Source organism: Rhizobacter koreensis (assembly GCF_013366375.1).
Classification (GTDB): Bacteria; Pseudomonadota; Gammaproteobacteria; order Burkholderiales; family Burkholderiaceae_C; genus Schlegelella_A; species Schlegelella_A koreensis.
The window spans coordinates 113977-170383 of record NZ_JABWMJ010000009.1 but is presented as its reverse complement, the minus strand read 5'-3'; the positions used below and the strand labels follow the sequence as shown (position 1 = coordinate 170383).

The 56407-nt window shown below is 71.8% G+C and carries 52 protein-coding genes (2 of these 52 running past the window's edge); 26 read left to right on the top strand and 26 right to left on the bottom strand.

Features of this window, described 5'->3' with window-relative positions:
* Positions 1 to 1394, bottom strand: partial view of a response regulator gene (locus HQN59_RS18775; protein WP_176070651.1) — the 5' portion only. Its footprint begins 766 nt before the window's first position; the window shows 1394 of its 2160 coding nt (coding positions 1-1394); the start codon lies at positions 1392 to 1394; the stop codon falls past the left edge of the window.
* Positions 1395 to 1516: 122 nt separating this feature from the next.
* Between HQN59_RS18775 and serA the strand changes: the two genes are divergently transcribed.
* From serA to HQN59_RS18760, 3 genes are all read left to right on the top strand, one after another.
* A complete protein-coding gene (gene serA / locus HQN59_RS18770; protein ID WP_176070650.1) occupies positions 1517 to 2752 on the top strand; it encodes a phosphoglycerate dehydrogenase in 1236 nt (411 codons plus the stop codon).
* 80 nt (positions 2753 to 2832) lie between these two features.
* A complete protein-coding gene (locus HQN59_RS18765) occupies positions 2833 to 4830 on the top strand; it encodes a S9 family peptidase (RefSeq protein ID WP_176070649.1) in 1998 nt (665 codons plus the stop codon).
* Positions 4831 to 4876: 46 nt separating this feature from the next.
* On the top strand, positions 4877 to 5974 hold the full coding sequence (locus HQN59_RS18760; protein ID WP_176070648.1) for a patatin-like phospholipase family protein: 1098 nt from the start codon (positions 4877 to 4879) through the stop codon (positions 5972 to 5974).
* 21 nt (positions 5975 to 5995) lie between these two features.
* On the opposite strand, the gene HQN59_RS18755 is transcribed toward HQN59_RS18760, so the two are convergent.
* Complete coding sequence (locus tag HQN59_RS18755; protein WP_176070647.1) at positions 5996 to 6559, bottom strand: hypothetical protein; 564 nt, start codon at positions 6557 to 6559, stop codon at positions 5996 to 5998.
* 133 nt (positions 6560 to 6692) lie between these two features.
* Between HQN59_RS18755 and HQN59_RS18750 the strand changes: the two genes are divergently transcribed.
* Positions 6693 to 7841, top strand: coding sequence for a zinc-binding metallopeptidase family protein (locus HQN59_RS18750; protein WP_176070646.1), 1149 nt, complete (start codon positions 6693 to 6695; stop codon positions 7839 to 7841).
* A 184-nt stretch (positions 7842 to 8025) separates the two neighbouring features.
* Here the strand turns inward: HQN59_RS18750 and HQN59_RS26570 are convergent, their stop codons facing one another.
* A complete protein-coding gene (locus HQN59_RS26570) occupies positions 8026 to 8508 on the bottom strand; it encodes a response regulator (protein ID WP_176070645.1) in 483 nt (160 codons plus the stop codon).
* A 209-nt stretch (positions 8509 to 8717) separates the two neighbouring features.
* On the opposite strand from HQN59_RS26570, the gene HQN59_RS18740 reads away from it, so the two are divergent.
* From HQN59_RS18740 to HQN59_RS18715, 7 genes are all read left to right on the top strand, one after another.
* On the top strand, positions 8718 to 9482 hold the full coding sequence (locus HQN59_RS18740) for an N-acetylmuramoyl-L-alanine amidase (RefSeq protein ID WP_176070644.1): 765 nt from the start codon (positions 8718 to 8720) through the stop codon (positions 9480 to 9482).
* A gap of 163 nt (positions 9483 to 9645) precedes the next feature.
* Positions 9646 to 9996 (top strand): hypothetical protein, encoded by a 351-nt coding sequence (locus tag HQN59_RS18735; protein ID WP_176070643.1) that lies wholly within the window; start codon positions 9646 to 9648, stop codon positions 9994 to 9996.
* A gap of 329 nt (positions 9997 to 10325) precedes the next feature.
* Positions 10326 to 10448 carry a hypothetical protein gene (locus HQN59_RS26565; RefSeq protein WP_259372746.1) on the top strand — a complete coding sequence of 41 codons (123 nt, stop codon included), beginning with the start codon at positions 10326 to 10328 and terminating at the stop codon, positions 10446 to 10448.
* A gap of 8 nt (positions 10449 to 10456) precedes the next feature.
* On the top strand, positions 10457 to 11320 hold the full coding sequence (locus HQN59_RS18730) for an alpha/beta fold hydrolase (protein ID WP_217704211.1): 864 nt from the start codon (positions 10457 to 10459) through the stop codon (positions 11318 to 11320).
* Between the two features lie 128 nt (positions 11321 to 11448).
* Positions 11449 to 12534: a type III polyketide synthase gene (locus HQN59_RS18725; RefSeq protein ID WP_176070642.1), complete on the top strand. Its 1086-nt coding sequence runs from the start codon at positions 11449 to 11451 to the stop codon at positions 12532 to 12534.
* A 174-nt stretch (positions 12535 to 12708) separates the two neighbouring features.
* Positions 12709 to 13449, top strand: coding sequence for a class I SAM-dependent methyltransferase (locus HQN59_RS18720; RefSeq protein ID WP_176070641.1), 741 nt, complete (start codon positions 12709 to 12711; stop codon positions 13447 to 13449).
* Positions 13449 to 14804, top strand: a complete 1356-nt coding sequence (locus HQN59_RS18715; protein WP_176070640.1) for an NAD(P)/FAD-dependent oxidoreductase — start codon at positions 13449 to 13451, stop codon at positions 14802 to 14804. Before HQN59_RS18720 ends, HQN59_RS18715 begins: the two co-directional genes overlap by 1 nt.
* A gap of 99 nt (positions 14805 to 14903) precedes the next feature.
* Here the strand turns inward: HQN59_RS18715 and HQN59_RS18710 are convergent, their stop codons facing one another.
* Positions 14904 to 16193 (bottom strand): PQQ-dependent sugar dehydrogenase, encoded by a 1290-nt coding sequence (locus HQN59_RS18710; RefSeq protein ID WP_176070639.1) that lies wholly within the window; start codon positions 16191 to 16193, stop codon positions 14904 to 14906.
* A gap of 140 nt (positions 16194 to 16333) precedes the next feature.
* Between HQN59_RS18710 and HQN59_RS18705 the strand changes: the two genes are divergently transcribed.
* The 4 genes from HQN59_RS18705 to HQN59_RS18690 all read left to right on the top strand — a co-directional run bounded on the left by HQN59_RS18705 (position 16334) and on the right by HQN59_RS18690 (position 19523).
* Entirely contained in the window at positions 16334 to 17119 is a 786-nt protein-coding gene (locus HQN59_RS18705) for an acetyltransferase domain-containing protein (protein ID WP_342451249.1), read from the top strand.
* An 18-nt stretch (positions 17120 to 17137) separates the two neighbouring features.
* Positions 17138 to 17917 (top strand): 23S rRNA (guanosine(2251)-2'-O)-methyltransferase RlmB, encoded by a 780-nt coding sequence (gene rlmB, locus HQN59_RS18700; protein WP_176070638.1) that lies wholly within the window; start codon positions 17138 to 17140, stop codon positions 17915 to 17917.
* A gap of 173 nt (positions 17918 to 18090) precedes the next feature.
* Positions 18091 to 18972, top strand: a complete 882-nt coding sequence (locus HQN59_RS18695; protein ID WP_176070637.1) for an RNA polymerase sigma-70 factor — start codon at positions 18091 to 18093, stop codon at positions 18970 to 18972.
* 71 nt (positions 18973 to 19043) lie between these two features.
* Positions 19044 to 19523 (top strand): carboxymuconolactone decarboxylase family protein, encoded by a 480-nt coding sequence (locus HQN59_RS18690; RefSeq protein ID WP_176070636.1) that lies wholly within the window; start codon positions 19044 to 19046, stop codon positions 19521 to 19523.
* Positions 19524 to 19599: 76 nt separating this feature from the next.
* On the opposite strand, the gene HQN59_RS18685 is transcribed toward HQN59_RS18690, so the two are convergent.
* The 4 genes from HQN59_RS18685 to HQN59_RS18670 all read right to left on the bottom strand — a co-directional run bounded on the left by HQN59_RS18685 (position 19600) and on the right by HQN59_RS18670 (position 23063).
* Positions 19600 to 20175 carry a chromate transporter gene (locus HQN59_RS18685; protein ID WP_176070635.1) on the bottom strand — a complete coding sequence of 192 codons (576 nt, stop codon included), beginning with the start codon at positions 20173 to 20175 and terminating at the stop codon, positions 19600 to 19602.
* Between the two features lie 67 nt (positions 20176 to 20242).
* Positions 20243 to 20884 carry a chromate transporter gene (locus HQN59_RS18680; RefSeq protein WP_176070634.1) on the bottom strand — a complete coding sequence of 214 codons (642 nt, stop codon included), beginning with the start codon at positions 20882 to 20884 and terminating at the stop codon, positions 20243 to 20245.
* Positions 20881 to 22059, bottom strand: coding sequence for an MFS transporter (locus HQN59_RS18675; protein WP_176070633.1), 1179 nt, complete (start codon positions 22057 to 22059; stop codon positions 20881 to 20883). The genes HQN59_RS18680 and HQN59_RS18675 overlap by 4 nt, the downstream gene beginning before the upstream one ends.
* A complete protein-coding gene (locus HQN59_RS18670) occupies positions 22056 to 23063 on the bottom strand; it encodes an NAD(P)-dependent oxidoreductase (protein ID WP_176070632.1) in 1008 nt (335 codons plus the stop codon). Before HQN59_RS18670 ends, HQN59_RS18675 begins: the two co-directional genes overlap by 4 nt.
* Positions 23064 to 23317: 254 nt before the next feature.
* Between HQN59_RS18670 and HQN59_RS18665 the strand changes: the two genes are divergently transcribed.
* On the top strand, positions 23318 to 23827 hold the full coding sequence (locus HQN59_RS18665) for a DUF1993 domain-containing protein (protein WP_176070631.1): 510 nt from the start codon (positions 23318 to 23320) through the stop codon (positions 23825 to 23827).
* A gap of 87 nt (positions 23828 to 23914) precedes the next feature.
* On the opposite strand, the gene HQN59_RS18660 is transcribed toward HQN59_RS18665, so the two are convergent.
* From HQN59_RS18660 to lexA, 3 genes are all read right to left on the bottom strand, one after another.
* A complete protein-coding gene (locus tag HQN59_RS18660) occupies positions 23915 to 24226 on the bottom strand; it encodes a hypothetical protein (protein ID WP_176070630.1) in 312 nt (103 codons plus the stop codon).
* A 197-nt stretch (positions 24227 to 24423) separates the two neighbouring features.
* Complete coding sequence (locus HQN59_RS26870; protein WP_342451248.1) at positions 24424 to 24816, bottom strand: helix-hairpin-helix domain-containing protein; 393 nt, start codon at positions 24814 to 24816, stop codon at positions 24424 to 24426.
* Between the two features lie 15 nt (positions 24817 to 24831).
* Complete coding sequence (lexA, locus tag HQN59_RS18650) at positions 24832 to 25509, bottom strand: transcriptional repressor LexA (RefSeq protein ID WP_176070629.1); 678 nt, start codon at positions 25507 to 25509, stop codon at positions 24832 to 24834.
* Positions 25510 to 25592: 83 nt separating this feature from the next.
* Here lexA and HQN59_RS18645 point away from each other — a divergent pair, with 83 nt between their 5' ends.
* A complete protein-coding gene (locus HQN59_RS18645; protein WP_176070628.1) occupies positions 25593 to 26534 on the top strand; it encodes an asparaginase in 942 nt (313 codons plus the stop codon).
* A 176-nt stretch (positions 26535 to 26710) separates the two neighbouring features.
* On the opposite strand, the gene HQN59_RS18640 is transcribed toward HQN59_RS18645, so the two are convergent.
* The 8 genes from HQN59_RS18640 to dapC form a co-directional block, all read right to left on the bottom strand.
* Complete coding sequence (locus HQN59_RS18640) at positions 26711 to 27028, bottom strand: hypothetical protein (RefSeq protein ID WP_176070627.1); 318 nt, start codon at positions 27026 to 27028, stop codon at positions 26711 to 26713.
* A gap of 41 nt (positions 27029 to 27069) precedes the next feature.
* Positions 27070 to 27498: an organic hydroperoxide resistance protein gene (locus HQN59_RS18635; protein ID WP_176070626.1), complete on the bottom strand. Its 429-nt coding sequence runs from the start codon at positions 27496 to 27498 to the stop codon at positions 27070 to 27072.
* A gap of 49 nt (positions 27499 to 27547) precedes the next feature.
* The gene (locus tag HQN59_RS18630; protein ID WP_176070625.1) at positions 27548 to 29626 is read right to left on the bottom strand and encodes an ABC-F family ATP-binding cassette domain-containing protein; all 2079 of its coding nucleotides are present in this window, start codon (positions 29624 to 29626) and stop codon (positions 27548 to 27550) included.
* Positions 29627 to 29856: 230 nt separating this feature from the next.
* On the bottom strand, positions 29857 to 30753 hold the full coding sequence (gene prmB / locus HQN59_RS18625; RefSeq protein ID WP_176070624.1) for a 50S ribosomal protein L3 N(5)-glutamine methyltransferase: 897 nt from the start codon (positions 30751 to 30753) through the stop codon (positions 29857 to 29859).
* A gap of 16 nt (positions 30754 to 30769) precedes the next feature.
* Entirely contained in the window at positions 30770 to 31921 is a 1152-nt protein-coding gene (gene dapE, locus HQN59_RS18620) for a succinyl-diaminopimelate desuccinylase (protein ID WP_425342745.1), read from the bottom strand.
* Positions 31922 to 31926: 5 nt separating this feature from the next.
* Positions 31927 to 33114: a PilT/PilU family type 4a pilus ATPase gene (locus HQN59_RS18615; protein WP_176070623.1), complete on the bottom strand. Its 1188-nt coding sequence runs from the start codon at positions 33112 to 33114 to the stop codon at positions 31927 to 31929.
* Positions 33115 to 33142: 28 nt separating this feature from the next.
* Positions 33143 to 33964: a 2,3,4,5-tetrahydropyridine-2,6-dicarboxylate N-succinyltransferase gene (gene dapD / locus HQN59_RS18610; protein WP_176070622.1), complete on the bottom strand. Its 822-nt coding sequence runs from the start codon at positions 33962 to 33964 to the stop codon at positions 33143 to 33145.
* Positions 33961 to 35190 (bottom strand): succinyldiaminopimelate transaminase, encoded by a 1230-nt coding sequence (gene dapC, locus HQN59_RS18605; protein WP_176070621.1) that lies wholly within the window; start codon positions 35188 to 35190, stop codon positions 33961 to 33963. Before dapC ends, dapD begins: the two co-directional genes overlap by 4 nt.
* 154 nt (positions 35191 to 35344) lie before the next feature.
* Between dapC and HQN59_RS18600 the strand changes: the two genes are divergently transcribed.
* Positions 35345 to 35575, top strand: coding sequence for a hypothetical protein (locus HQN59_RS18600; protein ID WP_176070524.1), 231 nt, complete (start codon positions 35345 to 35347; stop codon positions 35573 to 35575).
* Between the two features lie 111 nt (positions 35576 to 35686).
* Here HQN59_RS18600 and queF read toward each other — a convergent pair whose 3' ends face one another.
* Positions 35687 to 36181, bottom strand: coding sequence for a preQ(1) synthase (gene queF, locus HQN59_RS18595; RefSeq protein WP_176070620.1), 495 nt, complete (start codon positions 36179 to 36181; stop codon positions 35687 to 35689).
* Between the two features lie 135 nt (positions 36182 to 36316).
* Between queF and smc the strand changes: the two genes are divergently transcribed.
* From smc to ligA, 3 genes are all read left to right on the top strand, one after another.
* Positions 36317 to 39832, top strand: a complete 3516-nt coding sequence (gene smc, locus HQN59_RS18590) for a chromosome segregation protein SMC (protein WP_176070619.1) — start codon at positions 36317 to 36319, stop codon at positions 39830 to 39832.
* Positions 39833 to 39928: 96 nt separating this feature from the next.
* A complete protein-coding gene (locus HQN59_RS18585; protein WP_246295015.1) occupies positions 39929 to 41029 on the top strand; it encodes a cell division protein FtsZ in 1101 nt (366 codons plus the stop codon).
* Positions 41030 to 41225: 196 nt separating this feature from the next.
* Positions 41226 to 43304, top strand: a complete 2079-nt coding sequence (ligA, locus tag HQN59_RS18580) for an NAD-dependent DNA ligase LigA (RefSeq protein ID WP_176070729.1) — start codon at positions 41226 to 41228, stop codon at positions 43302 to 43304.
* Positions 43305 to 43334: 30 nt separating this feature from the next.
* On the opposite strand, the gene HQN59_RS18575 is transcribed toward ligA, so the two are convergent.
* From HQN59_RS18575 to HQN59_RS18565, 3 genes are read right to left on the bottom strand one after another with little or no spacing between them, the layout of a single operon-like run.
* The gene (locus HQN59_RS18575) at positions 43335 to 43841 is read right to left on the bottom strand and encodes a hypothetical protein (protein ID WP_217704209.1); all 507 of its coding nucleotides are present in this window, start codon (positions 43839 to 43841) and stop codon (positions 43335 to 43337) included.
* A complete protein-coding gene (locus HQN59_RS18570) occupies positions 43825 to 44631 on the bottom strand; it encodes an alpha/beta fold hydrolase (protein ID WP_176070618.1) in 807 nt (268 codons plus the stop codon). The genes HQN59_RS18575 and HQN59_RS18570 overlap by 17 nt, the downstream gene beginning before the upstream one ends.
* 13 nt (positions 44632 to 44644) lie before the next feature.
* Positions 44645 to 45958, bottom strand: a complete 1314-nt coding sequence (locus tag HQN59_RS18565; RefSeq protein ID WP_176070617.1) for an O-acetylhomoserine aminocarboxypropyltransferase — start codon at positions 45956 to 45958, stop codon at positions 44645 to 44647.
* A gap of 78 nt (positions 45959 to 46036) precedes the next feature.
* Here HQN59_RS18565 and HQN59_RS18560 point away from each other — a divergent pair, with 78 nt between their 5' ends.
* From HQN59_RS18560 to glk, 4 genes are all read left to right on the top strand, one after another.
* Positions 46037 to 46501 carry a CBS domain-containing protein gene (locus tag HQN59_RS18560; protein ID WP_176070616.1) on the top strand — a complete coding sequence of 155 codons (465 nt, stop codon included), beginning with the start codon at positions 46037 to 46039 and terminating at the stop codon, positions 46499 to 46501.
* 117 nt (positions 46502 to 46618) lie between these two features.
* A complete protein-coding gene (gene aroC, locus HQN59_RS18555; RefSeq protein ID WP_176070615.1) occupies positions 46619 to 47728 on the top strand; it encodes a chorismate synthase in 1110 nt (369 codons plus the stop codon).
* Positions 47729 to 47928: 200 nt separating this feature from the next.
* On the top strand, positions 47929 to 48456 hold the full coding sequence (locus HQN59_RS18550; RefSeq protein WP_342451247.1) for a MarR family winged helix-turn-helix transcriptional regulator: 528 nt from the start codon (positions 47929 to 47931) through the stop codon (positions 48454 to 48456).
* A 100-nt stretch (positions 48457 to 48556) separates the two neighbouring features.
* The gene (glk, locus tag HQN59_RS18545) at positions 48557 to 49561 is read left to right on the top strand and encodes a glucokinase (RefSeq protein WP_342451246.1); all 1005 of its coding nucleotides are present in this window, start codon (positions 48557 to 48559) and stop codon (positions 49559 to 49561) included.
* A 57-nt stretch (positions 49562 to 49618) separates the two neighbouring features.
* Here glk and otsB read toward each other — a convergent pair whose 3' ends face one another.
* A complete protein-coding gene (otsB, locus tag HQN59_RS18540; RefSeq protein WP_342451245.1) occupies positions 49619 to 50383 on the bottom strand; it encodes a trehalose-phosphatase in 765 nt (254 codons plus the stop codon).
* 1 nt (position 50384) lies between these two features.
* Positions 50385 to 52616: an alpha,alpha-trehalose-phosphate synthase (UDP-forming) gene (locus tag HQN59_RS18535; RefSeq protein ID WP_176070612.1), complete on the bottom strand. Its 2232-nt coding sequence runs from the start codon at positions 52614 to 52616 to the stop codon at positions 50385 to 50387.
* A 190-nt stretch (positions 52617 to 52806) separates the two neighbouring features.
* On the opposite strand from HQN59_RS18535, the gene HQN59_RS18530 reads away from it, so the two are divergent.
* Positions 52807 to 54636, top strand: a complete 1830-nt coding sequence (locus HQN59_RS18530) for a glycoside hydrolase family 15 protein (RefSeq protein WP_342451244.1) — start codon at positions 52807 to 52809, stop codon at positions 54634 to 54636.
* Positions 54637 to 54678: 42 nt separating this feature from the next.
* Here the strand turns inward: HQN59_RS18530 and gcvP are convergent, their stop codons facing one another.
* Positions 54679 to 56407: the 3' portion of an aminomethyl-transferring glycine dehydrogenase gene (gcvP, locus tag HQN59_RS18525; protein ID WP_176070611.1), read on the bottom strand. It continues 1208 nt past the right edge of the window; the window shows 1729 of its 2937 coding nt (coding positions 1209-2937); its start codon lies beyond the right edge, outside the window; it ends in the stop codon at positions 54679 to 54681.

Here is a 56407-nt window from a genome sequence, read left to right as displayed (position 1 = left end):
AGGTTGATGAGCCCCAGCTCGAGCTCGGCGGGGTCGACCCGAATCGGCCGGCAGTCGGCGTCGACGCTGACGGCGAGCTCGATCGGCGCGCCGAGCACCGGCGCCAGAAGGGACGCCAGCGCGGGGAGCCGGTCCTGCAGCCGCACGTGCTCGGGCACCAGCGCCTGGCGACGCGAGAACGCGAGCAGCTGGCGCGTCAGCTGCGTCGCCGACGCGACGGCGCGATCCATCGACTCGACCTGCTGGGTGCCGGCGTCGGGGTGGCGGTGCCTGAGCACGAACAGGTTGCTGCTGATCACCATCAGCGTGTTGTTGAAGTCGTGCGCGACCCCGCCGGTCAGGCGGCCGAGCGCCTCGAGCTTCTGCGCCTGCAGCAGCGCCTCCTCGACCTGGCGGCGCGCCACCATCTCGTCCTGCAGGCGGCGCGCCGAGCCGAGCGCCTCGCGCGTGCGGCGCAGCGCGACCCGAGCGGCGAGGAAGAGACCGATCAGCGGCGGCACGCCGAAGGCGGCGAGCCAGGCCATTTCCTGCAGCCAGCGCCGGGTGATCTCGCGCACTTCCATGCCGCTACCGAGGTAGACCGGGTAGTCGCCGACCCGGCTGAAGCGCAGCAGGCGCTCGCGGCCGTCGACCGACGACACGCCGTGCGCGTCGCCGCGTGTCTGGCCGGCGCGGATGCGCGCCATCACCGGGCTGCTCGCCGCCAGCGCCGACGGCGCGCCGGGCAGCAGCGGCCAGCGCGTGAGGATGAGGCCGTCGTCGCGAAGCATCGTGATCGCCAGGCCCGGTTCGTCGGCGACGAGGTCGCGGTGGAACTGCTCGAAGGTCGCCGGCCGCACCGTCACCGACACCGTTCCGGCGAAGCGCCCATCGGCGTGAACGCGCGCGCGGCTCATGTCGATCGGCCTGGCGGCGCCCGGCGCGGCAGCCCGCACCGAGAAGTGCATGCCGGTCGGGGCGAGGCGCGTCCGGTCGAATGCCGCCGGGGCGGGGTCGGCGGCGCTGCCGACCGCGGCCAGCAGCCGACCGCCGTCGGCGCTGCGGACCTCGATCGCCTGCACCTGCGGCCTGTTGCGCGTGACGCGGCGGAACTCTTCCTCGAGCACCGGCGCGCGCTGCGCGAGGCGCGCCGGCGCGTCGTCGCCCAGGGTGTCGAGCGCCTGCTCGAGCAGTGCGTCGTTGGTGTCGAACACCTTGAGCGCGTGCTCCACGGCGATGCGCAGGGCACGGTCGAGCCGCACCTCGGTTTCGGCACGCAGCTGGCGGTACCGCATCGCGCCGACGGTCGCGTAGACGGCGATCAGAACCACCACGCAGGCGGTGGCCAGCATTCGCAACGACAGCAGCGGCTTGGGGTCGGTGCTGGCGGACGGCGTGGCCGGCGCGGTCAACATGCGGGGTTCAAGCGGAGGTTCAGTGACGAGGCGCGAGCGACGCCGCCGCAGGGCGGGCGCGGCGAGCATAACCAAGGTGCTCCGCGCGCGGTCGCAGGCGCGCTGCTTGCTCGGCGCCTGCGATGAATCCTTCCCGCCTTTCCCGTCCGCGCAGCCAGCTCAAGGCGGTCCTCCTCGAAGGCATTCACCCTTCGGCGGTCGAGGCGCTGCAGCGCGAGGGTTACACCCACATCGTCACGCACCCGAAGGCGCTCGCTGGTGCCGACCTGCTCGACGCGGTCGCCGACGCGCACTTCCTCGGCATCCGCTCGCGCACGCAGGTCACCGGCGACGTGCTGCGCCACGCGCCCAGGCTCACGGCGCTCGGCTGTTTCTGCATCGGCACCAACCAGGTCGACCTGAAGACGGCGATGCGGCTCGGCATCCCGGTGTTCAATGCGCCGTTCTCGAACACGCGCAGCGTCGCCGAGCTGGTGCTCGCCGAGATCATCATGCTGCTGCGCGGCATCCCCGAGAAGAACGCGATCCTGCATCGCGGCGGCTGGATGAAGAGTGCCGCCGACTCGTACGAGGCGCGCGGCAAGACGCTCGGCATCGTCGGCTACGGTCACATCGGCACGCAGATCGGCGTGCTCGCCGAGCAGCTCGGCATGAACGTGGTGTTCCGCGACGTCGAGGCGCGCCTGCCGCTCGGCAATGCACGCGAGGCAGCCAGCCTCGACGAGCTGCTCGAGGTCGCCGACGTGGTGACGCTGCACGTGCCCGAGACGCCCGAGACCATGAACATGATCGGCGCCGCCCAGCTCGCGCGCATGAAGCGCGGCAGCCACCTCGTCAATGCCTCGCGCGGCACCGTGGTCGACATCGACGCACTCGCCGCCGCGCTCGAAAGCCGGCACCTGCACGGCGCCGCGATCGACGTGTTCCCCGTCGAGCCGCAGGGCAACGACCCGGTCTTCACGTCGGCGCTCACGCGCTTCGACAACGTGCTGCTGACGCCGCACATCGGCGGCTCGACATCGGAGGCGCAGGTCAACATCGGCAAGGAAGTCGCCGCCAAGCTGATTCGCTACAGCAGCAACGGTTCGACCACCTCGGCGGTCAACTTCCCCGAGGTCGCGCTGCCGCAGCACACCGGGCGCAGCCGCCTGCTGCACATCCACCGCAACGTGCCGGGCGTTCTCGCGCACGTCAACGAGCGGCTCTCGGCCGCCGGCATCAACATCGCCGCGCAGTACCTCAGCACCAACGAGGAGGTCGGCTACGTCGTGATCGACGTCGACCAGGAGGGTTCCGACCCGGCCCTGGCCGAGATGTGCCAGGTGCCCGACACGATCCGCTGCCGCATCCTCTACTGAACGCCGGGGGCGCCGCGCCGCGTTTCGGCTGCGCGGCCGGCGCTCGACGATCCACCTCACCGCCACGCTCGAGCCGATTCATGACCCGCCCGTTCACTGTCGACGACCTCTACCTTCACCGCAAGGTCTCCAAGATCCACGCCGTCGCCGGCCTCGACCTCGCAGTCGCCGCCGTGCGTTCGATCGACCGGGAGGCCGACACCTATCGCACGCACCTCTGGCAGTTCGCCCTCGACACCAGCGCATCGCGCCAGCTCACCTTCGGCGCGGTGAGCGACGAGTCGCTGCGCCTCTCGCCCGACGGCTCGCAGATCGCGTTCCTGTCGAGCCGCGGTGGCGACGCGACGCAGGTCTTCGTGATGGCGCGGGACGGCGGCGAGCCGCGCCAGGTGGGCCACTTCGACAAGAGCGTCAGCGACCTGCGCTGGATGCCTGACGGCAAGCGCCTCGTCGTCACCGCTTCGGTCGCGGTCGATCCCGACCGCCGCGGCGAACGGTCCGACCAGGAGCCCCCGCAGCGCAAGCCGAGCTCGCCCGAGGTCGCGTGGCGCCTGCCGTACAAGGAGGACGGCGAGGGCTACGTGCTGGCGCGCGAGGTGCACCTCTTCATGCTCGACGTCGCGAGCGGCGAGCGGCGGCGCCTCAGCGACGGCCCCTTCGACGTGCAGGGATTCGACGTCTCGGCCGACGGCACCCGCATCGCGTATGCGCGGACCCGCGAGGGCCGCTACGCGCACGCCTACGACCTCTGGGTCCACGACATCGATGGCGGCTCGCACCGGCGGATCACGTTCGACCACGCGATGGTGATGCAGCCGGCGTGGTCGCCCGACGGCAGGCACGTCGCGTTCACCGGCGCGGTCGAGGAGGCTGACGCCGAGCCGCAGCTCTGGGTCGTCGATGTCGCATCCGGCAAGGTCGATGCGCTCGGCGGGGACGAGGTCGACGTCGGCCAGGAGGAGAGCCTCTACTGGAGCGCCGACGGCACCTCGATCGTGTTTGTGCGCGCCTGGCACGGTCGCCATCAGCTCGCGTCGATCACGGTCCCGGGCGGCGAGCTCAGCGTGCTGCTCGGCGGCGATCGCCAGATGGCGGCGTTCGGCTGCACCGACCGGCGCCTCGTCTTCAGCAGCGTCACGCCCGCCGACCCGAGCGAGGTCTGGACTTGCGCCCGCGACGGCTCCGACGAGCGCCGCATCAGCGCGCTGAACGCGTGGTGGGCCGCGCGCATGCCGATCGCGGTCGAGGCGCGCACGTTCGACGTCCCCGACGGCCAGGGCGGCAGCGAGCGCATCGAAGGCTGGCTGCTGCGCGCCGACACCGGCGCAGCAGGCCCCAAGCCGCTCTGGAACGACGCCCACGGCGGCCCCAACGCGTTCGCGCTGCTCGACTACGACACCAACGTGTTCTGGCAGGTGTTGTGCTGCGAAGGCTGGGTCGTCCTTGCGCTCAATGCGGTCGGTTCGGCAAGCTACGGCCGCGAGTTCTGCCAGCGCATCAACGGGCACTGGGGCGAGCTCGACCTGCCGCAGCACCTGGCCGCCATCGACGCGCTGCGCAACGAAGGCGTCTGCGACGAACGCGTCGCGATCGGCGGCAAGTCGTACGGCGGGTTCCTCAGCGCGTGGGCGATCGGCCATACCGATGCGTTTCGCGCCGCGGTGGTGATGGCACCGGTCGGCGACGTCGAGACGCACTACGGCACGTCCGACGGCGGCTACTACGCGCAGCCGTTCTACATCGACACCAAGCCGTACTTCGACCGCGACGTCGCGCGCCGCATGTCGCCGCTGCATCACATCGAACGCGCGAGCACGCCGACGCTGTTCATGCAGGGCAAGGACGACGAGCGCTGCCCCAAGGCGCAGTCGGAGGAGCTGTTCGTCAGCCTTTACCGCACCGGGAGGGCACCGACCGAGCTCGTGCTGTATCCGGGCGAGACGCACGGCTTTCTCGGCGAGGGCACCCCTTCCGTGCGCGAGGATGCGTCGCGACGCATCCTCGCGTGGGCCGGGCGCTACGCGCTCGCGCACGACGAGCCGCGCCGGCACGAGCCGACCGAGGCTGCCGCGATCTGAGGACCACGTTCACCGCCGCGAGGGCGGCGCACTGCGACTCAAGAAGATGAAGGACGACACCCGCCACATCGGCCTCGCGCTCTCCGGCGGCAATGCCCTGGGCGCCTACGCCGCCGGCGCCTACGAAGCGCTGCACGGGGCCGGCATCGAGCCCGACATCGTGTCGGGCGCGTCGATCGGCGCGGTGACCGCTGCCATCCTCGCCGGCAACCCGCCGGCCGAGCGAGTCGAGAAGCTGCAGGCGTTCTGGCAGCAGGCGGCGACGGGCAGCGCGTTCGGGCTCGCGCCCGTTTCGGGTCGGCCGCGCGACATCTACAACAAGATGCACGCGATGCAGACCGTCTTCGCCGGGCGCCCGGGGCTCTTCATGCCGCGCCCGACCGGGTTCCTCTCGATGCTGCCGGGTACGCCGCCCGACCTGGGTCTCTTCGACGGGCGGCCGCTCGTGCCGACGCTCGAGCGGCTCGTCGACTTCGATCGCCTCAATCGCGCCGGGCTGCCGCTCGTCATCGCGTGTGTCGATCTCGAGACCGGCGAGCCGGTCTACTTCGACAGCCGCAAGCAGGCGATCACGCCGCAGCACCTGCTCGCGACCACGGCGTTCATCCCCGGCTTTCCGCCCGTGGAGGTCGACGGTCGCCTGCTCGGCGATCCCGGCATGTTCTGCAACCTGCCGCTCGACCCGCTGCTCGACGCGCCGCCGGCCGGCGATCAGCTCTGCTTCTGCGTCGACCTGTTCGACTCGCGTGGCGAGCGGCCGGCTTCGCTCGACTCGGCGCTCGAGCGCGCCCAGGACATCGCCTTCAGCTCGCAGTCGCTGCGCTCGATCGAGGCGTACCGCAAGGAGCAGCGGCTGCGCGCGCTGCTGGCCGAGATCGCGCCGCGCATCGACGCCGCGGATCCGACGCGCGCCGCGATCGAGCGCGAGGCGCGCACCGGCGCAGTCGAGGTGGTGCTGGTCGCATATCGCCCGCCGGCACATGAGACCGGCGCCAAGGCGATCGAGTTCTCCCGCGCATCGATCGGCGAGCGCTGGGAGGCCGGTCGTGCCGACATGAGCGCCGCGGTCGAGGCGTGGCGCGAGGGCCGCGCCAGCCGGCGCGACCCGGGGTTCACCTTCTACGACGGCCGCCGGCACGCATGACGCGCCGCCGGCTGCGCGGCGTCAGCCGAGCTTGCGGCGCTTGCCGACGGTCGCGAACTCGGCCTGATAGGCCGTCGCCAGCATGCGATTGGTCGCGGCGTCGAGCTTGCCCTGCAGCTCGGGGTACAGCCGCCCTTCCTCGTCACCCGTCGCGTGCTGCTGCAGCGCCGCCTTGAGGGCGCGCAACTTGTCGAACCACTCGGTTTCCTGCTGCGCCGAGAGCATCGCGAGCTCGGCGTCCATCACCTTCGCGTGCGCCTGGTCGAGGTAGAGCTTGTCGGCGTCGCTCATCTGCAGCGTGCGCGCGATCGCCGGATAGAGCACGTTTTCCTCGGCGACCGAGTGCGCGGTGAGCTGGTAGTGCAGCGCGAGGTGCATGCGCTCGCGGCGCAGGAAGGTGCGGTTGTTCGCGTCGAGCATTTCGTCGAGCGTCTTCATCACCATCGCGTGGTGCACCTTCACCATCGCGAGCCAGTTGCCGGCGCTGCTGCTCTGCGCGATCGCGTCGTGCATCGACAGCAGGGCGGCGCTGGCTGCCGCGCCGGCAAGCAGGCTGCGGCGCGAGAGAAAGGATTCGTGGGTCATGGAGCGGATTGCAGGTTTGCGGTCGGCGCCAACGGCAAGCTGCATTCCCATCGCAGGCATGTGTGCCGCGCGCGCGATGCGCCGGACGGGAATGGCAGTTGCTTCAACCGGGCACCACCAACGCAAGGTCCCCATGTCGAACCACTTCAGAACGCTCTCCGAACGCCTGCGCGCCGAGGAGCCGGCGGCGCCGCGCGCGTTCCGCTGCCAGTGCGGTCGCCCCATCTTCTTCCGCAACAGCCTGTGCCTGAACTGCAAGACGCCGCTCGGCTACGAGACCGAGCGGCTCGAGCTGTTTCCGCTCAAGCCCGGCGCGACCGACGGCACCTGGAATCTCTGGTACGACGACAGCCGCGTCGAGTACCGCCGCTGTGCCAACTTCGACACCGCCGCCGGTTGCAACTGGCTGCTGCGCGCCGACGAGCCGCTGGCCCAGGCGGGCGCGTCAGGCCTGTGCATCGCGTGCCGGCTCAACCACACCATTCCGGACCTGACCAGCGAGGTCAACCAGCGCCATTGGGGCCTGATGGAACTCGCCAAGCGGCGCCTCGTCTCGCAACTGCTCGGGCTCGGTCTGCCGGTCCGCTCCAAGCTCGGCGAAGACCCGGAGCACGGGCTGATGTTCGACATGCTCGAGCAGCAGCCCGGCGGGCCGCCGGTGATGACCGGACACGACGAGGGCCTCATCACGCTCAACCTGGCCGAGGCCGACGACTCCGAGCGCGAGCGCATCCGCTCGCAGATGAAGGAGCCGTACCGCACGCTGCTCGGCCACTTCCGCCACGAGGTGGGGCACTACTACTGGGATCTGCTGGTGCGCGACAGCGCGTGGCTGCCGCACGTGCGCGAGCTGTTCGGCGACGACTGCATGGACTACGCCGAGGCGCTCAAGCGCAACTACGAGCAAGGTCCGCCGGCCGACTGGCGGACCCGGTTCATCAGCACGTACGCGAGCTGCCACCCTTGGGAGGACTGGGCGGAGACCTGGGCCCACTACCTGCACATGGTCGACACGGTCGACACCGCGCTCAGCTTCGGCATCCACGCCGCCGACGTCGAGCTCGAGGTCGAGCCGTGGACGCGCGAGGCGCTCTGGCGTCCGGACGACCCCGACGCCGACGCCTTCCTGCACTTCGTCAACGCCTGGGTCGAGCTCACCGCGGTGCTGAACGAGATGTCGCGCAGCATGGGTCAGCCCGACTTCTATCCGTTCGTGCTGCCCAAGCCGACGGTCGCCAAGCTGCAGATGATCCATCTCATCGTGCAGGGTGCCGAGCCCTGAGCCGGCGCGTGCGGGCGAGGTCGCGCACGACCTGCGGCGTCGGGCCGCGGCAGGGTGCGACCGGTGCCCGGCGCGCCCGATGCGACGCGGGCGGCTTGCCGTGCCACGGAGGCAAAGAGACGAGCGCGGGTGCGGGCGCGGGGGGTCGGCGCGTGCCGGGGCGCGGACCTTGCTCTGTCGCGTGCTAGCGCAACGCGCCCGGTGCGCTGTCGCGGTGCCGACTCGCGGGCTCGCGCCGCGCCGGTGTCGCGCGGCGCCGCGGCTGGTGCGCCGTGCGCAGGTCGACGGTGAGGGCGCGAGCGCGCTCGAGAACGCCGGCGAGGGTGGCGTGATCGATCGGCTTGAGCACATAGGCGTCGAAGCCGGCGGCGAGCGACTGCTGACGGTCCTCGGCGCGGTTCGAGCCGGTCAGGCAGACCACCATCGCAAGCGCATGGCCGTCCTGCAGGCGCAGGTGACGCACCACGTCGCAGCCGCGCATGCGTGGCATGTCGAGGTCGATGATCGCGAGGTGCGGTTCGAAGCGGCTCGCGAGGCCGAGGCCGGCCGGGCCGTCGTGGCAGGCTGCCGCTTCGCAACCCATCGCCTCCAGCAGAAAGCACAACGATTGCGCGGCGTCGACGTTGTCGTCGACGACGAGGACGCGGAGCGGCGATGCGGGAGACACGATGTCGAATTCCTTCAGGCCGGCACACGCCGCATCGCGGCGGCACGTGCCGGGGTCTTCGACCGGAGAGAAACGCGGGTCCCGGCGAAGCTCGGCTCGCCTCCGGCACCATGCCGGGCTCGCGAGCCAAGCAACGGTCGGCAAGCTACGTACCCGTGAGTCCGACGCACGCCCTTCGGCACCGGCCCGGACGGACGGACGGCTGCCGCATGCGTGAGCTTCGCGCTGGCTCCACGCGCGTCGTCCCGGTGCTGCTGGCGCTCGCGGCTGCGCTCGCCGGCTGCGCGACGGCACCGGCACCGCGCGGACCGGCCCTCGCGCACACCTGGCAGCCATCGCCGAACTTCGACGAGCGGCGCGTCCAGCTCGTCGTCATCCACTACACCGCGGCCGACAACGCCGACCACGCGCTGCGCACGCTCACCCGTCCCGGCAGCGGCGTCAGCGCGCACTACCTGATCGAGCGCGACGGCCGGCTCGTGCAGCTGGTCGACGAACGCGCGCGGGCCTGGCACGCCGGCGCGTCCCAATGGGGGCCGGCGCGCGACGTCAACTCGGCCTCGATCGGCATCGAGCTCGACAACGACGGCAGCTCGCCGTACCCGGCCGCGCAGATCGCGAGCCTGCTGCGCCTGCTCGGCGACCTGCGCGAGCGGCACCGGCTCGGCGCGGCCGACTTCGTCGGCCACTCCGACGTCGCGCCCGGCCGCAAGGTCGACCCGGGCCCGCTGTTCCCGTGGCGCACGCTCGCCGCAGCGGGCTTCGGGCTCTGGTGCGAGCCGCCGCTCGCTCCGGCCCCGTCGGGCTTCGACGCGTGGCTCGGGCTGCGGGCGATCGGCTACGACGTGCGGCGACCGGACGCGGCCCTCGCCGCTTTCCGTCTGCACCATCGGCCCGAGGCGCCGCCCGACGAGCCGATCGAGCGTGATGGGGCGCTCATCCACTGCCTGGCGCAGGCGAGCGGCGGCTCCTAGCGCGCCTGCCTGCTCCATGCTGCGGCGTTCATCGCCGTCCGGCGGCTGCACAGCCGCTGCTGCGGAGGTGTACGGCAAGGTGGAGCCGACCTGCCATCGCAGGCCGGGCCTGCGGCCCACCGCGGCACAGCGCTTGCTCAACTCGCGTCAAGGGAGCACACGCATGAGCCATCGCGGGTCTGAATTGATGAACGAATACGAGCGCCTGCGCAGGCAGCTCGAAGCCGCCTACGCCGCGCCGGTGTGGGACAGCGGCCGGATCGACGGGATCATCGACGCCATCGCGCAGGTCGAGCGCACGCTCGGTGCGCGCGCCGGCCTGCGCCGACTCGCCAACTGGCGGGTGCGCGACGCCGCGCCGGCGGCCGCCGAGAGCGCCGCTCGACCTGCCGACACCGCCGGCACCGGCTGGACGCGCGGCGTCGCCGGCTCGGCGCGGCGCGGGCTCGCCGCGGCGGTCGAGGCGGTCGCGTCGGTTGCCGGCGGCCCCGCCGGCGCACGCGGCGCCGCCTGATCAGACCGCGTTCGACCGCGGAGACGCGGCGCTTCCGTTCTTTCCGGCGAGGGTGGCGCGGGTGCGCCGCAGCGACGAGTGGAACGGCTTGCGTCTCGAGGCGGGCCGACGCACCTTGCCCGACCTCGACCGCACCAATCGCGAGGCGCACCGCCGGCACGCGCCCGAGCGGTTCGAGCCGGAGCGCTCTCCCATGCACCGGCGGACGCCTTGCGAGCTGGTGTCGTAAGGCGGCAGCGACGCCGCGTACCCGCGTCGCGGTCCCGGGCGAGGGCACTGGGCAGGCCATGATGGGGCACGCGGTCGAGCTGCCGACAGGCGCCCTGGCGTTGATCATCGCCGCCAGGCAGAACCCGCACATCGACGTCCGGCCCTTCGCGTCCCTGCCGCGCGACGCCTTCGTGCTCGAGCGCGTGCGCCGGGCCGGCAACGCCAAGTTCACGCGCGCGTGATCTCGGCCGTGCCTCGGCAGACCCGCGCCGCCGCTTCGCTGGACGTCGTCGCCAACGGCGTGCGCTTCCACGCACTGGCTGCCGGGCCGGACGACGGCCCGCTCGTGTTGCTGCTGCACGGCTTTCCGGAATCGGCGTACGGCTGGCGCCACCAAATCGGGCCGCTCGCCGCAGCCGGCCTGCGCGTCGTCGCGCCCGACCAGCGCGGCTATGCAGGTTCGAGCAAGCCGCGCGGGCGCCGCGCCTATCGGCTCGATACGCTCGCCGCCGACGTGGTGGCGATCGCGCGTGCGGTCGGCCGCGAGCGCTTCGCGGTGGTCGGCCACGACTGGGGCGGCATCGTCGCCTGGCACCTGGCGTCGCACGCGCCGCAGCACGTCGAGCGCGTCGCGGTCATTAACGCGCCGCACCTCGACACCAGCCGGCGCCATCTGCTGCGGCATCCCTCGCAGTGGCTGCGCAGCGCGTACGTGGCGGCGTTCCAGCTGCCCTGGCTGCCCGAGCGCGCGCTCACCGCCGACGCGGGGCGGCGGCTGGCGCAAGTGCTGAGGCGCACCAGCCGGCCCGGCACCTTCGACGACGCGGCGCTGGCGGTGCATCGCGGCGAATGGCTGGAGCCCGGTGCGATGACCGCGATGCTGAACTGGTACCGCGCGCTGCCGCGCCGCCGTGCCGTCCGGCCGATCGACGTGCCGGTGCGCGTGATCTGGGTCGACCGCGACCACGCGCTCGACGCCGCCTGGGCGCGCGCGAGCGCGGCGCTCTGCCGCGACGCCGAGCTCACCTACGTCGAGGGCGCGACGCATTGGGTGCACCACGAGGAAGCGGAGCGGGTGAACGCGATGCTGGTCGAGTTCCTGGCCGCGCGCTGACCCTGGGCCGCGAGCGACGCCGCGTCGACCCGTCGCCGCCACAGGCAGGGGCCGGGCCGCAACGCCTCGCGCCAACCCGTGAAAGCGTTCCTTGCCATACTGCGCCGGCCACCCCTTTCAGCACGCTCATGTACATCCGAGGCATCGGGACCGCCGCACCCTCCACGCGCTACACCAAGGCCGAGTGCCTCCGGGCGTTCGAGCGCTCGGCCTGGTTCGCGCGCCTTGACACACGCTCGCACCTGATCGCGCGCACCGTGCTGCAGCGCGACAACGGGATCGAGGCTCGGCGTCTCGCGCTCGACTCGCTGGACGAGGTGTTCACGATCGATCCCGACACCCTCGACCGGCGCTTCCTCGCCCACGCGCCGACGCTCGCCGCCGACGCCGGGGCGCGTGCGCTGGCGTCGAGCGGCGTCGACGTCTCGCAGATCGACGCGATTGTCGTCAGCACCTGCACCGGGTACCTCTGCCCCGGGCTCTCGGGCTATGTGATCGAGCGGCTGGGGCTCCGCCCCGACGTGCAGGCCTTCGACCTGGTCGGGCAGGGCTGCGCGGCGGCGCTGCCGAACCTGATGCTCGGCCGCTCGCTGCTCGGCGCCGGCTCCGCGAAGCACGTGCTCTCGGTTTGCGTCGAGGTCAGCAGCGCCGCGATGTACCTCGACAACGACCCCGGTGTGCTGATCAGCGCGTGCCTGTTCGGCGACGGCGCCGGCGCCGCGGTGCTCTCGTCGGCGCCGCCCGATGCGGAGGCCGGCCGCAGCGGGCGCCCGCCGCGCCGCATCGAATGGGTCGACAGCACCTCGCTGATCGAACCGGCCCAGCGCAAGGCGCTGATGTTCGAGCAGCGCGAGGGCATGCTGCGCAACATCCTGACGCGCGAGGTGCCCGCGCTCGCCGCCGAGTACGCGCAACGCGTGCTGCGCACGGTGCTCGGGCGGGCCCACGTCGACTCGTCCGAGATCGCCGCGTGGATCATGCATGCCGGCGGCCGCGACGTGCTGCTCGCGCTCGAGAAGCGGTTCGAGCTCGACCACGATGCGTTCCGCTACAGCGCTGCGATGCTGCGCGAATACGGCAACCTGTCGAGCGCCTTCGTCTACTTCGTGCTCGATGCGGCGCTCGCCGACCGCGCGCCCGGCGGCTGGTGGTGGCTGTCGTCGTTCGGTGCGGGGTTCAGCTGCCACGGGGCGCTGCTGCGCGTCGACGCGTGAGCGGTTCGCGTTGTCGACCGTGCCGGTGTTGCGGGCCTGCGTCGTGAGCGCGCGGCCGGCGCGTGCCACACCGCCGGTCGCAGCCGCGTGTGACAGGCCTCGGGGTGTGCAGCCGGCGTGGACCGCGGCCGCCGACGGTTCGCTCAACGGGGACCTGCGCATGGAGCCGGCGCGATGCTGACCCGCGTTCTCGAACCCGAGGAGCTCGACCACCTCGAACCGGACGATCCGCGAGCCCGGCGCGCCCGGCGCGACCTGCGGCGCATCAACCGGATCATGGGCGCGACCGGCATCCTGCGGCGCGCGCTCGAGCCGGCGCTGCCGGCACGCTCGGCCAGCGACCCGCCGCTGCGCCTGGTCGAGATCGGCTGCGGCGACGGCCGCCTGATGCTCGACGTGGCGCGGCGCACGCGCGAGCGCTGGCCGCGCGTCGAGATCACGCTGCTCGACCGCCAGGCGCTGGTCGATGCGGCCACGATCGCCGACTACGCGAGCGCCGGCTGGATCGCGCGGCCGCTCACCATCGACGTGCTCGCGTGGGCCGGCGCTGGCGACCCGGGTGCGACGCTGGTGCCCGCGGGCGAGTCGGCGCAGCGCTTCGACGCGGTCGTCGCCAACCTGTTCCTGCATCACTTCGACGAGCCGGCGCTTGCCCGTCTGCTCGCCGGCTGCGTCGGGCGGGCTGCCGCGGTGATCGCGTGCGAGCCACGGCGCAGCCGCTTCGCACTGGCGGCGAGTCACCTCGTCGGGGCCATCGGGTCGGGGCCGGTGACGCGGCTCGACGCGGTGCTCAGCGTGCGCGCGGGCTTCCGGGGTCGCGAACTCTCGAGCGCGTGGTCGGCCACGGCCGGCTGGCACGTCGACGAGTACGACGACGGCCTGTTCACCCACGTGTTCCGGGCCCGGCGCCGCTGATGCAGCGCTTCGATGCCGCGATCGTCGGCGCCGGCCCGGCAGGCGGTTCGCTCGCGACGCTGCTCGCGCGCGCCGGCTGGTCGGTCGCGCTGATCGAGCGCCAGGCGTTTCCGCGCCGCAAGGTGTGCGGCGAGTGCATCGCGGCCACCAACCTGCCGCTCCTCGACGCGCTCGGCGTCGGCCGCGTGCTGCGCGAGCGCGCCGGCGCCGAGCTGCGGCGGGTCGCGCTGTGGCGCGGCGACGCAGACCTGGTGGCGGCGCTGCCGCGCGCGGAAGGCGCGGCGCCGTACGGCCGCGCACTCGGCCGCGAGCACCTCGACACGCTGATCGCCGACGCCGCCGAAGCCGCCGGTGCGACGCGCCTGCAGCCGTGGGCGCTGCGCGACCTCGCCGGCACGCCGGGCGCGTATCGCTTGCGACTCGCGGCGACCGGGGCGCCGGGGGCGCAGCGAGCCGAGCCTGTCCCTCGCGGCGATGGCGCCGGGACGGCGCATGCCGCGGGCGAGCCGGTCGACCGTGCCGAGGCGCCCGCTGCGGGCGAGTCGCGCGACATCGAGATCGAAGCCGGCCTCGTCGTCGCGGCGCACGGCTCGTGGGAGCCGCTGCCGTCGGAGCGCGCCGCACGTCGGGCGACGCGGCGGCCGAGCGACCTGTTCGCGTTCAAGGCCAACTTCCGTGATGCGGCGCTCGCCCACGACCTGCTGCCGGTGCTGGCGTTCCCCGGCGGCTACGGCGGCATGGTGGTCGCCGACGACGGCATCGCGACGCTTGCCTGCTGCATCCGCGAGGACGCGCTGGAGCGCGCGCGCAGCGCGGCGGCCCGCGACGGCGGTGGTGCCGCGGCGCGCGCCGGTTCGGCGGTCGAGGCGCTGCTGCGCCGCGAATGCCGCGGCGTCGCCGCAGCGTTGGGACCGGCGCATCGCGCCGGCAGCTGGCTCGCCTCGGGGCCGATCCGCCCCGGCGTACGCCTCGGCCAGGGCGACGGCGTCTTCCGCATCGGCAACGCGGCCGGCGAGGCGCACCCGATCGTCGGCGAAGGCATCAGCATGGCGCTGCAGTCGGCGTTCCTGCTGGCCTCGCTGATCGGCAGCCGGCGCCGGGAACTCGTCGGTACCGATGCCGCGACGGTCCAGCGCCGCGCGCTCGCCGGCTACGAGGCGCGCTGGCGCGAGCGCTTCGCGCGCCGCCTGCAGGTCGCCGCCGCCTTCGCGCACGTGGCGATGCGGCCCTGGGCGGCGTCGCTCGCCTGGCCGGCCGTCGCGCGTTGGCCGGGCGTGCTCACCCACGGTGCGCGCTGGAGCGGCAAGACGCGCTGCGCACCGGAGGCGGCAGCGCTCGCGGCGACCCTGGGCTGACGCGCCCCGCCTTGGCAGCAGGCGCCGACCGCGATGCTCGCGCACGCCCACCCAGCGTCCGAGCGGGTGGTGCAGCCGCTGCGCTGGACGCGCGCAGGCTCAGCCCGGCGCGCGCTCCGGCCCCGACGCGGTCCGGCGCGCCGGCACCAGCTTCCAGATCTCGCCGTTGTCGACCGCGAGGTAGAGCGCGCCGTCGAAGCCCTGGCGGACGTCACGGATGCGTTGGCTGCGGTCGACCAGCAGGTGCTCCTCGCCGACCACGCGCCTGCCGTCGAGCACCAGGCGCACGAGGCGCTGCTGCTTGAGCGCGCCGACGAACAGGCTCCCGCGCCACTGCGGAAACAGGGCGCCGTCGTAGAACTGCGCGCCCGACGGTGCGATCACCGGATCCCAGTAGTAAACCGGCTGCTCCATGCCCGGCCGCTGCGGCGCCGCCTCCTGCATCGGCTCGCCCGAGTACTCGATGCCGTAGCTCTGCAGAGGCCATCCGTAGTTCTTGCCGGCTTCGGTGAGGTTGACCTCGTCGCCGCCGCGCGGGCCGTGCTCGACGGTCCAGAAGCGTCCTTCGCCGTCGAACGCCGACGCCTGCACGTTGCGGTGCCCGTACGACCAGATCTCGGGCAGCGCGCCGGCGCGGTTCGCGAACGGGTTGCCAGGCGCCGGACTGCCGTCGGGGCGGATTCGCAGCACCTTGCCGAGATGGCTGTCGAGCTGCTGCGCCTGCGGGCGCGTGGCGCGGTCCGAGCGTTCGCCCATCGTCACGTAGAGCATGCCGTCGGGCCCGAATGCCAGGCGCGAGCCGAAGTGCATGCCGTTGGCATACGTCGGCCGGGTGTGCAGGATCACCTGCACCTGCTCGAGACGCGTGCGGTCGGCCGACAGGACGCCGCGCGCCACGCTGGTGCCGTTGCCGCCGTCGCGCGGCTCGCTGAAGCTCCAGAACACGGTGCGGTCGCTCGCGAAGCGCGGGCTCAGCGCGACGTCGAGAAGGCCGCCCTGCCGCGCGGCGTCGACCTTCGGCACGCCGGCGAGCGGTGCGCCGACGACGCCGTTGACGCTGACGATGCGCATGCGGCCCGCCTTCTCGGTGACGAGCAGGGCACCGTCGGGCAGCGGCTCGACCGACCACGGCAGCTGCAGTCCGCGCGCCAGCACGACGACGTCGAACGCGACGTTCGAGTTCACGCCGCAGGCCCGCGTCTGCCCGGCGAACGCCGGCTCGGCCGAGCTCGCTTCGCGGTCGCGCGTTTCGAGCGGCTTGCAGTCGGCGCTGCGTGCGCTGCCGGCCGTGGGGGTGGCGCGACCGTCGTCGGCGGCGCACGCGATGCCGCCGGCGAGGGCGAGGGCGGCGAGCAGCGCGCGGGGCAGGGCGTTCGGGCGACGATTCATGCGGTGGTTCTCCGGCAGCAGCGACGCCGGACCATAGCGCGGCCGGCGCCGGCGCGCCGGCGCGCGGGCATGCGGCCGCTCCGGTAGGGCCATCGGGCGCGGCACCGAGCCGCAGCCGGGCCTCGGGTATCGTCCCGCGCGTGCCGCGTTCCGAGTCCCACGTCACCCGTTCCGATTCCAGAGGCGGCACCACCGCCGCCCGCCCTCCGGGCCACCGCTTCGACCGTCTCGACGCGTTGCGTGGTGCCGCGATCGTGTGGATGGCGCTGTTCCACCTGGTGTTCGACCTGAACCACTTCGGCTTCATCGAAGCCAACGTGCGCGGCGACCCGCTCTGGACGGTGCAGCGCACCTCGATCGTCACGCTGTTCCTGCTCTGCGCCGGCGCGGGCCAGGCGGTCGCCGGCGCCAACGCGCAGCCGCTGGCGCGATTCTGGCGGCGCTGGGCGCAGGTGGCGGGCTGCGCGCTGCTCGTCACGCTGGGCTCGTGGCTGATGTTCCCGGCGAGCTTCATCAGCTTCGGCGTGCTGCACGGCATCGCCGTCATGCTGCTGATCGTGCGCTTCAGCGCCGGCTGGGGCGGGTGGCGGCTGCCGCTCGCGATGCTCGCGCTGGTGCTGCCGCAGCTCGTGCAGCACCCGGTTTTCGACACGCGCTGGACCAACTGGGTCGGCCTCGTCACGCACCTGCCGATCACCGAGGACTACGTGCCGGTGCTGCCGTGGCTCGGCATGATGTGGCTCGGCGCGCTCGCCGCCGAAGGGTTGCTGCGCGCGCACCCGGCGCTGCTGAGCGGCGCGCTGCCGCGCGCGTTCGCGCCGCTCGCGGTGCTCGGCCGCTGGAGCCTCAGCTTCTACATGCTGCACCAGCCGGTGCTGATCGGCCTCGTGATGGCGCTGGCGTGGGCCCTCGGCCGGCCGGTGTGACGCGGCTACGATCGCCCGATGTCACGTCAGATCCTGTTCGGCTTCCACGCGGTCGGCATCCGCCTCAAGACGTCGCCGCGTTCGGTGCTCGAACTGCACCTCGACGCGACGCGGCGCGACCCCCGCATGCAGCAGTTCGCGGCGCGCGCCGCCGAGGCGGGCGTGCGCATCGTCGACAGCGACCCGGGTCGCCTCGACAAGCTCGCCGGCAATACGCGCCACCAGGGCGTCGTCGCGCGCGTCGACCCGCTGCAGCAGGCCAAGTCGATCGACGACACGCTCGACCTCGTGGAGGGCCCGCCGCTGCTGCTGGTGCTCGACGGCGTGACCGACCCGCACAACCTCGGCGCGTGCCTGCGCGCCGCCGACGGAGCCGGCGCGCACGCGGTCGTCGCGCCGACCGATCGCGCGGTCGGCCTCAACGCCACCGTCGCCAAGGTCGCGAGCGGTGCGGCCGAGACGGTGCCGTACTTCATGGTGACCAACCTCGCGCGCACCCTCAACGAGCTGAAGGAGCGCGACATCCGCGTCGTCGGCACCGCCGAGGACGCGCCGAAGACGATCTACGACGTCGACCTCACCGGCCCGGTCGCGCTGGTGTTCGGCGCCGAAGGCCCCGGCATGCGCCAGCTCACCGCCAGGACCTGCGACGAGCTCGTGCGCCTGCCGATGCTCGGTGTGGTCGAAAGCCTCAACGTGTCGGTGGCGAGCGCGGTGTGCCTGTACGAGGCGGTCCGGCAACGGCGTCGGCAGCAGACCGCCGAGTCGAGCGAAGACGGCACTCACGCGGGCCGCTGAGCGCGCGGACCGCGGCCCGGACTCGACGGGCGCGGAGCCGCTTCACCTGCAGGCTCGGGCTCAGCAGGAGCCGCGCAGGCGCCTCGCGGGCTCGATGCTCCGGGTGTGTCACAAGGAGGTCGTCTCGAACGTCTGAGCCGGTGTTGCACGAAAACCGTCCGGACCGAACACGCATGGATGACGCCACCCGTACCTTCACTCGCCTGCGCCCGCGCCTGCAGGGAATCGCCTACCGCATGCTCGGCACCGTCGCCGAAGCCGAAGAGGTGGTGCAGGACGCCTGGCTGCGCTGGCACGAAGCCCGGCGCGAGCGCATCGACAACGCCGAGGCGTGGCTCGTCACGGTCACGACGCGGATCGCCATCGACCGTCTGCGTGCGGCGAAGGCGCAGCGCGAGCGCTACGTCGGCTTCTGGTTGCCCGAGCCGCAGCTCGACGCCTCGCCGCCGTCGCCCGAACAGGTGCTCGAGCGGCCCGACGATCTTTCGGTCGCGTTCCTGACGCTGCTCGAGCGGCTGACGCCGGAAGCGCGCGCGGCCTTCCTGATGCGGCAGGTGTTCGACGCCGACTACGACGAACTCGCCCGCACCATCGGCAAGAGCGAGGCCGCGTGCCGGCAGATGGTGAGCCGCGCAAAGGCGCAGCTGCGCGAGGCGCGACCGCGCTTTGCGGTGGCGCCGGACGTCCATGAGCGCGTCATGCGCCAGTTCGCCGACGCGCTCGCCGCGGGCGACTTCGCGGGGTTGAAGGCGCTGCTCGCCGAGGACGCCGAGCTGATCGGCGACGGCGGCGGCAAGGTGCCGAGCTTCGGCAAGGTGCTGCTCGGGGGCCAGCGCATCGCCCAGCTGTTCCATGCCGGCAAGCTGCGCTACAAGGGCGCGCTGCGCGTCGAGCTCGCCGTGATCAACGGCCAGTGGGGCCTGCTGCGCTTCATCGAAGGCGTGCTCGAATCGGCTCAGTCGTACGAGACCGACGGTCACCGGATCGTGCGCATCCACGTGCAGCGCAATCCCGACAAGCTCGTGCGCATCGCCGAGGCGTTCAGGAAGGCATGAGCCGTTGTCACAAGTCGGGGCCCTGGCGCGTCTTGGCGGTGTGTCTCACTCATCGACCAAGGCCAGCCACCATGAGCCAACGCATCGACTACGCCGCACTCTCGTCCGAATACTTCAAGAAGTTCGTCGCCTTCAGCAACGCACTGCACGACAGTGCGATCGAAACGCGCATCCGCCACCTTGCCGAGATCCGTGCCTCGCAGATGAACGGCTGCGCGTTCTGCGTCGACATGCACGTCAAACAGGCCAGCATCGACGGCGAGCGCCCGTTGCGTCTGCATCACCTCGCGATCTGGCGCGAGTCGCCGCTGTTCGACGCGCGCGAGCGCGCCGCGCTGGCCTGGACCGAGGTGCTCACGCGGATTCCCGAACACGGCGTTTCGGACGAGCTCTACGACAGCGTGCGGGCGCAGTTCTCCGAGAAGGAGCTGTCGGACCTGACGTTCATCGTGATGGCGATCAACGCGTGGAACCGACCCAACGTCGCGTTCAGGACGGTGCCCGGCGCGTTCGATGCCGTGTTCGGGCTCGACAAGGCCGGCCTCGCCTGAGCGTGCCGCGGGGCTCGTGCAGCGCGCCTGCTCGCGCGGGCCGTTGCTGCCGTCCGGGCCCCGCCGCGAGCCGCGGCTAGACCCAGCCGAGCGCGCCGACGATGGCGCCGATCCCGACCAGCCAGATCGGGCTGAGCCGCGTCTTCAGCATCACGACGATGCTGAGCACGATGAGCCCGAGCGCGCCGAGCTGGCGCGTGCCGCCGCCCTTGAAGTACGGCTCGGCGAGAACCCAGCCGGTCGCGAGCAGCAGGCCGATCGTGAGCGGCGTCATCCCGCTCGTGAAGGCGCGCACGCCGCGCGTCTCGCGGCGGCGCGCGCCCCAGCGGCTCGCCCACAGCGACATCGCGGTCGACGGCGCGAGGATGCCGACCATCGTGACCAGCACGCCGACGAGGCCGGCGACGTTCCAGCCGATCACCGCGACGAACAGCACGTTGGGCCCCGGCGCCGCCTGCGCGATCGCGACCGACGACGTGAACTGCGCATCGGTGAGCCAGTGATGCTCGTCGACCACGTAGCGGTGCATGTCGGGCGCCGTCGCGATCGCGCCGCCGATCGCCAGGCAGCTCAGCATCAGGAAGTGACCGAAGAGGCCCAGCAGCTGCAGCGCGTCGAGGCGCGGCACGAGGGCGGCGAGCAGCGTGCTCATGGGCCGACCTTCGAGGTCGTCGTGGGTGCGCGGACGTGCCGTCGCGTGCATTCGCCCACCGGCGGACTCATCCGCGCCCCCCGAGCCGCAGCCAGGCCCAGCCGAACGCGATCGATCCGAACAGGCCGAGCACCCAGATCAGCGGCCAGCGCAGCACGACCACGACCGCGAACGTGACCGCGGTGAAGGCGAGGCCGAGGCCGACGCCGAGGCTGGTGCTGCGCAGCGTCGCCAGCAGCTTCACGGCGGTCGCGAGCACCAGCCCGGCGGCCACCGCGCCCATGCCGCGCAGCGCGCCCGAGACCATCGGCAGGCGCGCGAACTCGGCATAGAGGACGGTGATCGCGAGCACGATGACCAGCGGCACCGCGAGCATGCCGGCGAGCGCGGCGAACGCGCCGCGCAGGCCGAGGAAGCGGTCGCCGACCATCAGCGACAGGTTGACGACGTTGGGGCCGGGCAGCACCTGGCTCACCGCCAGCAGTTCGACGAACACCTCGCGGCTGAGCCAGCGCCGGCGCTCGACGAGCTCGCGCTGCGCGACCGCGAGCACGCCACCGAAGCCCTGCAGCGCGAGCTTGGTGAACGCGAAGAAGAGCTCGCTCGCCGACGTGGGCGGCGGCAGCAGGTCGGCGTCGCCCGCGGCGCGCGCGCCGGGGTCTGCCGGCGCAGTCGGCTGCTGCGGTGGCGAGGAGGGCGCGTCGCTCATGCGCGGGCGTGCACGATCACGCGCCGGCCGACCCAGAAGCTGAGCCCGATCGCCGCCACCAGCCAGACTGCGCCGAGGTTCGGCAGCGGCGCATAACCGCCGTGGGCGATCAACCAGCCGCCGCTCGCGGATCCGGCGGCCTGGCCGAGGTAGATCGCCGACGTGTTGAGCGCGAGCAGCGCCGGCGCGTACTCGGGGGCGGCGGCGCCCAGGCGCGCCTGCTGCGCCGAGTTCGACGCGAAGCAGCCGAGGCCCCACGGCACCAGCACGGCCGCGACCGCCGCAAAGCTGTGCGCGAGCGGCCAGAGCAGCATGCCGACGAGCATGGCGATCAGCGTGAGCGCGACGGTGCGCGCCGCGCCGAGGCGGTCGATGTAGCGCGAGACGAGCGCGTTGCCGATCACGCCGAAGAGGCCGAACCAGAAGAAGAGGGCGCTGGTCTGCTCGACGCTCGCGCCGAGGTGCTGCTTGTAGTAGGGCGCGACGTACGTGAGCACGGTGAACTGGCCGGCGCCCGAGAGTGCGGTGACCAGCACCATTGCCATCAGCACCGGGTGCGTCAGCACGCGGCTCCAGTCGGAGACGCTGAGCGCGGCGGGCCTGACGCCGTCGGGCATCGCGGCGTGGACCCAGAGCGCGCCGACCAGGCTTGCGCCGGCGATGGCGCCGAACGCAACCCGCCAGCCGAACGTGTCGCCCAAGTACGACGCGAGCGGCATGCCGAGCACCGACGCGATCGACCAGCCGAGGAAGATCAGCGTGATCGAGCGCCCGCGCTGCGCCGGCGGCGCCATCACGCCGATCGCCGCGGCCGCCTGCGGCGTGAACACCGCGGCGGCGAGCACCGTCAGGGCGCGCAGGATCCACAGTGCCGTCATCGAGTCGACCAGCGCGCACGCGGCGTGGCCGACCGCGTACCAGAGCAGCGAGAGCGCGAGCAGGCGGCGCCGGTCGAAGCCGCCAACCCAGCTCGCGAGCAGCGGCGCGCCGAAGCAGACCGCCGCCGCCGAAATGGTGATCAGCTGGCCGGCGACCGCGACCGAGACGCCCAGCGAGTGGCTGAGGTCGTTCAGCGTGCCGACGGCGCACATCACCCCGCAGCCGATCACGAAGTTGCCGAACAGCAGGGCCCAGCGGACCTGCGCCAGCCGCGCCGGCACCGCCGCATCGCTCATCGATGCACGCGCAGGGCGTCCGGGTTGACGATGTGGGTCGGCGTGCCGGCGATGAAGTTGACGACGTTCTCGAACGCGGCCTGGAAGTAGAGCTCGTAGCTGTCGAGCTCGACGTAGCCGATGTGCGGCGTGCAGATCGCGTTCTCGAGACGCAGCAGCGGGTGGCCCTGCAGGATCGGCTCGCTCTCGAACACGTCGACGGCGGCCATGCCGGGGCGTCCGCGGTTGAGCGCCGAGACCAGCGCGTTCTCCTGGATCAGCTCGGCGCGCGAGGTGTTCACCAGCAGCGCGGTCGGCTTCATGTGCGAGAGCGCGTCGAGCGTGACGATGCCGCGCGTCTCGTCCGTGAGGCGCAGGTGCAGCGAGACGACGTCGCAGTTCTCGAAGAACGCCTCGCAGCTGTCGGCGCTGCCGAAACCGTCGTCGCGCGCGCGCGCCCGCGCGGCCTCGCTGCCCCAGACCTGCACCTCCATGCCGAACGCACGGCCGTAGCCGGCGACGAGCCGGCCGATGCGACCGTAGCCCCAGATGCCGAGGGTGCGGCCCTTGAGCACGAGGCCGAGGCCGAAGTTCGGCGGCATCGACGCCGACTTGAGGCCCGACTGCTGCCAGGCGCCGTGCTTGAGGTTGCCGATGTACTGCGGCAGGCGCCGCATCGCGGCCATGATGAGCGCCCACGTCAATTCGGCCGGCGCGGTCGGCGAGCCGACGCCCTCGGCGACCGCGATGCCCAGGCGCGTGCACGTCTCGACGTCGACGTGCGGGCCGATGCGCCCGGTCTGCGCGATCAGGCGCAGCTTCGGGAGCTTCTCGAGCAGCTGGCGCGGAAAGTGGGTGCGCTCGCGGATCAGCACCAGCACCTCGGCGTCGCGCAGCCGTACCGAGAGCTGGCCGATGCCCTTGACCGTGTTGGTGAAGACCTTGGCGTTGAGACTGTCCAGCATCGACGCGCACTTGAGCTTGCGCACGGCGTCCTGGTAGTCGTCGAGGATGATGATGTTCACGCGCAACCTGATCGGCGGTGGCGCCGCGAGGCACCCGTCGTTGACGCACCCGCTGGGTGCCTGACCGCGGCGCCCCGGGTCACGGCGGCGCCGTCGGCGATTGTGCACGCCGGGCGCCGAACGCATCGGCGGTGCTCGCGGCGGCGGCGATCGCGCCACTGAGCCGCATCGGAATGCATGGTGCCGGGCGACAGCAGGCGTTCGGGTCGCCCTTAGCATGCGGGCATCGACCCACTTCTCGAGAGGACCTCCCGATGACCATCACCATGCATCGCGCCAGCGTGCCGATCTTCCAGCGCATGCTGGGCAACATGACCGCCTGGCTCGACAAGGCCGAGGCGCACGCGCAGGCCAAGCGCTTCGACGCGTCGGTGTACATGACCGCGCGGCTCGCGCCCGACATGCTGCCGCTGCCCAAGCAGGTGCAGATCGCGTGCGACGCCGCCAAGTTCTGCGTCGCACGCCTCGCCGGCAGCGAGGCACCGGGCTTCGCCGACGACGAGAAGACGCTCGCCGAGCTGCGCGAGCGCATCCGCCGCACGTCCGACTACCTGAGCTCGGTTCCCGCCGACCGCATCGACGGCACCGAGGACCGCGACGTGGTGGTGCCGCGCCGCGACACGTCGATCACGATGAAAGGCGAGGACTACCTGCGCCACTTCGCGCTGCCGAACTTCTTCTTCCACGTGACGACCGTGTACGCGCTGCTGCGCCACAACGGCGTCGAGCTCGGCAAGCTCGACTACCTGGGCGCGCCGCGCTGAGGGACGGCCTCGCGTCGATCCCGGCGTGACTTGCGGAGCGCACCGGCGTTCGGCACGCGATCGCCGGGGGCGGCGCGACGCGGGCGCTCAGAACGCAGCGTGCGCGGTCGTCTCGGGCGACGCCAGGACCCGACGCCGCGGCGGCGCGTGCCGCGCCAGGGCCTTCAGCCGGCGCCGCGCCTCGCCCTCGTGGTGCTGGCGTGCGACGAGGCTGAAGATGGCCGTGCGGAACTGCCACAGCTCGTCGAGCGAGCGCGCTTCGCTGATCTGCTCGACCACGTCGCCCACCTGAGGCGCGCAGACGTCCGCGAGCGAATCGGCGAAGTCGAACCGCGCATCGACGAGCGACGGCCGGATGCCGATGGTGCGCAGCAGGGATTGAAGCGGAAGAGCTGACATGACGCGTGGTGGCAGGTCGACGACCCGATACCGGCATCGTCGGCCATGCGGCCTGCGCCCAGTGGCTCGAATAGGGGCACGAGGGCGGCGCAGATCCGCGGCGTCTGCCGTGCCATCCCGCTCGCTGACGCCTGCGGCTTGCGCGGACGGGCTTGCGTCTCGCGTCGCGCATCCAGCGCGCCTGCGCCCGGACGCGGCTAGAACTCGCCGAATGCCGCCTTCCGCCGCGCCGTATACGCCCACCACGGCGCCGCCGGCGCACCGGCCATGAAGTCGGTCGCGGCCATGAAGGTGTCGAGGACACACGGGTCCTGACGCTGGCCGCTCGCCCGGCACAACGCGCGATAGAGCGCCAAGGCATCCTTGCCGCTCAGGTCGCGAGGCTCGTCGATGCCGATGAGCCGCAGGCTCGCTGCCATCGAGGGGCCGATGTTCGGCAGCTGCTCGAGCGTGCGGCACTCGGCGGCGCTGCGCGCCTTGGGTGACTTGATGACGGCCGTGCGGCGCTCGGCCGACCCGAGCGGCGCGTGCGTCGCGGTTTCGTCGGGGCGGGATGCGCGTTCGATCGCGCCCGGAGCGGCCTGGCTCACGTCACGCGCCTCGGGTCACATCAGCATGTTGTTGCGGATCAGGCCCACCGCGAGGCCCTCGATCGCGAACGTCTCGTCGCCGGGAGCGACGACGATGGTCTCGAAGTCGGGGTTCTCGGGCGCGAGTTCGACATGGCCGCGTGCGCGCTTGAAGCGCTTGACCGTGACGTCGTCGCCGATGCGGGCGACGACAATCTGGCCGTTGCGGGCGTCGCTGGCCTTCTGCACGGCGAGAAGGTCGCCGTCCATGATGCCGGCGTCGCGCATGCTCATGCCGCGCACCTTGAGCAGGTAGTCGGGGCGGCGCGCGAACAGCGTCGATTCGACGACGAAGGTGCGGTCGATGTGCTCCTGCGCGAGGATCGGGCTGCCCGCCGCGACGCGGCCGACCAGCGGCAGCGAGAGCTGCGCCAGGCTCGGCAGCGGCAGGCTGAACTGCTTGTTGCGCGACAGGTTGAGCGCGCGCAGCGTGTCGGCGTGGAGGCGGATGCCGCGCGAGGTGCCGCCGACCAGCTCGATGACGCCTTTGCGGGCGAGCGCCTGCAGGTGCTCTTCGGCGGCGTTGGCCGACTTGAAGCCGAGTTCGTTGGCGATCTCGGCACGCGTGGGTGGCGCGCCGGTGCGTTCGATGGCGCTTTGCACCAGGTCGAGAATCTGCTGCTGGCGATCGGTGAGTTTCGGCATCTCGCTCATGAGGTTTCCTCGTGCGGTGGCGCACCGGCAGGCGTTCGGCTGGCGATCCATCCAGCCCTGTATTTTTATCCAGTTTGCATCGAATGGGAAGCGATTCGCGCGTGGTGGTGGTATTGGGAACCGGCGGCACGATCGCCGGCGAGGCCGCGAGCGCGTCCGACAACGTGTCGTACCGCGCGGCGGCGCGGCCGGTCGACGCGCTGCTGGCGGGGCTCGGGGCTGCCGGTGCCTGCGAGGCCGAGCAGGTCGCGCAGCTCGACAGCAAGGACATGGACGTCGCGACCTGGCGCGTGCTGGCCGCGCGCGTGGCGCACCACCTTGCGCGCGACGACGTTGCCGGCGTCGTGGTCACCCACGGCACCGACACGATCGAAGAGACCGCGTACTTCCTGCAGCGCGTCCTCGCACCGACCAGGCCGGTGGTGCTGACCGGTGCGATGCGCCCTGCGACTTCGCGCCAGGCCGACGGCCCGCAGAACATGGCCGATGCGATCGCGGCCGCCCGGCACGCGGGTGCGGCGGGCGTGCTCGTCGCGTTCGCGGGCGCGGTGCACGCCGCCCGCGACGTCCGCAAGGCGCACCCCTACCGGCTCGATCCGTTCACGTCGGGCGACGCCGGCGTGGTCGCGCGGGTCGAGGAGGGCGCGTTGCGCGAGCTGCGGCGGTGGCCGCACGGGGAGCCGCTGGGACTCGATCGATTGCCGGCGGACGCCGCGGGTTGGCCGTGGGTCGAGATCGTGAGCAGCGCGGCCGGTGCGCGCGCTGCGACCGTGGACGCGCTGCGCGCCGCCGGCGTGCACGGACTGGTGGTCGCCGGTAGCGGCAACGGCAGCGTGCATCGGGATCTCGAGGCCGCGCTGCTCGACGCTGCCCGAGATGGACTGCCGGTGCTGCGCAGCACGCGCTGCCTCGACGGGCGGGTGATCGAATCGTCGACGCGGGCCGACGACCGCCTGCCGTCGGCCGGCGACCTGACGCCGGTGAAGGCGCGCATCGAGCTGATGCTGAGGCTGCTCGCTGGCTGAGTGCGGGCGCGGCTCGCCTCGAGCCGGTGCTGAAGATTTTCGATCAGCGTTTCCGCTGCTCGTGGTCTTTGGTCGACGTGTCGCGGTGCCTCAGCCCGGACCGCTGTGCCGTTGGATCGCCCGCCGGTGCGGCGCGGGCCGACGGGCAGTTGACGCGCGCACTGCTCGCCGCGCGGCTATTCCCCGGCCGAATCGACCCATCCCGGCACCGGCCACTCCAGCAGCTCGGCGACGCGCCTGACGACCCACACCGCCTCGGGGCGCGGCGTCGACAGCGGTGGCGCGATCAGGCCGTCGTAGCAGTGGTGCAGCGCCTCCGGCGCGTCGTCGACGCCCTGCTGGCGGTTGCGGCAAAGCTCGGCGACGTGCAACGCCAGGTCCTCGCACGCCTCGTAGCGCGCCTCGAGTTCGCGCCGTTCGAGCGTCGGCCGGCTGTTCCTCGTGTAGAGCGCGAGGAACGAGTCGGGAACCAGCGTCTGGTTGTGGTCGTACATCGTGAAAGCCGCGCGCCGCGAGGCGTGGGCGCTCGGGGGCGTCAGACGACGTCGAGCGAGACGTCGATGTTGCCGCGCGTCGCGTTCGAGTACGGGCACACCTGGTGCGCGGCGTCGACGAGCTGGCGCGCCTGCTCGCGCTCCATGCCGGGGATCGACACGCGCAGCGCGACCTCGATGCCGTAGCCCTGCGGGATCGGACCGATGCCGACGTCCGCCTCGATCGACGTCTCGGCCGGCAGGCTCACCTTCTGCTTGCCGGCAACCGCCTTCAGCGCGCCGAGGAAGCACGCCGAGTAGCCGGCGGCGAACAGCTGCTCGGGGTTGGTGCCCGCGCCGCTGCCGCCCATCTCCTTCGGCGGCGAGAGCTTCACGTCGAGCTTGCCGTCGTCGCTGCGCGAGCTGCCTTCGCGGCCCCCCGTGCTGCGCGCGTGCGCGGTGTAGAGCGTCTTCTCGAGCTTGGTCGTCATCGTCGTTCCTTCGTGCTGTGGGAGCGGGGCGGCATTCGCGGGCCGCGCGTCAGGCCGCCGATTCTGAAGCCTCGTCGAGTTGCGTGCTGAGCTCGAGCCAGCGCTGCTCGAGCTCGTCGATCTGCTCGCCCAGCGCCTTCAGGCGCTTGCCGCGTTCGGCGATGTCCGCCGGCGTGCCGGCGCCGGTCGCGAACGACGCCTCGAGCCCGTCGCGCTCGGCGAACAGCACGCCGAGCTTGTTGTCGACGCGGTTGAGCTCCTGGCGCAGCGGCTTGAGCGCATTGGCTTGCTGCTGGCGCGCGGCGGCAGCGGCCTGGCGCTCGGCGCGCTTGTCGACGGGGGCGACAGCGGGGGTGGCGTTGCCGTTGCCGGTCGTCGATGGGGACGCGCCGCTGCCGCGTCCCGGCACTGCCGTTGCGTTCGCCGAACGCTTGGCCTCGCGTGCCGACCCTGCGGCAGCGCTGTCGTCCGCGGCACCCGCGCGCTTGCCCGCGCTCTCGCGCTTGGGCTCGCGCGCCGCCGCCTTGGCCTGCTCGAGCAGCCAGCGCTGGTAGTCGTCGAGGTCGCCGTCGAACGGCCCGATCGAGCCCTGGCTCACCAGCCAGAACTCGTCGCACACCTCGCGCAGCAGCGCACGGTCGTGGCTCACCAGCATCACGGTGCCTTCGAACTCGTTGAGCGCCATGCTGAGCGCCTCGCGCGTCGAGAGGTCGAGGTGGTTGGTCGGCTCGTCCATCAGCAGCAGGTTGGGGCGCTGCCACACCAGCATGGCCAGCACCAGGCGCGCCTTCTCGCCGCCCGACAGCGTGCCGACCGGCTGCGTGACCATGTCGCCGACGAAGCGGAACGAGCCGAGGAAGTCGCGCAGCTCCTGCTCGCGACCCGGCGGGCCGACGTCGCGCGCGAGCCGCACCATGTGCATCAGCGGGCCGTCGCCGAGCGAGAGCACGTCGAGCTCCTGCTGCGCGAAGTAGCCGATGGTCAGACCTTTGCCGGCGGTGATCTGCCCCGAGAGCGGCGCGAGGTCGCCGACGATCGTCTTGACGAGCGTCGACTTGCCCTGACCGTTCGCGCCCAGGATGCCGATGCGCTGCCCGGCAAGCACCGAGCGGTTGACGCCGCGCACGATGACCTTGTCGCCGCCGTCGTCCGCCGCGCTGCGATAGCCGCAGTCGACGCCTGCGAACGCGAGCATCGGGTTCGGCAGGCTCAGCGGCTCGCGGAACTCGAACTGGAAGTCGGCGCTCGTCAGCACCGGCGCGATCTTCTCCATGCGGGCCAGCGCCTTGACGCGGCTTTGCGCCTGCTTGGCCTTGCTCGCCTTGGCCTTGAAGCGGTCGATGAACTTCTGCAGGTGCGCCATGCGCTCCTGCTGCTTCTCGAAGTTGGCCTGCTGCTGCAGCATGCGCTCGGCGCGCATCTCCTCGAACGCGGTGTAGTTGCCGCCGTAGCGCGTGAGCTTGGCGTCGTCGAGATGGACGATGACGCGCGTGACCGCATCGAGGAACTCGCGGTCGTGGCTGATCACGATCATGGTGCCCTCGAAGCGCTGCAGCCACGCCTCGAGCCAGACCAGCGCGTCGAGGTCGAGGTGGTTGGTCGGCTCGTCGAGCAGCATCAGGTCGGCCGGGCACATCAGCGCGCGGGCGAGCTGCAGGCGCATGCGCCAGCCGCCCGAGAAGCTGTTGACCGGCGCGTCGAGCTGGTCCGACCGAAAGCCGAGCCCCATCAGCATCGCCTGCGCGCGCGGGCGCGCGTCGAACCCGCCGGCCTCGCTGATCGCGTGGTGCGCCTCGGCCATCGCGTGGCCATCGTCGGCCGCCTCGGCCGCCGCGAGCTGGGCGTGCGCTTCCATCAGCGCGGTGTCGCCCTCGAGCACGAAGTCGGTCGCGCCCGCTTCAGTCTCGGGCATGTCCTGGGCGACTTCGGCGACGCGCCAGCGCGGCGGGATCGACACGTCGCCGGCGTCGGGCTGCAGGCGCCCGGCAAGCAGCGAGAACAGCGACGACTTGCCGGCGCCGTTGCGGCCGACGAGGCCGACCTTCTCGCCGGGTTGCAGCGTGACGCTGGCGCGATCGAGCACGAGCTTGACGCCGCGACGGAGCGAGAGTTGTTGGAGGACGAGCATCGGCGGCGGGAGCGTTGAGGTCGAACGAAGGCGAGGATTGCGAGCCGCGGCGCCGCACTGCGACGCCGGCAGGGGCGCCAACCCCGCGCGGGCATGCGCGACGCGGCGCGGGGAACCAGCGATTGTCGCGCGTCGGACCGGCGGCGCTCGTGGTGGCGGTTGCAGGCGCGACGCTGACGAAGCCGGCGCGGCAGCGCTCGACGGCGACGGGACCCCGGACCTCGCCGTGCTCAGCGCCGGCGCTGCGTCGCCTTGCCGAGCAGCGCGTCGCGCGTCAGCAGCACCACCTGACCGTCGCCGGCGCTGGTCTCGAGCCATGCGGCTTCAAGGCGCGGGAATGCGGCCTCGAAGTGTTGCCGCTCGTGGCCGATCTCGATGACGATCACGCCGATGTCCGTGAGGCGTTCGGCCGCGCCCGCGACGATGCGGCGCACCAGGTCCATGCCATCGGCGCCGCCGGCCAGCGCGAGCGCGGGCTCGGCACGGTACTCGGGCGGGAGCTTCGCCATGCTGTCGGCGTTCACGTATGGAGGGTTGCAGACGATGAGGTCGTAAAGCCCCTGCACGCCCTCGAACAGGTCGGCCTTGAGCAGCGTAATTCGCTCGCCGAGCTTGTGTTTGTCGACGTTGATGCGAGCGACGGCGAGCGCGTCGTCCGAGATGTCGGCAGCGTCGACGACGACATCGGGGTACGCCATCGCCGCGATCACCGCCAGGCTGCCGTTGCCGGTGCAGAGGTCGAGCACGCGCGTCGTGCGCTCGTCGAGCCAGGCATCGAGCGTTCCGGTGCCTTCGCCGTCGGCCAGCAGCTCGGCGATCAGCGAACGCGGAACGATGCTGCGCTCGTCGACGTAGAACGGCACGTTCTGCAGCCACGCCTCGCGCGTGAGATAGGCCGCCGGCGTGCGCGTCTCGATGCGGCGCGTGACCAGCTCGCGCGCCTTGGCCAACTGGGTGTCGTCGAGCACCTTCGATGCGGTGTCCTCGAGCATGTCGATCGGCATGCCGAGCGCCCACATCACGAGCCAGGCCGACTCGTCGAACGCGTTGGTGGTGCCGTGGCCGAACGACACGCCGGCCTCCTTGAGGCGGCGCGCCCCGTCCTCGATCAGCTCGATCAGCGTCATGCCGGCATTCTGCCGGTCACCGCACCAGCCGTTCGAGCGCGCCGCGGTAGACGTTCTTGAGCGGCTCGAGGCTCGCCAGCTCGATGCGTTCGTCGAGCTTGTGGATGGTCTCGTTGACCGGCCCGAACTCGACGACCTCGCGGCAGATCTTCGCGATGAAGCGGCCGTCCGACGTGCCGCCCGTGGTCGAGAGCTCGGTGCGCACGCCGGTGTGCTCGGCGATCGACGCCGCGAGCGCCTCGCTGAGCGGCCCGCGCTCGGTGAGGAAGGGCTCGCCGCCGAGCGTCCACGCGATGTCGTGTTCGACCGCATGTTCCTTCAGCACGTGCTCGACACGCGCCTTCAGCACCTCGGGCGTCGACGCGGTGCTGAAGCGGAAGTTGAAGTCGACCACCAACTCGCCCGGGATCACGTTGGTCGCGCCGGTGCCGGCGTGGAGGTTCGAGACCTGCCAGCTCGCCGGCGGGAAGTAGGCGTTGCCGGCGTCCCACTCGATCGCGGCGAGCTCGGCGAGCGCCGGCGCGAACGCGTGGATCGGGTTGTTCGCGAGATGCGGGTAGGCGATGTGGCCCTGCACGCCGCGCACCGTCAGGCGCGCCGAGAGGCTGCCGCGGCGGCCGTTCTTGATCGTGTCGCCGAGGCGCTGCACCGACGTCGGCTCGCCGACGATGCAGTGGTCGAGTCGGATCGAGCGCTCGCGCAGCCACTCGCAGACGCGCACGGTGCCGTCGATCGACGGGCCTTCCTCGTCGCTGGTCAGCAGGAAGGCGATCGACCCGGCATGGTCGGGATGTTCGCCGACGAACTCCTCGCTCGCGACCACCATCGCCGCGATCGAGCTCTTCATGTCGGCGGCGCCGCGGCCGTAGAGGAAGCCGTCGCGCCGGGTCGGCACGAACGGGTCGCTGGTCCAGCGCTCGAGGGGTCCGGTCGGCACGACGTCGGTGTGGCCGGCGAACGCGATGAGCGGGCCGCCTTCGGCGCGACCACGCTTGACGGCCCAGAGGTTGTCGACGCGTGCACCGTCGGGGCCGAACGGGAGCCGGGTGCACTCGAAGCCGATCGCGGCGAGTCGCTCGGCGATCAGCGCCTGGCAGCCGGCGTCGTCGGGGGTGACCGAGGGTCGGGCGATCAGCCGCTCGGCGAGCGCGAGGGTGGGCGAGTCCACGCCGCTCAGTGCCGGCGCAGGCCGGCCAGCGACGCCGGCTCTTCCGGCCGCACGTCGATCGTGATCTCGGTGAAGGTCGGCTGGTCGTCGGGCTCTTCCTTCTTCGACGCGCTGCGCGCCGGCGCGCCCATGTCGTTCTGCAGCCGCCACATCAGGTTGGTCGGCGAATCGGCGTGGGCGAGGCCCTCGTCGCGGGTGATGAGGTTGAGGCCGATCATCCGGGCGATGTCCTGCTCGAAGGTCTGCGAGCCTTCGGCGAGCGACTTCTCCATCGCTTCCTTGACCCCGCCGAAGTCGCCGCGCTCGATCAGCTCGGACACCAGCTTCGAATTGAGCAGCACCTCGACGGCCGGCATCCGGCCGCCCGCGACCCCGCGCAGGAGGCGCTGCGAGACGATCGAGCGCAAGCCCGCCGCCAGGTCGGCGAGCAGCGCCGGCCGCGCCTCGGGCGCGTAGAACGAAAGGATCCGTCCGAGGGCGTGGTAGCTGTTGTTGCCGTGCAGCGTCGACAGCACGAGGTGCCCCGACAAGGCGTACGAGATCGCCGACGTCATCGTCTCGCGGTCGCGGATCTCGCCGATCATGATGCAGTCGGGGGCCTGCCGCAGCGCCGTCTTCAGCGCCACCTGCAGGTTCTGCGTGTCGCGGCCGACCTCGCGCTGGTTGATGACCGACTTCTTGTTGTGGAACAGGAACTCGATCGGATCCTCGATGGTGAGGATGTGACCGGCGAGCTGCTGGTTGCGCTGCTCGAGCATCGAAGCGAGCGTGGTGCTCTTGCCGGCGCCGGTGGCGCCGACCATCAGGATGAGGCCGCGCTTTTCGAGCACGAGCTGGCTCAGAACCGGCGGCACGTTCAGGCTCTCGAGCGACGGGATGTCGAATGGGATGCAGCGGAACACGGCCGCCACCGAGCCGCGCTGCTTGAAGCCCGACAGGCGAAAGCTCCCGACGTTCGACAGCGACACCGCGACGTTGAGCTCGCCGGTGTCGTCGAGCTCCTCGAGCTGGCTCGGCGTCAGGAGTTCGGCGAGCAGCTGGCGCGGCTGGGCGTGCGTGAGCGGCTGGTCCGACAGCTGCAGCAGCTGGCCGTTGATCTTGATGAGGATCGGCGAGCTCGCCGAAAGGTAGACGTCGGACGCGCCCTTCTCGGACATCAGCCGGAGCACCCGCTCCATGTTCCCGCTGCTCATGCCGCTCCTTTCGTCAAGCCGCGCCGCCTCAGCTGCGCAGCAGTTCGTTGATGCTGGTCTTGGCGCGCGTCTGCGCGTCGACGCGCTTGACGATCACCGCGCAGTAGAGGCTGTGCGAGCCGTCGGCGCTCGGCAGCGAGCCGCTCACGACCACCGACCCCGCCGGCACGCGCCCGTAGCTCACCTGGCCCGTCGCGCGGTCGTAGATCTTGGTGCTCTGGCCGATGAACACGCCCATCGAGATCACCGAGTTCTCCTCGACGATCACGCCTTCGACGATTTCGGAGCGCGCGCCGATGAAGCAGTTGTCCTCGATGATGGTCGGGTTGGCCTGCATCGGCTCGAGCACGCCGCCGATGCCGACGCCGCCCGAGAGGTGCACGTTCTTGCCGATCTGGGCGCACGAGCCGACGGTGGCCCAGGCATCGACCATCGTGCCCTCGTCGACGTAGGCGCCGATGTTCACGAAGCTCGGCATCATGACCACGTTCTTGCCGAGGAACGAGCCGTGGCGTGCGACCGCGGGTGGCACCACGCGCACGCCGGTTTCGCGCATCGTCGCTTCGTCGAGGTGCGAGAACTTGGGGTCGACCTTGTCGAAGAACGCCAGCTCGCCGGCGTGCATGAGGCGGTTCTCGCACAGGCGAAAGCTCAGCAGCACCGCCTTCTTGACCCACTGGTTGACGGTCCAATGCCCGACGCCCTGGCGCTCGGCGACGCGGATGGTGCCGTTGTTCAGCCCAGCCAGCACCTCGTCGACGGCGCTGCGGATCTCGGGGCTGTTGGCCGGGTTGATCGATGCGCGGCTGTCCCACGCGAGTTCGATCGTGCTTTGCAGCTGTTGGGTCATCGGAAGTCCTGCAGTGGTTGGGCGGATCGGGCGGATCGGACGTGATCGACGATGCGTTCGGCGGCTGCGATGCAGTCGGCGAGTTCGGCGACCAGGGCGATCCGGATGCGGCCGGCTCCCGGGTTGACGCCCTGCGACTCGCGCGCGAGCAGGCTCCCGGGCAGGACCGACACATTGTATTGAGCGAGCAATTCACGGGCGAACGCGATGTCGTCGCCGCCCGGCACTTTTGCCCACAAGTAGAAGCTCGCGTCCGGTGCGCCGACGTCGAGCACCGGCTCGAGCATCGGCAGCACCGCCTCGAACTTGGCGCGGTACTGCGCGCGGTTCGCCTCGACGTGGGCTTCGTCGTTCCAGGCGGCGATGCTCGCCTGCTGCACCGCCGGCCCCATCGCGCTGCCGTGATAGGTGCGGTAGAGCAAAAAGCTCTTCATCACCGCGGCGTCGCCGGCGACGAAGCCCGAGCGCAGGCCCGGCACGTTGGAGCGCTTGGAAAGGCTCGTCAGAACGACGAGATTGCGGAAGTCGCTGCGGCCCAGGCGCCGCGCGGCTTCGAGCCCGCCGAGCGGCGCCTCGTCGCCGGTGTAGATCTCGGAATAGCACTCGTCCGACGCGATCACGAAGCCGTGTCGGTCGCTCAGCTCGAAAAGGACCTGCCATTTGGCAAGCGACGCCACCGAGCCGGTCGGGTTGCCGGGCGAGCACACGTAGAGGAGCTGCGTCTTCGTCCAGTCGGCGTCGTCGACGTCCTGCCAGCGCGTCTCGAAGCGACCGCGCCGGCCCTCGACCTCGACGCTGTTGGCGTAGACCGGGCGCGCGCCCGCGAGCAGGGCCGAGCCTTCGTAGATCTGATAGAACGGATTGGGGCTCACCACCACCGCGTCGCGGGTCGGGTCGACCACCGTCTGCGCCAGCGCGAACAGCGCTTCGCGCGAGCCGTTGACCGGCAGCACCTGTGTCGAAGGGTCGAGCATCACGCCGTAGCGCCGGCCGGCCCACGCGGCCATCGCTTCGCGCAACGCCGGGTCGCCCGCGGTCGCCGGATAGCGTGCGAGGCCGTCGAGGTTGGCGAGCAGCGCCTCCTTCACGAGGTCGGGCGTCGCGTGGCGCGGTTCGCCGATGCCGAGCGAGATCGGCCGCAGGGCCGGGTTCGGCGTGACGTCGCGCGTGAGGGCTCGCCAGCGCTCGAAGGGATACGCGGTGAGGCGGGTCAGCAGCGGATTCATCGCACGATTATCGGCGGCAAGGTTCGCGCTTCATTCGTTGCGAGCCTGGCACGTCGGCGATGTGCGCCTGGTGTCGCGCGCCGGGCTCGGGTGCTCGTGCCTGGCGGGCATGGTGGATGCTGAAGCGGGTCGACCACGTCTGCAGGAGTTCGCCATGACCACGCGCCCCGATGCTTCGTCGCCCAACACCAATGCCTCGCCCGACCGTCCCGACACCGATGCCGACGCCACCGAAAGCGGCTCGGTCGGTCAGGGCCCGGGTGGACCGAGCGCGGTGACGCCGGGCGTGGGCGGTGGCGCGGGTGGCGACGGTGGCGGCCTCGACGGCGTCACCGGCGGTCCGACCGACGTGCCGACCGGCAAGCCCGCCCCGGAGCGGCGCTGAGGCGCGCGCTCGCGTCAGCGACCGGTGTCGTCGACGCGTCGATGCCGCCAAGGGCCACCCGAGCCCGCGGCGCAGCGACGCACGGCGCGAGCCGCGGCGGCGCGCTGAGCCTCAGCGCACCGGCGGCGCCGTCCAGCCCTCGGCGGGTCGCCAGCCGTCGCCGCGGTGCTCGACGACGACGTTGGTGTAGATGCCGCCGCGCACGTTCCACTTTGCGCTGATGCGCAGCCAGCGCGGCTTGGCGGCGGCGACGATGTCGTCGGCGATCGAGTTGGTGACCTTCTCGTGGAAGGCGCCCTCGTTGCGGTAGCTCCAGAAGTAGAGCTTGAGGCTCTTGAGTTCGATGCAGGTGTCGCCCGGGATCATGTCGATCCAGAACTGCGCGAAGTCGGGCTGGCCGGTGAGCGGGCAGTTGCAGGTGAACTCGGGAACCTGGAACTCGATCAGGTAGTCGCGCTCGGCAGCCGGGTTCGGGAACACGTCGAGGCGGCGCGCCGGCAGTGACGGCGGCGTCGCCGGGCGGGCGCGTTCGCCGACCTCGACGGCGGCGCCGGCGGCAGCGGCTTGGCGCTCGGACACGCCGGGCGAGGTCTGGGAAGCGGTCATCAGGGGTCCGGCAGTCGGGTTTCGGGAGAGCCCGCGATGCTATCATCCGGCCCCTCGAAGCACCGCGTCAGGCGGTCTTTTCCCCAGCAGAATCAAGCACTTGGCGCACACGGCGCGGGTGCGGACAGGGCGCCGATGCGACTCAACTCGATCAAGCTGAGCGGCTTCAAGTCGTTCGTCGAGCCCACCCACTTCCAGCTTCCCGGCCAGCTCGTCGGCGTCGTCGGACCCAACGGCTGCGGCAAGTCCAACATCATGGACGCGGTGCGCTGGGTCCTCGGCGAGAGCAAGGCGAGCGAGCTGCGCGGCGAGTCGATGCAGGACGTGATCTTCAACGGCTCGGATCTGCGCAAGCCCGCCGGCCGCGCCAGCGTCGAGCTCGTCTTCAACAACGAGTCGGGCCGTGCCGGCGGGCAGTGGAACCGCTTCGGCGAGATCGCGGTCAAGCGCGTGCTGACGCGCGACGGGACCAGCAGCTACTACATCAACAACCAGCCGGTGCGGCGGCGCGACGTGCAGGACGTGTTCCTCGGCACCGGCCTGGGGCCACGCGCCTACGCGATCATCGGCCAGGGCACCATTTCTCGGATCATCGAGAGCCGCCCCGAGGAGCTGCGCCTCTTCCTCGAAGAGGCCGCGGGCGTCTCGAAGTACAAGGACCGGCGCCGCGAGACCGAGGTTCGCCTCAAGGACACGCGCGAGAACCTGACGCGCGTCGAGGACATCCTGCGCGAGCTGAACCAGAACCTCGTCAAGCTCGAACGCCAGGCCGAGGTCGCGGGGCGCTACCGCACGCTGCAGCAGCAGGCGCAGCTGAAGACGCACCAGCTGTGGTTCCTCAGGCATCGCGACGCCGCCGCCGAGGAGGCACGGGTCAGGCAGGCGGTCATCGAGGCCACGACCGCGCTCGATGCGCGCAGCGCCCAGTTGCGCGACGCCGAAGCCGGGCTCGAGCAGGTGCGCGAGGAGCACTTCGCGGCGAACGAGCAACTGCACGCCGCCCAGGGGACGCTGGGCGAAGCGGCGCTCGAGGTGAGCCGGCTGCAGGAGCGCATCCGCTACGTGGCCGAAGGCCGGCGGCGCGTCGAGGAGCGGCGTGCCGAGCTTGCCGCGCAGAGCGCGCGCTGGGCGGCGCGTCGCGACGACGCGCTCGCCGAACGGGCGAGCACCGCCGAGCGGCAGTCCGGCGCCAGCGACGACGCGGCGCAGGCAGCCGTCGAGGTCGAGACCCACGGCAAGGCGTTGCGCGACCTCGATGCCGAAGTGCGCGAGGCGCGCTCGCGCAGCCAGACGCAGCGCAGCGTCGTTGCGGGCGTGCAGCAGCAGCTGTCGCTGCTCGGCGCCGAGGCCCGCAACATCAACGAGCAGCGTGGCGTCGCCCTCGCGCGGCGCGGTCGCCTCGCCGCCGAGGAGAAGGGCCTGGCCGCACCCGACGCCGAGCTGATCGACAAGCTGCGCGCGCAGCTCGCCGGCGCCGAGGAGGCGCGGGCCGCGTCCGACGCCAGGCTTGCGGACGCGAGCGCCGCGCTGCCCGCGCTCGACGAGGCGCGCCGTGCCAGCCAGGCCGAGCTGAACGCCGAAAGCGCCAAGCACGCCCAGCTCGCCGCCCGCCTGCAGGCGCTGCGGGCGCTGCAGGAGCGCGTGCAGGTCGAGGGCAAGCTCAAGCCGTGGCTCGCCAGGCACAAGCTGAACGGCGTCGCCGCGCTCTGGACGCGCATCCGCATCGAGGCCGGCTGGGAGACCGCGCTCGAAGCGGCGCTGCGTGAACGCGTCGGTGCGCTCGAGGTGAGCCAGCTCGGCAGTGTCGCCGCGTTCGCGTCCGACGCCCCGCCGGCGCGCCTCGCGTTCTACACGCCGGCAAGCGCCGCGGCACCGCGCGCGTCCGGTGCGCTGCCGCGCCTCGCGCAGCTGCTGCAGCCGGGCGACCCCGGCCTCGACGCCCTGCTCGCCGACTGGCTGAGCGGCGTCTACACCGCGCCCGACTTCGCGACCGCGCTCGACGCGCGGGCCAGCCTGGGCGCCGGCGAGGTGATCATGACTCGCGACGGCCACGCGGTCGGTGCGCACTCGGTGAGCTTCTACGCGCCCGACTCCGAGCAGGCGGGCCTCTTGGCGCGGGCGCAGGAGATCGCCAACCTCGACCGCCAGACGCGGGCCCAGCAGCTGATCGCCGACGAGGCCAAGGGCGCGGTCGGGCGGGCCGAGGCGGCGGTCGCCGAAGCCACCACCCAGCTCGGCGTGCTGCGCCAGCAGGCGCACGCCGCGCAGGCACGCGCCCACGCGCTGCAGGTCGAGTGGTTGCAGACCACGCAACGCGCCGAGCAGACCGAGCGACGCCGTCATCAGCTCGCCGACGAGCTCGGCGCCATCGACACCCAATTGGGCGAGCTCGACCAGCGCCTCGCCGGCAACGCAGAACGGGTCGCCGCGCTGCAGGGCGAGCTGGCGGCGGTGCAGCAGCGCCAGGTCGAGCTCGACCGCGCGGTCACCGAGCGCGAGCAGGCGCTCGCCGCCGCGCGCGACACCTTGCGCGCCGCCGAGCGCCGGGCTCAGGAGGCGCAGTTCAGCGGTCGTTCGCTGGCCGCGCGGCTGGCGGAGCTCGAGCGCTCGATCGAGACCGCGAACCAGCAGCTCGCCGCCAACGAGAGCGCCGACGCAGGTCTCGCCGACGAGCTCGCCAGCCTGACCGACGCGGACGCTCAGGAGCAGCTGCACGCGGCGCTCGAACGCAAGGCCGCCTGCGAAGCCGCACTCGCGGCGCAGCGCCGCACCTACGACGAGCTCGCACAGGCGCTGCGCCGCGCCGACGAGCGCCGGATGGGCATCGAGCAGGGCGTGCAGCCACTGCGCGACCGCATCACCAAGCTGCAGCTCGAAGAGCAGGCGGCGCAGCTCGGCGCCGCGCAGTACCTCGAGCAGCTCACCAGCGCGGACGCCGACCTCGACGCGGTGGCGGCGTCGATCGAGACCGACAGCGTGAAGCTCACGGGTCTGCAGACGCAGATCGATCGACTGAACCGCGAGATCGAGGCGCTCGGCGCGGTCAACCTCGCGGCACTCGACGAGCTCACCGCATCGCGCGAGCGCAAGACCTTCCTCGACGCGCAGAACGCCGACCTCACGGAGGCGATGAACACGCTCGAGGCGGCGATCCGGCAGATCGACCTCGAGACGCGCGAGCTGCTCGGCACCACCTTCGAGCAGGTCAACGCGCACTTCGGCCGCATGTTTCCGACGCTGTTCGGCGGCGGCAACGCCAGGCTCGTGATGACCGGCGACGAGATCCTCGACGCCGGCGTGCAGGTGATGGCGCAGCCACCCGGCAAGAAGAACAGCTCGATCCAGCTGCTCTCGGGGGGCGAGAAGGCGCTCACCGCGATCGCGCTGGTGTTCGCGATCTTCCAGCTCAACCCGGCGCCGTTCTGTCTGCTCGACGAGGTCGACGCGCCGCTCGACGACGCCAATACCGAGCGCTACGCCAAGCTGGTGAAGGAGATGTCGGCGAGCACGCAGTTCCTCTTCATCAGCCACAACAAGATCGCGATGGAGATGGCCCAGCAGCTGATCGGCGTGACGATGCAGGAGCAGGGCGTCTCGCGCATTGTCAGCGTCGACATGCCGGCGGCGATGCGCCTCGCGGAAGCGGCATGAGGCCGCCGGGGGCGGTCGTTGCGAGGACCTCCCGGCGCGCCGATTGCCGGCGCGCGGCGGCGCGAGCGTGAGTCGGCTTTGACGGACCCTGCCTGAATGGAACACCTGAACCTGAGCAACCTGCAGATCGCACTGGCGTCGCTGGGCGTCGTCGTGCTGATCGCGATCGTCGCCCACGGCGCCTGGTCGGCGCGCCGCGCCGGGCCCAAGCGCGCGCTGCCGCCTGACACGCGCGAGGACCCGGCGTTCGCGTCGACCACGGGCGATGCCGCAGCCGGCGCGGGCGCGACCCCGGGTCGCATCGAGCCGGCGATCGGCCCCGACGCGCCCATCGCCGAGGAGGCCACGCTGGCGCGTCCCGGGCCGCGTCGCAACGTGCTCCCGCTCGACGCGCTGATCGACGCGTTCGCGGTGATCGCAGTCGACGCGCCGGTGACCGGCGAACTCGCCGCAAGCCACCTGCCCGCGACCCGGCACGTCGGCAGCAAGCCGTTCCAGATCGAAGGCCACAACGTCGCCACCGGTGCATGGGAGCCGCCGACGCCGGGGCAGCGCTACGGCGAGCTCCAGGCCGGCATCCAGCTCGCGAGCCGCAGCGGCGCGCTCAACGAGATCGAGTACTCCGAGTTCGTGCACCGCATCCAGGCGTACGCCGAGGCGATCGGCGCGAGCGCCGACTTCCCCGACATGCTCGACGTGATGGCACGCGCGCGCGAGCTCGACGCGTTCGCGAGCCAGCACGACGCGCAGCTCGCGGTGCATCTGCGCGCGCGCTCGTCGGCGTGGAGCCCCGGCTACATCCAGCAGCACGCACGCCGCCACGGCTTCATGCCGGGCTCGGTGCCGGGGCGGCTGGTCTATCCCGGCGCGGAAGAAGGCGACCCGCCCGTGCTGACGCTGACCTTCGACCCGCAGGCCGCGCTCGCCGAGGAGCCCGACCTCAGCGCGGTGCGCGACGCCACGCTCAGCTTCGACGTGCCGCAGACGCCGGCGTCGGCCGAGCCGTTCGTCGCTTGGCAGGCGACCGCGCAGGCGCTCGCGGTCGGCATGGACGCCGCCATCGTCGACGACAGCGAGCGGCCGTTGACGCCCGAAGGCTTCGCCGCGATCCAGCGCGCGCTCGGCCAGCTCTACGCCGCGCTCGAGGCACGCGACCTCGCAGCCGGCTCGCCGGCGGCGCGCCGGCTGTTCAGCTGATGCGGTCGGTGCCACGCGTCCACGCGGCCGCGTTCGCGGCCTGAGCGCCGTGGCGGCCTCGACGTCGCGCTCGGCCCCCGAAGGCAAGCTGGCCGCTGTCGGCGCAGCCCCGGGTGAGGGAGCGCCGTCTCCGATCGACGCCGATCGTGCCAGCGACGCGGCGCCGGCAGCGGGTGCCGGGCGCGAGCGCGCCGCTGTGTCGGCTGGCGATGCCCTCGACCTCGACGGCACCATCGCTGCGCGCGCCGCCGAGCTGCGCCGGCTGATCGAGTACCACGCCGAGCGCTACTACGTCCGCGATGCGCCCGAGATCCCCGACGCCGACTACGACGCGCTGTTCCAGGAACTGCAGGCGATCGAGGGGGCGCATCCCGAGCTGGCGACGGCCGACTCGCCGACCCAGCGCGTCATCGGCGCGGTGCTCGAGGGCCTCGAGCCGGTGCGGCACAGCGTGCCGATGCTGTCGATCAACACCGAGACCGACACCACCGCCAGCGGCGCCGAGAAGTTCGACGCCCGCGTGCGCAAGGCGCTCGGCCTCGGCGAGGCCGACCCGCCGGTCGCCTACTGCGCCGAGCTGAAGTTCGACGGCCTCGCGATCAACCTGCGCTACGAGCGCGGCGAACTGGTTCGGGCCGCCACGCGCGGCGACGGCGAGACCGGCGAGGACGTGACGCACACGGTGCGCACGATCGCCTCGGTGCCCAAGCGCCTCAAGGGTGTCGACGCGGCGGTGCTCGAGGTCCGCGGCGAGGTCTTCATGCGCCTCGACGACTTCGCTGCGCTCAACGAGCGGCAGAGGAAGCTCATCGAAAGCGGCGCTAAGAACGAGAAGGTGTTCGTCAACCCGCGCAACGCCGCCGCCGGCGTGGTGCGCCAGCTCGACGCGCGCAACGCCGCCAGGCGCCCGCTCAGCTTCTTCGCGTACGGGCTCGGGGCAGTCGAAGGCTGGGACGTACCGGCCACGCAGAACGGCGTGCTCGACGCGTTCGACGCGATCGGGCTGCCGGCCAGCCCGCTCCACGAGCGCGTGCTCGGCGCCGCAGGCCTGGTCGCGTTCCACGAGGCCATCGCCGCACGCCGCGCATCGCTGCCGTACGAGATCGACGGCGTCGTCTACAAGGTCGACGACCGTGCGCTGCAGGAGCGCCTCGGCTTCAAGTCGCGCGAGCCGCGCTGGGCGGTGGCGCAGAAGTACCCGGCGCAGGAGCGCACCACGCGCCTCAACGACATCGGCATCCAGGTCGGCCGCACCGGCAAGCTCACGCCGGTCGCCAAGCTCGAGCCGGTGTTCGTCGGCGGCACGACGGTGTCGAACGCGACGCTGCACAACCTCTTCGAGGTGCGTCGCAAGGGCGTTCGCGTCGGCGACGACGTGATCGTGCGGCGCGCCGGCGACGTCATTCCCGAGGTGGTCGGCCGCGTGTCGAAGCCGCGCCCGGGGTACGTGCCGAACTTCCGCATGCCGGGCGCGTGCCCCGTGTGCGCGAGCGCGGTCGTGCGCGAGAAGGGCGGCGTCGACCATCGCTGCACCGGCGGCCTCTTCTGTCCGGCACAGCGCAAGTTCGCGATCCTCCACTTCGCCGGCCGGCGCGCGCTCGACATCGAAGGGCTCGGCGAGAAGATCGTCGACCAGCTCGTCGACACCGGCCTGGTGAAGTCGCTCCCCGATCTCTACGCGCTGAGCAGCCAGACGCTGCAGTCGCTCGAGCGCATGGGCGAGAAGAGCGCCGACAACCTGGTCGCCAACATCGCGGCGAGCCGCAAGACGACGCTCGCGCGCTTCCTCTACGGGCTCGGCATCCGCCACGTGGGCGAGACCACGGCCAAGGACCTGGCGCGCCACTTCGGCAACCTCGAGCGCCTGCGTCGCGCCGATTTGCCGCAGCTGCTCGACGTGCCGGACGTCGGGCCGATCGTCGCCGAGAGCGTGCACGCGTTCTTCGCCGAAGAACACAACCAGGCGGTGATCGACGGGCTGCTCGGCGCCGGCTTCGAGTGGCCCGAGAGCGAAGGCGCCGCCGAAGCGGTGCCGCTCGCGTTCGCCGGCAAGACCTTCGTGCTGACCGGCACGCTGCCCACGCTGACCCGCGAAGCGGCCAAGGAGATGATCGAGTCGCTCGGCGGCAAGGTCGCCGGCTCGGTGTCGAAGAAGACCGACTGGGTGGTGGCCGGGGCCGAGGCGGGCTCGAAGCTCGACAAGGCGCAGGCGCTCGGCGTCGCGGTGATCGACGAGGCGGGGTTGCTGGCGTTGCTGGGCCGGAGCGCCGACTGAGCCCTGGCGCTCGCCGGGCGTCGGCTCCGATCAGCTCCGCGACACCGGGATGACGAGGCTGCCGTGCAGGTACAGCAGCCAGAAGATGGCCGAGAGGATGTAGGGCGCGAGCATGGTCACCATGATCACCCCCTTCCAGATGCGGTGACCGCCGGGTCGCGGGAAGTCATGTTTGTTGAAGGCGGCTTCCTGATAGAAGGCGACCAGCTGCGAGATGCGCCACTCGGCCGCCGTGAAGAGCACGGCGAGCACGAGACCGGCGGCCCCCAGCAGGAACTGGTGACGGGCTGAGCCCGGCGCCCACAGGAACGCCGACCCCGCTGCCGAGAACGGGAAGGCGAGCAGGCCGCCGGTGACGGCCGAGAAGACCGTGAACATGGCGAATCGCATGTTGCCGTAGTGGCGCGCGACCTCGGTCGAGTCCTTGCACGCAGGTCTTGCATCGTCGCGGGGGGCGAGCACGGGCGCTGGCCGGCGGCCCTCGGTCGCATCTGCCGAGCCGTTCTGCTCGTGTTCCACGTCAGCGGAGGATTGCATGGCGCAGCACGCCGAGCAGCGCTTCCGAGCCCTCGGTCATGAGGGCGTGTCCCGCATCGATCGTCTGCGGCGCGACGCGCAAGGCTTCGGCGACGGCCCTGGCGCTGCGGGGCGGCGTCATCTGGTCGCGAGCGCCGATCACGATCGTGGCCGGGCACTCGATCCGCTCCGCGGCGGCAAGACCGCCGGCGTAGGCGTTGCAGGCGCGGAAGTCGGTGAGGAACAGGTTGCTCGAGGGGTCCTTCGCCTGCATGCGGTGCATCAGCGCCGCGTTGCCGCCGTGCAGCCATGAACCGGGGCCCGGGTGCGACGGCTTGGCCGCATGCGTGGAGTGCGACCACGCATTGACGCTGGCAATGGCGGCGGGGGGATCGTTCGCGGCCATCTCGAGCAGCATCGGCGAAACCGTCATCGGCACCGCAGTGGCGATCATCACCAGGTGGCGCGCGCGCTGCGGTGCGCGCGCAGCGGCTTCGAGCGCGATCAGCGATCCCATGCTGTGACCGACGAGGCTGGCGCGGCTCGCACCCACCGCGTCGAGCACGCCGAGCAGCCAGTCGGCCATCGCCTCGACGCTCTCGAGCGCCGGGCCGTGGCTGCGGCCGTGGCCGGGCAGGTCGACCGCGAGCACGCCGTGGCCGTGGTGCGCGAACCAGCGCGCCAGAAGGGTCCACACGCTGTGGTCGTTGAGCGCGCCGTGAATGAACGCGACGGTCGGCAGGTCGGCATCGAACGGCTTGCCGCCGGTGTAGGCGTAAGCGGTGCGCCCGTCGGGCAGTGCGATGTCCATGCCGGGTGCCGCCTCAGCCGCCGGCGCGCTGCGCCACTTTCAGCGCCCGCTTCAGGTCGTCGATGAGATCGTCGGCGTCCTCGAGGCCGATCGAGAGGCGGATCGTGCCGGCGCCGATGCCGGCCTGCGCGAGCGCCGCGTCGTCCATGCGAAAGTGCGTGGTCGACGCCGGGTGGATCACCAGCGAGCGGCAGTCGCCGACGTTGGCCAGGTGCGAGAAGATCTGCAGCGCGTCGACGAAGGCGGCGCCCTGCGCACGTGAGCCGGCGAGGTCGAAGCTGAACACCGACCCGCAGCCGCGCGGCAGCAGGCGTCGGGCGAGCGCTTGATCGGGGTGGCTCTCCAGCTCGGGGTAGCCGACGCGCGCGACCATCGGGTGGCTCGCGAGGAAGCCGACCACCTTGCGCGTGTTCTCGACGTGGCGCGCCATGCGCAGCGGCAGCGTCTCGATGCCCTGCAGGATCAGCCACGCGGTGTGCGGGCTCATGCTGGCGCCGAAATCGCGCAGGCCTTCGCGGCGCGCGCGCAGCAGGAACGCGCCAACCGTGTTCTCCTCGCTGAACACCATGCCGTGAAAGCCTTCGTACGGCCGCGTCAGCTCGGTGAAGCGCCCGAAGCGCGCGGTTGCGTCGTCCCAGTCGAAGCGACCGGAGTCGACCAGCACGCCGCCGATCACGGTGCCGTGGCCGGACAGGAACTTGGTCGCCGAGTGGTAGACGAGGTCGGCGCCGTGCTCGAATGGCTTCATCAGCCAGGGCGTGGTGAACGTCGAGTCCACCAGCAGGGGCAGGCCGTTCTCGTGCGCCAGGTCCGAGATTGCCGGGATGTCGAGCACGTCGAGCCCGGGGTTGCCGAGCGTCTCGCCGAACAGCAGGCGCGTCTCGGGGCGGATCGCGGCGCGCCAGGCGTCGAGGTCGCCCGGCTTGACGAACGTCGTCCCGATGCCGAAGCGGCGCAGCGTGTAGTGCAGCAGGTTGTGCGAGCCGCCGTAGAGCGCGCTCGACGCGACGATGTGCGAGCCGGCGCCCGCGAGCGTCACGATCGCGAGGTGCAGCGCGGCCTGGCCGCTCGCGGTGGCGATCGCGCCGACGCCGCCTTCGAGCGCCGCGACGCGCTCCTCGAGCACCGCATTGGTGGGGTTCGAGATCCGGCTGTAGACGTGGCCGGAGCGTTCCATGTCGAACAGCGCGGCGGCGTGCTCGCTGCTCTCGAACACGAACGAGGTGCTGAGGTGGATCGGCACCGCGCGCGCCCCGGTGGCAGGGTCGGGCGCCGCGCCGGCGTGCAGCGCGAGGGTGTCGAAGCCTGGAGTCGAGTGGCCGGCCATGCTGCCTCGGTTCGCGGCGGGTGTTGCGCGCCGGCATTGTGGGCTATATTGAATCGCAGCCACCCCGAGGAGAGCCCCATGAAAGTCAGCGACATCCTGCGCGTCAAGGGGGGAACGCTGTTCACCGTGTCTCCGGACGATTCGCTCGCAAAGGCCGTGAGCTGCATGTCGGAGCAGGACATCGGCTCCCTGGTCGTCATGCAGCGCGGCGAGCTCGTCGGCATGCTGACTTTCCGCGAAGTGATCCAGGCGGTGGTGCAGAACGGTGGTGCGCTCGGCAACTCGCTGGTGCGTCACGTGATGGACGACCACCCGCTCACCTGCACGCCCGACACCGAGATCGACGAAGTGCGCCGCATGATGCTCGGCCGTCACGCGCGCTACATGCCGGTCATGGCGCAGACCACGCTGATGGGCGTGATCTCTTTCTACGACGTCGCCAAGGCGGTGGTCGACAGCCAGGACTTCGAAAACCGCATGCTCAAGGCCTACATCCGCGACTGGCCGGTCGAAGGCCGCGACGAGCGCCCGGCGGCCAACTAGCGTCGGACGGCCGCTTAGAATCCCGCTCCCGATCGACCGTGCCGACACCGCCTGCGGGCGGTGTTTTCATTGGCGCACGGCCGGCGCTTCCCGATCGCCTCGCGGCGTCGCCCACCCATGTCCGGCAGCACCTTCGGCCTTCTGTTCCGCGTCACCAACTTCGGCGAGAGCCACGGTCCCGCGATCGGCTGCGTGGTCGACGGCTGCCCGCCGGGCATGGCGCTCTCGGAAGCCGACATCCAGCCCGACCTCGACCGGCGCCGGCCGGGAACCTCGCGCCACGTCACCCAGCGCAGCGAGGCCGACCAGGTCGAGATCCTGTCGGGCGTCTACGAGGGCCGCACCACCGGAACGCCGATCGCGCTGCTGATCCGCAACACCGATCAGCGCAGCCGCGACTACGGCAACATCCTCGACACCTTCCGCCCCGGCCACGCCGACTACACGTACCACCACAAGTACGGGCTGCGCGACCCTCGTGGCGGCGGGCGCTCGTCGGCACGCCTCACCGCGCCGACCGTGGCCGCCGGCGCGATCGCGAAGAAGTGGCTGCGCGAGCGCCACGGCACCACCTTCGCCGGGCACCTGAGCCAGCTCGGCGAGATCGTGGTGCCGTTCGAGTCGCAAGAGCACGTCCCGAACAACCCGTTCTTCGCCGCCAACGCGACCGACATTCCGCGCCTCGAGGCCTACATGGACCAGCTGCGGCGCGAGGGCGACAGCTGCGGCGCGCGCATCGACGTGATCGCGCGCGGCGTTCCGGTCGGCCTCGGGGAGCCGCTCTACGACAAGCTCGACGCCGATATTGCCTACGCCATGATGGGCGTCAACGCCGTCAAGGGCGTCGAGATCGGCGCCGGGTTCGCGGCGGTTGCCGAGCGTGGCTCGGTGCACGGCGACGAGCTCACGCCGGAAGGGTTCGCCGCCAATCGTTCGGGCGGCGTGCTCGGCGGCATCTCGACGGGGCAGGACATCACGGTCTCGCTCGCGATCAAGCCGACCAGCTCGATCCGCACGCCGCGCCGCTCGGTCGACCGCGCCGGTGCGCCGACGACGGTCGAGACCTTCGGCCGTCACGACCCGTGTGTCGGCATCCGCGCAACCCCGATTGCGGAGGCGCTGCTCGCGTTGGTCCTGATGGACCACGCGCTGCGCCAGCGTGCGCAGTGCGGCGACGTCAGCCTGCCGGTCGGACCGATCCCGGCGCAGGCGCCGCCGAGCGCTTGAGGGCGGTGCGGGCGCAGGGCGCGCCGGCCCGCACAACGACGGCCTCGTTCGAGATCTCGCGCCGCTCGGGGGGCCACGGCCAGGCGCCGAACAAGCCTGCTCGCGGCACGGCCATGCGGCCGGAGCCGGTGCCGCGATAGGATTTGCACAAAGGTATGACCGCGTTGGATGCCGCACCTGCTCCCCGCCCGCCCGCGCCCGTGACGCCGGCCCCGCGGCGCTCCGCCGTCGCCCGGCGTCGGCGCGCGCTGGCGCAGGGTCTGCCGCCGGGCGACGCCGCGCAGCGCGTGCTGCGCCAGTTCCGCGTCGTCTTCAACGCCGTCAAGACGCACTTCCGCCAGGTGGAGAAGCAGGTCGGTCTCGGCGGCGCGCAGGTCTGGGCGCTCAGCATCATCCAGGCCACTCCGGATGCCGGGGTGCGCGCGCTCGCCGCGGCGATGAACATCCACCAGTCGACCGCGAGCAACCTGGTGCGCTCGCTCGCCGAGCGCGAGCTGATCAGCGTCGCGCGCGACCCGACGGATCGCCGCGCGGTGCGCCTGCACCTGCTGCCGGCGGGCGCCGAGCTGCTCGAGCGCAGCCCCGCGCCGTTCGCCGGCGTGCTCCCGGATGCGCTTGCCGCGCTGGACGCGCGGACCTTGCAGCGCATCGAGCACGACCTCGAGAAGCTCATCGCCGTCCTGCAGGTCGACGCCGACGCGGCCCGGACACCGCTCGCGGAGCTGTGATGCGCTGCGACGCCGCCATGCCGCGGCGCGGGCACGTGCCCATCGACGAACAGCCAGGGCCGACGCGCGGCCGGTCTGCAGCCCGCGGGCAGGGCCGGTCGTGAGCCCGGCGGACGACGCCAGCCATCCGCGCCTCGTCGGCGACGTCGGCGGCACCCACGCGCGGTTCGGCTGGATCGAGGCGCCGGGCGCCGCGATCACGAACGTGCGCGTCTACCTCTGCCGCGAGCACGCCGGGCTCGACGCGGCGATCGAGCGCTATCTCGCCGAGGCCGCGCTGGAGCGGCCGCGCGCGGCCGCGATCGGCGTCGCGACGCCGGTTGCGGGCGACGTCGTGTCGTTCACGAACCTCGCCTGGTCGTTCTCGATCGCCGCGATCCGCGAGCGCTTCGATCTCGGCGAGCTCGTCGTGCTGAACGACTTCGCCGCGGTCGCGCTCGCGATTCCGGGGCTCGGCGCCGACGCGCACCGCGGCGTGGGAGGCGGCACCGCGGTCGAGCACGGCACGCTCGCGGTGCTCGGACCCGGCACCGGGCTCGGCGTCGGCGGCGCGGTCCATTCCGGCGCGGGCTGGGTGCCGATCGTCGGAGAGGGCGGGCACGCGACGCTCGCGGCCGACGACGCCATTGACGAGCGCCTGCTGGCGCTGCTGCGCGAGGAGCTCGGCCACGTATCGGCCGAACGGGTGCTGTCGGGCCAGGGTCTCGTCAACCTTCATCGCGCACACGCTCTCCTCGACGGTGAGAAGAGCGAGTTGCTGGGTGCACCCGAGATCGTCGACCGCGCGATCGCCGGCAGCGATGCGCGCTGCGTGCGCACCGTCGAACGCTTCTTCGGCTTTCTCGGCAGCTTCGCCGGCAATCTCGCACTCACGCTCGGCGCGAGCGGCGGCGTCTACATCGCCGGCGGCATCGTGCCGCGTTTCGGCGACCGCATCGACGCCTCGCCTTTCCGCGCGCGCTTCGAGAACAAGGGGCGCTTCAGGGCGTACCTGTCGGCGATCCCGACACGCGTCATCGCCGCGCCGGCCGACGCCGCACTGCGCGGTGCGAACCAGGCGCTCGACGACGCGCTGGCGCGACGGGTCGGCAGAGGCGCGGCGTAGCGGCATGCGCCGCGACTCAGCCGTGGCGTCGAGCGTTCCTCGGCCTTGGATGGGCCGTCAGGCCGCGGCGGCTGACGCGCCCAGCAGTCGCACCATCCGCTCGAGCATGTGCGCGACCTCGTCCGTGTTTTCGACGTAAAAGCGGGCGAGCGAGGGCCGGTCGTCGCGGCCGACCCTGACCGTGAGCCAGTCGGCGCCGGCAACGGCGAACACCGGCTCGTCGTTGACGTCGTCGCCGATGAAGACCGCCCGGCTCGCGCCCGAGCGCTCGACCAGCCGGGCCACCGCGACGCCCTTGTCGGGCGCACCGGCGCCGACCACGTTCATCACCAGCTTGCCCGGATAGGCCTCGAGGCCGCCCGGCAGGTCGGCGACGACGCCCGCGACCTGGGCGGCCGCGGCGGCGTGGTCGGGGGCGAGCCGGTAGTGCAGGGCGAGCGAGTAACCCTTGTCCTCGACGCTCACGCCGACGGCGCCGAGCACGTCGGCCTGCGCCAGCAGCCGCTCGCGCATGGCGTCCAGCGCGGCCGGCGGCGCGCCGCCGGCGAGCGGGTCCTCGGCGCCGTGGTTGCCGACCACGTACGGCGGCACGAACGGCAGGCGCTTCATGAGGTCGTCGACGGCGCGGCCGCTGACGATCGCGACCGGAAGCTCGGCGGCGAGGCGCGCCAGGCTCTCTGCGATGCCGTGGGCGAGCCGCGCGTCGTCGGGTCGCGCGACGATCGGCGCCAGCGTGCCGTCGAAGTCGAACGCGAGCAGCGGACGCGCCGCCATCACCGTGGCGAGCGCGGCTTCTCCCTCGGGACTGAACAGGTGCCGCACGTCAGGCGAGCTGGTGGCGCTGCACGCGCTCGTCGATGCGCTGGCGCAGGCGCGAGCGACCGGCGTCGGCGAGCATGTGACCGGCCCAGCGGAACACGTTGTTCTCGCGAACCGTCATGCGCAGGCTGGCGATGCGCTCGCGCTGCTCGGCGGGCGGCATGATCGCCGCGCGGTGCAGCGCGTCGGCGGTCTCCTCGACGTGGTACGGGTTGACGATCAGCGCCTCGGTCATCTCGCGGGCCGCGCCGGCGAAGCGGCTCAGCACCAGCACGCCCTGCTCGTCGTCGCGTACCGACACGAATTCCTTGCAGACGAGGTTCATGCCATCGTGCAGGCTGGTGACCACGCAGACGTCGGCCGCGCGGTACATCTCGGTGAGCGCGTCGTGGTCGTGGTGCTGCGCGAACAGCAGGATCGGCTTGTAGCCCGGCCGGCCGAAGCGCTCGTTGACGCGCTCGGTGGTGCGCGCGATGCGTTGCTGGAACAGCTGGTATTCCTCGAGCAGGTCGCGCGTCGGCGCGGCGATCTGCACCAGCACGAAGCGCCCGATCCACTCGGGATGCTTCTCGAGCAGACGCTCGACCGCGTGCAGGCGCTCGAGGATGCCCTTGGTGTAGTCGAAGCGGTCGACGCCGACCGCGAGCACCGTGTCGGCCGCGAGGCCGAGCCGATCGAACACGCGGCGCCGGCACTCGGGCGCCGGCGCCCAGCTCGCGCGCTCGGCGTCCGACGGCCACTCGATCGAGATGGGGTAGCTCTCGACCAGCGTCTCGTCGTCGTTGAACGTGATCATCGAGTGCTCGTGCTCGATGCGTGCCTCGAGGAAGCGGTCGACCGTCTCGATGAAGTTCTTGCAGTGGTAGCGGGTGTGGAAGCCGAGGATGGTGCTGCCCAGCATGCCCTCGAGGATTTCCTTCCGCCACGGGCAGATGCTGAACGACTCGGGGTTCGGCCAGGGGATGTGCCAGAAGGTGAGGATGGTCGCGCGCGGCAGCCTGGCGCGCACCATCGCCGGCAGCAGCGCGAAGTGGTAGTCCTGCACCAGCACCACCGGGTCCTCGCTGCGCGCCTCGGCGACCACCGCGTCGGCGAAGCGCTGGTTGACGGCCTTGTACTGCTCCCAGTCCGACTCGCGGAACACCGGCCGCACGTGGGCGACGTGACAGAGCGGCCACATGCCTTCGTTGGCGAAGCCGTAGTAGTAGCCCTGTTCCTCTTCGGCGCTCAGCCAGATGCGGCGCAGCGTGTATTCCGCGTGGCCCGGCGGCACGCCGACGCGGTCGTTCGCGTCGACCACGTCGCGGTCGGCGCTGCCGCTGCCGTGCGCGATCCAGGTTCCCGAGCAGGCGCGCATCACCGGCTCGACGGCGGCGACGAGGCCGCTCGCCGGCCGCTTGACGACGATCCCGTCGTCGGTCTTCGCGTGGATGTAGGGCTCGCGATTCGACACCACGATCACCTGCTCGCCGCGCAGCTGCGTGCGCAGCAGTCCGCGCAGGCGGTCCGGGTCCCAGCCGGTCTGCGGCCCGAGGGCACGCCGGTACTCGTCTTCGAGGTCGCGCAGCCGCGCCTTCAGCTCCTCGGCGATGGGCTCGACCTCGGGCGATACATCGGACGCCCGCAGCAGCCCTTCGCCACGCAGCATGCCGCGCACACCGGCGATCCAGCCGCGCCAGCTGAGCTGCGCGACCACCATCGTGATCATCGCGATCGCCAGGCCGAGCGCCGCGATGAACAGCGTGAGGTAGCGCCGCGTGTCCTGACTGCGCCGGTCGATGAAGCTCATGTCGTGCAGCAGCACGAGGTTGGCCACGTGCATCGAGTCGCTGTCGACCGGATGCACGCCGATGTGCACCTGGCCGCCGGCGATCGTGAGGCGCGGGTCGGCCTGCGAGGCGGCGCTCGCCGCCTGCTGGCAGGTGAGGCTGGTCGGGAAATGCGCGGTGCGCCGCACCAGGTCGCCCTCGAGCGTGCACAGGCCCACCGCGAACAGGCGCTCGTCCTGTACCGCGCGGTCGAACAGCGCCTGCAGGCGCTGCTCCTTCGAGTCCTTCAGCGCGTCGGCGATCGAGTCGGACAGGGCGTTGGTGACGAGGGCGCCGCGCGCGTTCAGGTCGCGCGCGAACCAGCGCAGCGTGAGCGCATCCATCAGCGGCTGCGCCGCGTAGGCGGCGATGACGAGCGTCAGCAGCAGCGGGGCGAGAAAACGGAACTGGAGGGTGAGAAATCGCATTCGGGAGGCGTGAGGCGGGCGTACAAGAGCAAGTCGTGTACCGGCGCCGGAGGACGGCGGCGCATGCAACGCGCCTGCCTGGGGATCGCCCTCATTGTATATTTGTGCAAATACTCACATTGGTCGCACCCATGACCGGTTCCGACGCGTTCCTCGACGTTCCGTCCCCTTGCCACTCGATGGTGCGTCCGTGAGCACGCACCCCGCCGAAGCCTCCGCCACGAGCCCCCGCGCTGCCTCGCTCGACCTCGCGCTCATCGGCAACTGCGCGATCAGCGCGCTCGTCGACCGGGCCGGCGCCATCGTCTGGAGCTGCATGCCGCGCTTCGACGGCGACCCCGTGTTCCACGCGCTGCTCGATTCCGCGAATGGTCTGCCCAAGGAGGGCAGCCTGCTCGTCGAGCTCGAAGGGCTCGAGCGCGTGGAGCAGCACTACGAGCATGGCACCGCGATCCTCAAGACGCGCCTGCTCGACGCTGCCGGCAACGGCGTCGAGATCACCGACCTCGCGCCGCGCTTCTTCAACCGCGACCGCATCTTCCGCCCGGCGCAGCTGGTGCGGCGGATCCGCCCCCTGGCGGGGCATTGCCGCATCCGCATCCACGTCAACCCGCGTGGCGAATGGGGAAGCGTGGTGCCGACCATCACGCGCGGCAGCAATCACCTGCGCTACGTGCTGCCGAGCGGCACCCTGCGCCTCACCACCAACGCGCCGCCGACCTACGTTGCCGACGGCACCTGGTTCTCGCTGCACGAGCCGGTGAGCCTGCTGTTCGGCCCCGACGAGACGCTCTCCGGCGGCATCGAGGAGACCGCGCGCGAGTTCGAGGAGCAGACCTCGCTCTACTGGCGCCAGTGGACGCGCCGCCTCGCGCTGCCGCTCGAGTGGCAGGAGGCGGTGATCCGCGCGGCGATCACCTTGAAGCTCTGCCAGTTCGAGGAAACCGGCGCGATCGTCGCGGCGATGACGACCAGCATCCCCGAGGCGGCCAACAGCGGGCGCAACTGGGACTACCGCTTCTGCTGGCTGCGCGACGCGTTCTTCGTGGTGCGCGCGCTCAACAGCCTGTCTGAAGTCGGCACGATGGAGGACTACCTGCGCTGGCTCTACGACGTCGTGCGCGGCGCCGACAACGGCCACGTGCAGCCGCTCTACGGCATCGGCCTCGAGCGCCAGCTCTCCGAATCGTTCGTCCCGCACCTCGCGGGCTATCGCGGCATGGGGCCGGTGCGCGTCGGCAACCAGGCCCACGAGCACTTCCAGCACGACGTCTACGGCAACATCGTCCTCGGCGCCGCACAGGCCTTCCACGACCATCGCCTGTTCCGGCGTGCCGACGCCGGCGACTTCGCCGCGCTGGAGGAAGTGGGCGAGCAGGCCTGGCTGCTGCACGACAAGCCCGATGCCGGCATGTGGGAGCTGCGCACGCGGGCGCGCGTCCACACGTCGTCGTCGCTGATGTGCTGGGCCGCCTGCGACCGGCTCGCCAAGATCGGGACCGTGCTCGGCCGACCCGACCGCGAGGCGTTCTGGCGCGAGCGCGCCGACGTCATCAAGGCCAAGATCGTCGAGCAGGCCTGGAGCGAGAAGCGTCAGTCGTTCGTCGAAAGCTTCGGCGGCAGCGACCTCGACGCCAGCGTGCTGCTGATGGCGGAGGTCGGGTTCCTGCCGGCGCACGACAGCCGCTTCGTGCGCACCGTCGAGGCGCTCGAGCAGTCGCTTTGCGACGGCCCGTTCATGCGGCGCTACGAAGCGGAAGACGACTTCGGCCGGCCCGAGACGGCGTTCAACGTCTGCTCGTTCTGGCGCGTCGACGCGCTCGCCCGCATCGGCCAGCACGCGCGCGCCCGCGAGCTGTTCGAGGCGCTGCTCGCGCGCCGCAACCACGTCGGCCTGCTCTCGGAGGACATGAGCGCCACCACCGGCGAGCTGTGGGGCAACTTCCCGCAGACCTACTCGATGGTCGGCATCGTCAACGGCGCGGTGCGGCTGTCGGCGCGCTGGGACGACGCGGTGTGATCCGGCGGGCGACGCTGCGAAGACAGCGTCGCTCGTGCACCACTACTCGTAGCTCGCCACCGGAGGGCACGCGCACGACAGGTTGCGGTCGCCCCAGGCGTTGTCGATGCGGCCGACCGGCGACCAGTACTTCTGCGCACGCAGGCTGGCGAGCGGGTAGGCGGCCTCTTCGCGCGAATAGACGTGCGGCCAGTCGGCGGCGAGCAGCGCCTCGGCGGTGTGCGGCGCATTCTTGAGGGGGTTGTCGTCGCGCGGCCATTGACCTGACTCGACCTTGGCGATCTCCGCGCGGATGGCGATCATCGCGTCGCAGAAGCGGTCGAGCTCGGCGCGCGACTCGCTTTCGGTCGGCTCGACCATCAGCGTGCCGGGCACCGGAAAGCTCAGCGTCGGGGCATGGAAGCCGTAGTCGATCAGGCGCTTGGCCACGTCCTCGGCGGTGATGCCCTGCTGGCCGCCGGTCGCGTCCTTCAGCGGACGCAGGTCGAGGATGCATTCGTGGGCGACCCCGCCGCCCTTGATGCCCTCCACGTTGCCGCTGAAGTGCAGCTCGTAATGGTCGGCCAGGCGCGCCGCGATGTAGTTGGCCGAGAGGATCGCCGTCTCGGTCGCTGCGGCGAGGCCTTCGCTGCCCATCATCCGCATGTACATCCAGCTGATCGGCAGCACGGCGGCATTGCCGAGCGGTGCCGCCGACACCGCGCCCACGGCCGGCTCGGCGCCGCCGACGCCGCCCGCGCGATGCCCGGGCAGGTAGGGCACCAGGTCGTCGACGACGCAGACCGGGCCGACGCCCGGACCGCCGCCGCCGTGCGGGATGCAGAACGTCTTGTGCAGGTTGAGGTGGCTGACGTCGCCGCCGAACTCCCCCGGCGCGGCGATGCCGACGAGCGCGTTCATGTTCGCGCCGTCGACGTAGACCCGGCCGCCGTGCTCGTGGACGATCGCGCACAGCTCCTTGACGCGGCGCTCGAACACGCCGTAGGTCGACGGGTAGGTGATCATCACCGCCGCGAGGTCGGACGCGTGCGCCTCGCACTGCCGGCGCAGGTCGGCGAGGTCGACGTTGCCGTCGGCGTCGCACTTCGTCACGACGACCTTCATGCCGACCATCTGCGCGCTCGCCGGGTTGGTGCCGTGCGCCGACTCGGGGATCAGGCAGACGTTGCGGTGCGCCTCGCCGCGCGCCGCGTGCCACGCCCTGATCGCGAGCAGCCCGGCGTACTCGCCCTGCGAGCCGGCGTTCGGCTGCAGGCTCACGCCCGCATAGCCGGTCGCCTGGCTGAGCCACGCCTCGAGCTGCGACGCCAGCGCGGCATAGCCGGCGCGCTGCTCGGCCGGCGCGAACGGATGGATGTTCGCGAATTCGGGCCACGTGATTGGGATCATCTCGCTCGTCGCGTTCAGCTTCATCGTGCACGAGCCGAGCGGGATCATCGTGCGGTCGAGCGCAAGGTCCTTGTCGGCGAGGCCGCGCAGGTAGCGCAGCATCTCGGTTTCGGAGTGGTACCGGTTGAACACCGGATGGCCGAGGAACGGCGTCGTGCGCGCCAGTTCGGGCGGGATCAGCGACGCGACGCCGCGCTCGAACTCGGCGAACTCGGGCAGCGCCTGGCCCTCGGACGCGAACACGCGCCAGAGCGCGACGACGTCGTCGCGCGTGGTCGTCTCGTCGAGCGCGATGCCCAGCATCGTGTCGCCCCACTCGGGATAACGGCGCAGGTTGATGCCGGCGTCGAGCGCGCGCGCAGCGATCGCCGCCGTTGCCTCG

Coding starts and splice junctions, on each gene's coding strand:
- serA (WP_176070650.1), top strand. CDS start 1,517: ATGAATCCTTCCCGCCTTTCCCGTCCGCGCAGCCAGCTCAAGGCGGTC.
- HQN59_RS18665 (WP_176070631.1), top strand. CDS start 23,318: ATGACCATCACCATGCATCGCGCCAGCGTGCCGATCTTCCAGCGCATG.
- HQN59_RS18695 (WP_176070637.1), top strand. CDS start 18,091: ATGGATGACGCCACCCGTACCTTCACTCGCCTGCGCCCGCGCCTGCAG.
- HQN59_RS18565 (WP_176070617.1), bottom strand. CDS start 45,958: ATGGCCGGCCACTCGACTCCAGGCTTCGACACCCTCGCGCTGCACGCC.
- HQN59_RS18645 (WP_176070628.1), top strand. CDS start 25,593: ATGGGAAGCGATTCGCGCGTGGTGGTGGTATTGGGAACCGGCGGCACG.
- HQN59_RS18575 (WP_217704209.1), bottom strand. CDS start 43,841: ATGCAATCCTCCGCTGACGTGGAACACGAGCAGAACGGCTCGGCAGAT.
- HQN59_RS18630 (WP_176070625.1), bottom strand. CDS start 29,626: ATGCTCGTCCTCCAACAACTCTCGCTCCGTCGCGGCGTCAAGCTCGTG.
- HQN59_RS18750 (WP_176070646.1), top strand. CDS start 6,693: ATGTCGAACCACTTCAGAACGCTCTCCGAACGCCTGCGCGCCGAGGAG.
- HQN59_RS18675 (WP_176070633.1), bottom strand. CDS start 22,059: ATGAGCGATGCGGCGGTGCCGGCGCGGCTGGCGCAGGTCCGCTGGGCC.
- HQN59_RS18765 (WP_176070649.1), top strand. CDS start 2,833: ATGACCCGCCCGTTCACTGTCGACGACCTCTACCTTCACCGCAAGGTC.
- HQN59_RS18725 (WP_176070642.1), top strand. CDS start 11,449: ATGTACATCCGAGGCATCGGGACCGCCGCACCCTCCACGCGCTACACC.
- HQN59_RS18600 (WP_176070524.1), top strand. CDS start 35,345: ATGACCACGCGCCCCGATGCTTCGTCGCCCAACACCAATGCCTCGCCC.
- HQN59_RS18680 (WP_176070634.1), bottom strand. CDS start 20,884: ATGAGCGACGCGCCCTCCTCGCCACCGCAGCAGCCGACTGCGCCGGCA.
- queF (WP_176070620.1), bottom strand. CDS start 36,181: ATGACCGCTTCCCAGACCTCGCCCGGCGTGTCCGAGCGCCAAGCCGCT.
- HQN59_RS18720 (WP_176070641.1), top strand. CDS start 12,709: ATGCTGACCCGCGTTCTCGAACCCGAGGAGCTCGACCACCTCGAACCG.
- dapC (WP_176070621.1), bottom strand. CDS start 35,190: ATGAATCCGCTGCTGACCCGCCTCACCGCGTATCCCTTCGAGCGCTGG.
- HQN59_RS18760 (WP_176070648.1), top strand. CDS start 4,877: ATGAAGGACGACACCCGCCACATCGGCCTCGCGCTCTCCGGCGGCAAT.
- smc (WP_176070619.1), top strand. CDS start 36,317: ATGCGACTCAACTCGATCAAGCTGAGCGGCTTCAAGTCGTTCGTCGAG.
- HQN59_RS18570 (WP_176070618.1), bottom strand. CDS start 44,631: ATGGACATCGCACTGCCCGACGGGCGCACCGCTTACGCCTACACCGGC.
- HQN59_RS18660 (WP_176070630.1), bottom strand. CDS start 24,226: ATGTCAGCTCTTCCGCTTCAATCCCTGCTGCGCACCATCGGCATCCGG.
- rlmB (WP_176070638.1), top strand. CDS start 17,138: ATGTCACGTCAGATCCTGTTCGGCTTCCACGCGGTCGGCATCCGCCTC.
- lexA (WP_176070629.1), bottom strand. CDS start 25,509: ATGAGCGAGATGCCGAAACTCACCGATCGCCAGCAGCAGATTCTCGAC.
- HQN59_RS18710 (WP_176070639.1), bottom strand. CDS start 16,193: ATGAATCGTCGCCCGAACGCCCTGCCCCGCGCGCTGCTCGCCGCCCTC.
- HQN59_RS18735 (WP_176070643.1), top strand. CDS start 9,646: ATGAGCCATCGCGGGTCTGAATTGATGAACGAATACGAGCGCCTGCGC.
- HQN59_RS18585 (WP_246295015.1), top strand. CDS start 39,929: ATGGAACACCTGAACCTGAGCAACCTGCAGATCGCACTGGCGTCGCTG.
- HQN59_RS18640 (WP_176070627.1), bottom strand. CDS start 27,028: ATGTACGACCACAACCAGACGCTGGTTCCCGACTCGTTCCTCGCGCTC.
- HQN59_RS18535 (WP_176070612.1), bottom strand. CDS start 52,616: ATGCGATTTCTCACCCTCCAGTTCCGTTTTCTCGCCCCGCTGCTGCTG.
- dapD (WP_176070622.1), bottom strand. CDS start 33,964: ATGACCCAACAGCTGCAAAGCACGATCGAACTCGCGTGGGACAGCCGC.
- HQN59_RS18635 (WP_176070626.1), bottom strand. CDS start 27,498: ATGACGACCAAGCTCGAGAAGACGCTCTACACCGCGCACGCGCGCAGC.
- HQN59_RS18615 (WP_176070623.1), bottom strand. CDS start 33,114: ATGAGCAGCGGGAACATGGAGCGGGTGCTCCGGCTGATGTCCGAGAAG.
- aroC (WP_176070615.1), top strand. CDS start 46,619: ATGTCCGGCAGCACCTTCGGCCTTCTGTTCCGCGTCACCAACTTCGGC.
- HQN59_RS18560 (WP_176070616.1), top strand. CDS start 46,037: ATGAAAGTCAGCGACATCCTGCGCGTCAAGGGGGGAACGCTGTTCACC.
- HQN59_RS18690 (WP_176070636.1), top strand. CDS start 19,044: ATGAGCCAACGCATCGACTACGCCGCACTCTCGTCCGAATACTTCAAG.
- prmB (WP_176070624.1), bottom strand. CDS start 30,753: ATGACGCTGATCGAGCTGATCGAGGACGGGGCGCGCCGCCTCAAGGAG.
- HQN59_RS18755 (WP_176070647.1), bottom strand. CDS start 6,559: ATGACCCACGAATCCTTTCTCTCGCGCCGCAGCCTGCTTGCCGGCGCG.
- HQN59_RS18740 (WP_176070644.1), top strand. CDS start 8,718: ATGCGTGAGCTTCGCGCTGGCTCCACGCGCGTCGTCCCGGTGCTGCTG.
- HQN59_RS18685 (WP_176070635.1), bottom strand. CDS start 20,175: ATGAGCACGCTGCTCGCCGCCCTCGTGCCGCGCCTCGACGCGCTGCAG.
- HQN59_RS18715 (WP_176070640.1), top strand. CDS start 13,449: ATGCAGCGCTTCGATGCCGCGATCGTCGGCGCCGGCCCGGCAGGCGGT.